This is a genomic window from uncultured Fibrobacter sp. (genome assembly GCF_947166265.1).
Classification (GTDB): domain Bacteria; phylum Fibrobacterota; class Fibrobacteria; order Fibrobacterales; family Fibrobacteraceae; genus Fibrobacter.
In genome coordinates, this window is sequence record NZ_CAMVDO010000002.1 from 57,672 (window position 1) to 115,342 (window position 57,671).

Annotated in this window: 53 protein-coding genes (2 of these 53 cut by a window edge); 14 read left to right on the forward strand and 39 right to left on the reverse strand. The window is 52.0% G+C overall.

The window, feature by feature from the left end; genetic code table 11:
* The 8 genes from Q0W37_RS01475 to Q0W37_RS01510 form a co-directional block, all read right to left on the reverse strand.
* Window positions 1-559: the start of an EAL domain-containing protein gene (locus Q0W37_RS01475; RefSeq protein ID WP_297698077.1), read on the reverse strand. The gene continues 677 nt to the left of window position 1, outside the view; only the first 559 of its 1,236 coding nucleotides appear in the window; the start codon lies at window positions 557-559; its stop codon lies beyond the left edge, outside the window.
* 3 nt (window positions 560-562) lie between these two features.
* Window positions 563-1,402 carry an ATP phosphoribosyltransferase gene (gene hisG, locus Q0W37_RS01480; protein ID WP_297698079.1) on the reverse strand — a complete coding sequence of 280 codons (840 nt, stop codon included), beginning with the start codon at window positions 1,400-1,402 and terminating at the stop codon, window positions 563-565.
* Entirely contained in the window at window positions 1,399-1,659 is a 261-nt protein-coding gene (gene hisE / locus Q0W37_RS01485; RefSeq protein ID WP_088628520.1) for a phosphoribosyl-ATP diphosphatase, read from the reverse strand. The genes hisG and hisE overlap by 4 nt, the downstream gene beginning before the upstream one ends.
* 77 nt (window positions 1,660-1,736) lie before the next feature.
* Window positions 1,737-4,268, reverse strand: a complete 2,532-nt coding sequence (locus tag Q0W37_RS01490; RefSeq protein WP_297698082.1) for a TonB-dependent siderophore receptor — start codon at window positions 4,266-4,268, stop codon at window positions 1,737-1,739.
* A 184-nt stretch (window positions 4,269-4,452) separates the two neighbouring features.
* Complete coding sequence (locus tag Q0W37_RS01495) at window positions 4,453-6,879, reverse strand: caspase family protein (RefSeq protein WP_297698084.1); 2,427 nt, start codon at window positions 6,877-6,879, stop codon at window positions 4,453-4,455.
* Window positions 6,880-6,889: 10 nt separating this feature from the next.
* The gene (locus Q0W37_RS01500; protein ID WP_297698086.1) at window positions 6,890-7,657 is read right to left on the reverse strand and encodes a hypothetical protein; all 768 of its coding nucleotides are present in this window, start codon (window positions 7,655-7,657) and stop codon (window positions 6,890-6,892) included.
* On the reverse strand, window positions 7,654-8,157 hold the full coding sequence (locus Q0W37_RS01505; protein WP_297698088.1) for a sigma-70 family RNA polymerase sigma factor: 504 nt from the start codon (window positions 8,155-8,157) through the stop codon (window positions 7,654-7,656). The genes Q0W37_RS01500 and Q0W37_RS01505 overlap by 4 nt, the downstream gene beginning before the upstream one ends.
* A gap of 96 nt (window positions 8,158-8,253) precedes the next feature.
* Entirely contained in the window at window positions 8,254-9,285 is a 1,032-nt protein-coding gene (locus Q0W37_RS01510; RefSeq protein ID WP_297698090.1) for an FKBP-type peptidyl-prolyl cis-trans isomerase, read from the reverse strand.
* 296 nt (window positions 9,286-9,581) lie between these two features.
* Here Q0W37_RS01510 and Q0W37_RS01515 point away from each other — a divergent pair, with 296 nt between their 5' ends.
* Together Q0W37_RS01515 and folD are read left to right on the forward strand one after the other, a co-directional pair.
* Window positions 9,582-9,803 carry a hypothetical protein gene (locus tag Q0W37_RS01515; protein WP_297698092.1) on the forward strand — a complete coding sequence of 74 codons (222 nt, stop codon included), beginning with the start codon at window positions 9,582-9,584 and terminating at the stop codon, window positions 9,801-9,803.
* A gap of 78 nt (window positions 9,804-9,881) precedes the next feature.
* Window positions 9,882-10,721: a bifunctional methylenetetrahydrofolate dehydrogenase/methenyltetrahydrofolate cyclohydrolase FolD gene (folD, locus tag Q0W37_RS01520; protein ID WP_297698094.1), complete on the forward strand. Its 840-nt coding sequence runs from the start codon at window positions 9,882-9,884 to the stop codon at window positions 10,719-10,721.
* 93 nt (window positions 10,722-10,814) lie between these two features.
* Here folD and Q0W37_RS01525 read toward each other — a convergent pair whose 3' ends face one another.
* The 3 genes from Q0W37_RS01525 to Q0W37_RS01535 form a co-directional block, all read right to left on the reverse strand.
* Window positions 10,815-11,138 carry a hypothetical protein gene (locus Q0W37_RS01525; protein ID WP_297698095.1) on the reverse strand — a complete coding sequence of 108 codons (324 nt, stop codon included), beginning with the start codon at window positions 11,136-11,138 and terminating at the stop codon, window positions 10,815-10,817.
* A gap of 253 nt (window positions 11,139-11,391) precedes the next feature.
* Window positions 11,392-11,532 (reverse strand): hypothetical protein, encoded by a 141-nt coding sequence (locus Q0W37_RS01530; protein WP_297698097.1) that lies wholly within the window; start codon window positions 11,530-11,532, stop codon window positions 11,392-11,394.
* Between the two features lie 160 nt (window positions 11,533-11,692).
* Complete coding sequence (locus tag Q0W37_RS01535) at window positions 11,693-12,970, reverse strand: O-acetylhomoserine aminocarboxypropyltransferase/cysteine synthase family protein (protein WP_297698099.1); 1,278 nt, start codon at window positions 12,968-12,970, stop codon at window positions 11,693-11,695.
* A 214-nt stretch (window positions 12,971-13,184) separates the two neighbouring features.
* On the opposite strand from Q0W37_RS01535, the gene Q0W37_RS01540 reads away from it, so the two are divergent.
* On the forward strand, window positions 13,185-14,096 hold the full coding sequence (locus Q0W37_RS01540; RefSeq protein ID WP_297698101.1) for a DMT family transporter: 912 nt from the start codon (window positions 13,185-13,187) through the stop codon (window positions 14,094-14,096).
* Window positions 14,097-14,098: 2 nt separating this feature from the next.
* On the opposite strand, the gene Q0W37_RS01545 is transcribed toward Q0W37_RS01540, so the two are convergent.
* The 6 genes from Q0W37_RS01545 to Q0W37_RS01570 are packed head-to-tail and all read right to left on the reverse strand — an operon-like array spanning window position 14,099 to window position 22,014.
* Window positions 14,099-14,341: a DUF1653 domain-containing protein gene (locus Q0W37_RS01545; protein WP_297698103.1), complete on the reverse strand. Its 243-nt coding sequence runs from the start codon at window positions 14,339-14,341 to the stop codon at window positions 14,099-14,101.
* 1 nt (window position 14,342) lies between these two features.
* Window positions 14,343-15,233 carry a patatin family protein gene (locus Q0W37_RS01550; RefSeq protein ID WP_297698105.1) on the reverse strand — a complete coding sequence of 297 codons (891 nt, stop codon included), beginning with the start codon at window positions 15,231-15,233 and terminating at the stop codon, window positions 14,343-14,345.
* A complete protein-coding gene (locus Q0W37_RS01555) occupies window positions 15,212-15,748 on the reverse strand; it encodes an NUDIX domain-containing protein (RefSeq protein WP_297698106.1) in 537 nt (178 codons plus the stop codon). Before Q0W37_RS01555 ends, Q0W37_RS01550 begins: the two co-directional genes overlap by 22 nt.
* Window positions 15,745-18,303, reverse strand: coding sequence for a hybrid sensor histidine kinase/response regulator (locus tag Q0W37_RS01560; RefSeq protein ID WP_297698108.1), 2,559 nt, complete (start codon window positions 18,301-18,303; stop codon window positions 15,745-15,747). Before Q0W37_RS01560 ends, Q0W37_RS01555 begins: the two co-directional genes overlap by 4 nt.
* A complete protein-coding gene (locus Q0W37_RS01565; protein WP_297698110.1) occupies window positions 18,287-19,387 on the reverse strand; it encodes a BMP family ABC transporter substrate-binding protein in 1,101 nt (366 codons plus the stop codon). The genes Q0W37_RS01560 and Q0W37_RS01565 overlap by 17 nt, the downstream gene beginning before the upstream one ends.
* The gene (locus tag Q0W37_RS01570; protein ID WP_297698112.1) at window positions 19,384-22,014 is read right to left on the reverse strand and encodes a hybrid sensor histidine kinase/response regulator; all 2,631 of its coding nucleotides are present in this window, start codon (window positions 22,012-22,014) and stop codon (window positions 19,384-19,386) included. Before Q0W37_RS01570 ends, Q0W37_RS01565 begins: the two co-directional genes overlap by 4 nt.
* 111 nt (window positions 22,015-22,125) lie before the next feature.
* Here Q0W37_RS01570 and Q0W37_RS01575 point away from each other — a divergent pair, with 111 nt between their 5' ends.
* The 4 genes from Q0W37_RS01575 (at window position 22,126) to Q0W37_RS01590 (ending at window position 25,714) form a co-directional block, all read left to right on the forward strand.
* Window positions 22,126-23,199 carry a serine hydrolase gene (locus Q0W37_RS01575; protein WP_297698114.1) on the forward strand — a complete coding sequence of 358 codons (1,074 nt, stop codon included), beginning with the start codon at window positions 22,126-22,128 and terminating at the stop codon, window positions 23,197-23,199.
* Between the two features lie 11 nt (window positions 23,200-23,210).
* Window positions 23,211-24,050 (forward strand): sulfite exporter TauE/SafE family protein, encoded by an 840-nt coding sequence (locus Q0W37_RS01580; RefSeq protein ID WP_297698115.1) that lies wholly within the window; start codon window positions 23,211-23,213, stop codon window positions 24,048-24,050.
* 237 nt (window positions 24,051-24,287) lie between these two features.
* Window positions 24,288-24,872 (forward strand): type IV toxin-antitoxin system AbiEi family antitoxin domain-containing protein, encoded by a 585-nt coding sequence (locus Q0W37_RS01585; RefSeq protein ID WP_297698117.1) that lies wholly within the window; start codon window positions 24,288-24,290, stop codon window positions 24,870-24,872.
* A complete protein-coding gene (locus Q0W37_RS01590; RefSeq protein ID WP_297698119.1) occupies window positions 24,869-25,714 on the forward strand; it encodes a nucleotidyl transferase AbiEii/AbiGii toxin family protein in 846 nt (281 codons plus the stop codon). Before Q0W37_RS01585 ends, Q0W37_RS01590 begins: the two co-directional genes overlap by 4 nt.
* Window positions 25,715-25,739: 25 nt before the next feature.
* Here Q0W37_RS01590 and Q0W37_RS01595 read toward each other — a convergent pair whose 3' ends face one another.
* The 4 genes from Q0W37_RS01595 to nhaA form a co-directional block, all read right to left on the reverse strand.
* On the reverse strand, window positions 25,740-26,489 hold the full coding sequence (locus Q0W37_RS01595) for a trypsin-like peptidase domain-containing protein (protein ID WP_297698121.1): 750 nt from the start codon (window positions 26,487-26,489) through the stop codon (window positions 25,740-25,742).
* 30 nt (window positions 26,490-26,519) lie between these two features.
* Window positions 26,520-27,611, reverse strand: a complete 1,092-nt coding sequence (locus Q0W37_RS01600) for a hypothetical protein (RefSeq protein WP_297698123.1) — start codon at window positions 27,609-27,611, stop codon at window positions 26,520-26,522.
* Window positions 27,612-27,778: 167 nt separating this feature from the next.
* A complete protein-coding gene (locus Q0W37_RS01605) occupies window positions 27,779-28,135 on the reverse strand; it encodes a GIY-YIG nuclease family protein (protein WP_297698124.1) in 357 nt (118 codons plus the stop codon).
* Window positions 28,136-28,210: 75 nt separating this feature from the next.
* Complete coding sequence (nhaA, locus tag Q0W37_RS01610; protein ID WP_297698126.1) at window positions 28,211-29,569, reverse strand: Na+/H+ antiporter NhaA; 1,359 nt, start codon at window positions 29,567-29,569, stop codon at window positions 28,211-28,213.
* Window positions 29,570-30,218: 649 nt separating this feature from the next.
* Here nhaA and Q0W37_RS01615 point away from each other — a divergent pair.
* The 4 genes from Q0W37_RS01615 (at window position 30,219) to Q0W37_RS01630 (ending at window position 33,760) form a co-directional block, all read left to right on the forward strand.
* The gene (locus Q0W37_RS01615; RefSeq protein WP_297698127.1) at window positions 30,219-31,040 is read left to right on the forward strand and encodes a hypothetical protein; all 822 of its coding nucleotides are present in this window, start codon (window positions 30,219-30,221) and stop codon (window positions 31,038-31,040) included.
* A gap of 39 nt (window positions 31,041-31,079) precedes the next feature.
* Complete coding sequence (locus Q0W37_RS01620; protein ID WP_297698129.1) at window positions 31,080-31,508, forward strand: hypothetical protein; 429 nt, start codon at window positions 31,080-31,082, stop codon at window positions 31,506-31,508.
* Window positions 31,509-32,015: 507 nt separating this feature from the next.
* The gene (locus Q0W37_RS01625) at window positions 32,016-32,717 is read left to right on the forward strand and encodes a PHB depolymerase family esterase (protein WP_297698131.1); all 702 of its coding nucleotides are present in this window, start codon (window positions 32,016-32,018) and stop codon (window positions 32,715-32,717) included.
* 152 nt (window positions 32,718-32,869) lie between these two features.
* Complete coding sequence (locus Q0W37_RS01630) at window positions 32,870-33,760, forward strand: DUF58 domain-containing protein (protein WP_072979715.1); 891 nt, start codon at window positions 32,870-32,872, stop codon at window positions 33,758-33,760.
* A gap of 174 nt (window positions 33,761-33,934) precedes the next feature.
* Here the strand turns inward: Q0W37_RS01630 and Q0W37_RS01635 are convergent, their stop codons facing one another.
* From Q0W37_RS01635 to Q0W37_RS01670, 8 genes are all read right to left on the reverse strand, one after another.
* Entirely contained in the window at window positions 33,935-36,370 is a 2,436-nt protein-coding gene (locus Q0W37_RS01635) for an AAA family ATPase (protein ID WP_297698134.1), read from the reverse strand.
* Window positions 36,371-36,420: 50 nt separating this feature from the next.
* Entirely contained in the window at window positions 36,421-37,125 is a 705-nt protein-coding gene (locus Q0W37_RS01640) for a hypothetical protein (protein WP_297698136.1), read from the reverse strand.
* Window positions 37,126-37,480: 355 nt separating this feature from the next.
* Window positions 37,481-38,590, reverse strand: coding sequence for a hypothetical protein (locus Q0W37_RS01645; protein ID WP_297698138.1), 1,110 nt, complete (start codon window positions 38,588-38,590; stop codon window positions 37,481-37,483).
* Window positions 38,591-38,745: 155 nt separating this feature from the next.
* A complete protein-coding gene (locus tag Q0W37_RS01650; RefSeq protein ID WP_297698139.1) occupies window positions 38,746-39,447 on the reverse strand; it encodes a hypothetical protein in 702 nt (233 codons plus the stop codon).
* On the reverse strand, window positions 39,447-40,181 hold the full coding sequence (locus Q0W37_RS01655; protein WP_297698141.1) for a tetratricopeptide repeat protein: 735 nt from the start codon (window positions 40,179-40,181) through the stop codon (window positions 39,447-39,449). The genes Q0W37_RS01650 and Q0W37_RS01655 overlap by 1 nt, the downstream gene beginning before the upstream one ends.
* A 117-nt stretch (window positions 40,182-40,298) precedes the next feature.
* Window positions 40,299-42,053, reverse strand: coding sequence for a glycosyltransferase family 39 protein (locus Q0W37_RS01660; protein ID WP_297698143.1), 1,755 nt, complete (start codon window positions 42,051-42,053; stop codon window positions 40,299-40,301).
* A 3-nt stretch (window positions 42,054-42,056) separates the two neighbouring features.
* Window positions 42,057-43,694 carry an NAD(P)/FAD-dependent oxidoreductase gene (locus Q0W37_RS01665; RefSeq protein ID WP_297698144.1) on the reverse strand — a complete coding sequence of 546 codons (1,638 nt, stop codon included), beginning with the start codon at window positions 43,692-43,694 and terminating at the stop codon, window positions 42,057-42,059.
* Window positions 43,695-43,733: 39 nt separating this feature from the next.
* Window positions 43,734-44,219 carry a GtrA family protein gene (locus tag Q0W37_RS01670; protein ID WP_297698145.1) on the reverse strand — a complete coding sequence of 162 codons (486 nt, stop codon included), beginning with the start codon at window positions 44,217-44,219 and terminating at the stop codon, window positions 43,734-43,736.
* A gap of 30 nt (window positions 44,220-44,249) precedes the next feature.
* Here Q0W37_RS01670 and Q0W37_RS01675 point away from each other — a divergent pair, with 30 nt between their 5' ends.
* On the forward strand, window positions 44,250-45,287 hold the full coding sequence (locus tag Q0W37_RS01675) for an NAD(P)-dependent oxidoreductase (protein ID WP_297698146.1): 1,038 nt from the start codon (window positions 44,250-44,252) through the stop codon (window positions 45,285-45,287).
* 7 nt (window positions 45,288-45,294) lie between these two features.
* Here Q0W37_RS01675 and Q0W37_RS01680 read toward each other — a convergent pair whose 3' ends face one another.
* Window positions 45,295-46,560 (reverse strand): M18 family aminopeptidase, encoded by a 1,266-nt coding sequence (locus Q0W37_RS01680; protein WP_297698148.1) that lies wholly within the window; start codon window positions 46,558-46,560, stop codon window positions 45,295-45,297.
* A 155-nt stretch (window positions 46,561-46,715) separates the two neighbouring features.
* On the opposite strand from Q0W37_RS01680, the gene Q0W37_RS01685 reads away from it, so the two are divergent.
* Complete coding sequence (locus Q0W37_RS01685) at window positions 46,716-47,720, forward strand: MlaD family protein (RefSeq protein WP_297698150.1); 1,005 nt, start codon at window positions 46,716-46,718, stop codon at window positions 47,718-47,720.
* A complete protein-coding gene (locus Q0W37_RS01690) occupies window positions 47,714-48,493 on the forward strand; it encodes a hypothetical protein (protein ID WP_297698152.1) in 780 nt (259 codons plus the stop codon). Before Q0W37_RS01685 ends, Q0W37_RS01690 begins: the two co-directional genes overlap by 7 nt.
* A 7-nt stretch (window positions 48,494-48,500) precedes the next feature.
* On the opposite strand, the gene Q0W37_RS01695 is transcribed toward Q0W37_RS01690, so the two are convergent.
* The 9 genes from Q0W37_RS01695 to Q0W37_RS01735 all read right to left on the reverse strand — a co-directional run.
* On the reverse strand, window positions 48,501-49,403 hold the full coding sequence (locus Q0W37_RS01695; protein ID WP_297698154.1) for a hypothetical protein: 903 nt from the start codon (window positions 49,401-49,403) through the stop codon (window positions 48,501-48,503).
* 45 nt (window positions 49,404-49,448) lie between these two features.
* Window positions 49,449-50,342, reverse strand: a complete 894-nt coding sequence (gene pyrF / locus Q0W37_RS01700) for an orotidine-5'-phosphate decarboxylase (protein ID WP_297698156.1) — start codon at window positions 50,340-50,342, stop codon at window positions 49,449-49,451.
* A complete protein-coding gene (locus Q0W37_RS01705; protein WP_297698158.1) occupies window positions 50,342-51,604 on the reverse strand; it encodes an RNA methyltransferase in 1,263 nt (420 codons plus the stop codon). Before Q0W37_RS01705 ends, pyrF begins: the two co-directional genes overlap by 1 nt.
* Window positions 51,601-53,469: a 1-deoxy-D-xylulose-5-phosphate synthase gene (dxs, locus tag Q0W37_RS01710; RefSeq protein ID WP_297698160.1), complete on the reverse strand. Its 1,869-nt coding sequence runs from the start codon at window positions 53,467-53,469 to the stop codon at window positions 51,601-51,603. The genes Q0W37_RS01705 and dxs overlap by 4 nt, the downstream gene beginning before the upstream one ends.
* On the reverse strand, window positions 53,469-54,356 hold the full coding sequence (locus tag Q0W37_RS01715; RefSeq protein ID WP_297698162.1) for a polyprenyl synthetase family protein: 888 nt from the start codon (window positions 54,354-54,356) through the stop codon (window positions 53,469-53,471). The genes dxs and Q0W37_RS01715 overlap by 1 nt, the downstream gene beginning before the upstream one ends.
* A gap of 125 nt (window positions 54,357-54,481) precedes the next feature.
* Window positions 54,482-56,194, reverse strand: a complete 1,713-nt coding sequence (locus tag Q0W37_RS01720; protein WP_297698164.1) for a carboxypeptidase-like regulatory domain-containing protein — start codon at window positions 56,192-56,194, stop codon at window positions 54,482-54,484.
* Window positions 56,191-57,027 (reverse strand): TIGR02147 family protein, encoded by an 837-nt coding sequence (locus Q0W37_RS01725; RefSeq protein WP_297698166.1) that lies wholly within the window; start codon window positions 57,025-57,027, stop codon window positions 56,191-56,193. Before Q0W37_RS01725 ends, Q0W37_RS01720 begins: the two co-directional genes overlap by 4 nt.
* Before the next feature lie 46 nt (window positions 57,028-57,073).
* The gene (locus tag Q0W37_RS01730) at window positions 57,074-57,430 is read right to left on the reverse strand and encodes a hypothetical protein (protein WP_297698167.1); all 357 of its coding nucleotides are present in this window, start codon (window positions 57,428-57,430) and stop codon (window positions 57,074-57,076) included.
* A gap of 141 nt (window positions 57,431-57,571) precedes the next feature.
* Window positions 57,572-57,671, reverse strand: partial view of a GGDEF domain-containing protein gene (locus Q0W37_RS01735; RefSeq protein ID WP_297698170.1) — the end only. Its footprint extends 1,229 nt past the window's final position; 100 of the gene's 1,329 nt are visible here — the last part of the coding sequence; the start codon falls outside the window, past its right edge; the stop codon is at window positions 57,572-57,574.

Sequence of the window (57,671 nt, forward strand, 5' to 3'; positions counted from 1 at the left end):
CGTACCCCGCGTCTTCGCAACGCTTGAAAGTCGCCTCGTCTTCGACCTTTTCGGCAAGGAGCTTGACCCCCATCGTCTTGAAGAACGTGGCCGCCGTATTCATGGACTGCTGCGAATTGTCGACAACGTCCATCTTCACGTAGCTGATGTAGGGGAACAGCGGCTTGAAGCGCGTAATGAATTCGTCGTTGAAAATAAAGTCGTCGAGCGCGAGTTCGAAACCAAGCGCCTTGTAGCGCTGCACGGCCTTCACGATCGCATCATCCACCTCGACGTCTTCGAGAACTTCGAGCACAAAGCATTTCGGGTTCAAAAGACCGAACAGGTTGTCGAGCAACATGTTGCGGCTGCAGTTCACGAAAGCCTTGCTCTTACCGATCAGGCGTTCGATGCCGATGTTGTTCAGCACATTTTCGAGTACCTGCGCCGTGGCAAGCACATCGCTTGCTATCACCGCGATATCGCTTTCGGGAGAATCGCGGAACAAAAGTTCATAGGCGTAAATCTTACCCTCGCGGTCGAGGATAGGCTGGCGTGCTAAATAGGCGAGAGACTGCATGCGTTAAATTCGTGCGCTCTTGATACCGAACAGGAGGATGCTACGTGCACCAACGTCCCAAAGCTTGTCCATAATGGCGTTCGCTTCTTCTTGCGGGACCATGGCCTTCACGGCATACCAATCGCGGCCATGCAGCTTGGTCACTGTCGGGGCGTCGAGGCCCGGCGTGAGTTCGCATGCCTTCTGGAGAATTTCAGCCGGGCAGTCGTACTCGATCATCATGTACGTCTGTGCGACAAGCTTGCCCTGGATGCGGCGGATGAGCGTGTTGACTTCTTCAAGTTCGGTTTTCTGCGGGTTGCAGAAAAGGGCGGCATTGCTACGGAAAAGCGGCTCACCCACGATACGCAGTCCAGCCTGCTTGAGCGTAGTACCCGTTTCGACCACGTCGACAATGGCGTCTGCCACGCCGAGGCTCACCGAGATTTCGACGGCGCCTTCGAGCACCACGAAGTCCATCGGCTTCTTGTAGAAGCCTTCCACAATGTTCGGGAAGCTGGTAGCAATCGTAGAATTCTTGAGTTCGTCAAGGGACTGCACCGGGCTATCGTTGGGGACTGCGGCGCACATCTTGGAGGCGCCATAAGGCAAGTCGAGAACCTTGACCGCCGGGCTCTTTGCTTCGGCATTGAAGTCGATTCCGGTAATGCCCGCGTCGATAATGCCACGGCCCACGTACATGGGAATGTCGCTTGGACGGAGGAAGAAGAATTCGATTCCGTTCTTGGTATCGAGCTGGGTCAAAGTCTTGTACGGCTTGGAAGCCTTGTAGCCACAAGCCTTCAGAAGTTCCTGGGTGGGCTCAAAGAGCATGCCCTTGTTCGGGAGAGCTACCTTAATCATAGTTTTGCGTACACTTCTTCGAGGGTGAGACCTTTTTCAGCCATCATCACGGCCACATAGTAAAGCACCTGGGAAAGTTCCAGACACTGGGCGTCACGGCTTTCGAAACGGGCGGCCATCCAGCTTTCGGCGGCTTCTTCGACGAGTTTCTTGCCAATGCCGTGGGGACCTTTCTTGAAAAGTTCCGTGGTGCCCTTACCTTCGGGCATATCCTTCTTGCGCTGGCAAGCCAGTGCGAACATCTCTTCAAATGTCATAATGGACCTCGTATTTTTTTACGGGGTAAAGATAGCTTTTTAATCAGGGGGCGTGAAAGAAACACTCCGCCGAACTGCTAGAAATAATACTCAAAATTGAGCATGATCGGCAGGAACGGGAACTGGGTCACTTCGGTCTTTTCGGGCGGATTCTTGCTCGTGTCGTAGAACGTATAGAACATGTTCTCGTGATCCGTCAGGTTGATAATGGTCCAGCTGAAGTTCCACTTGTCTTCGCGACCGATGTCGATCGGCTTCACGTCGATTCTAAAGTAATCTGTCTGGCGGCCCGCATTGCGGCTTCCCGGAAGCACCACAATCTGGTCGGAAAATTCCTGGTGTCCGAGCTCCTGCGAAAAGTAGTAGCCCTTGTATTCGCTGATCGGCATTCCCGCCGAATACTTGAGGATAATGGACGAGCGGAAATAGCGGCCAGGAATCTTGTGCTTTCGGCGGGCATTCTCGTCGCCCTTCCAGTTGATGCCCGCATCGAGCTTGAGGGCATAAGGCTGATGCCAGCTCGGGTAATACGGCCTGGTACCGTCATCGGATTTCATCACGCTAATGCTCTGGCTCCAGTTGATGCCGCCAAACCACCAGCCCCTATCCTTACGCAACGAAAGTTCGTAGCCGAAGGAGTAGCCCTCCGCGCGTCCGAAATAGTCCGCCATCACAAAATCGTCGGAAGTCGTTTCATCGTTACTGTCGAGCTCGACCACGAACGTATTCAGGTTGTTTTGCGTCTTGTAGTACACCCCCACGGTCGCATCGTAGTCTTCAAAGATTCCGCGCTGGCTGTATTCCGCGGCAAGCAACCACGACGAGGCTGGATCGATTTGAGTCCCCTTGGTCGTTTTTGTTGCTGGATAATAGAATTCGTTCAGCGTTTCCTGGTCGGTATAGACAATCGAATTCAGGTACTGCAGGTAGTAGCCGCCATAAAACTCAAGCGTCTTTTCGTCATCGAGGTTGATCGTCAGGGAGGCTCGGGGTTCCACGCCAAAATGTTCCGCGGCGGTCTGGTAATTGAAACGAAGGCCGTACTGCAACAGATAATCGGGAGCAAATTTCCAGGCATCCTGCACATAGCCCACATGGTGGAAAGGCTTCTGGATATCGGCCGCGCTTACCGTAGACATCTGTTCCTGGTAACGTTCGTAGTCATATTCCAGCTCGTAGCCAAAGGTGAACGTATGGTTCGAAATGCCCCTGAAATTCAGCCACTGCTTTCCGGCAAACGTGTACAGGTACATCTCGATGGACATGAGTTCGCCGATTTTCATGGTCTGGTAGAATTCGCTAAAGGCAAGCGTCGCGTTGTAATCCCAGTCGCCGTTAAAGCGGTGGTAAAGGCCGAGCGGAATGGCGATGTTTCCCCAGTCCATATAGAGCGGGTCAAAGCTTAAGCGGTCCTTGCCGATATAGTAGCTGAACTTCATGCGGGTATCGTCAGTGAAGTTGTACATAACGGTGCCCTGCAAGTCCGTAAACTCGTAATCGAGATTCAGGTCCAAAAGGCCAATGGCATTGCAAAGGTCAAGCACGTAGCCAATGTAGGTCGTACGCCCCGCAAACACCCAACGGGCCGGCCCCTGATGACCTTCGGTATGGAGCTGCGCGGCGAAAGTGCTTATCTTGATACTCGACTTGCTGAACCATTCGTTCACGGTATCCTGACCGCCCGCACGGCCATCCATCTTGAGCACCGAACTCAGGCGGTTGCCATACTGCGCCGGGAAACCGCTCTTGTAGAACTGCACATCGTCAATGCCTTCGACAAGGAAGGTGCTGAAAAGTCCGAAGAAATGCACCGGGGAATAGACAACGGCGTTATCGAACAGGAAAAGGTTCTGGTCGGCGGCACCACCGCGCACGTAAATCTTGGAACTGAAATCGGAACTTGCGACCACGCCGGGAAGCGCCTGGATACTCTTGATGACATCGGCTTCGGCAAGGCCCGGCATACGCTTAATGGACTTCGCGGAAACTACGGATTCACCGGGCTTACGTTTTGGACGGCGACGGAGCTGCACCACGACTTTCTTGAGCTCGGTCACCTTCGCGTTGTCGCCTGCGGCAAGGAGAGCGTCGACATCGACGTCACGCTTTGTACTGTCAGACGAATCGCTACTAGAGATTGCTTCGTCACTTCCGTTCCTCGCAATGACGTTTGTAGAATCGGGGCGTTGCGGGGTGTCCCCGCTAGAAGGGGTAGCGGATGCCGTGTCAACGGCAGCAGCGAGGGGATGGCCATTCCCTTCTTTTTTCTCGTCTTCTACAAATGCTTCGCCGAGTGCCTGCGAGAAAGCACGTTCTGCACCGATGTACTTGAGTTCGTAGCATTTTTCCTTTTCGGCTCCGGCCGTGTCGGAATTGGTAACGCAGATGTTCCAGAGCGTATCTTCGGGAAGCACAACGCTGAAGGACTTACCGACCGTCGTCTGTAGCGCCTCACCCGATTCAAGAATTTCCACGTTCAGCTTTTCGTCTGCCGCGAATGAGGAATCCAGCACGACACCGTTAAAGACAATTCCTTTCGGTGCGAGGGAATCAGGCGCAAGGGAATCCGACGCGGTCTCTTGCGCCATAGCAGCGATTGCCGCCAACATAACGATAATGCAAATTTGAAGTTTCAAGCAAAATCTCGCGTTCTAATAAAAAATAGCAAATAAGAATTCTTATTTGCTACTGTAACACCTAAAGGAGTCGGATGTGTCACTTTAATTTTTTCTCATAAAAGGAGATGCCCGCCTTCGAGGGCATGACAGCTCCGCGAACGTGACAAGTTTGCTGTTAGAACTTACCCACAGTGACGGCGGCGTAGAAACCTGGCCACCAACGAGCCTTGTGATCTTTACTGCCGAAGTCGTCGTGGTATTCCGCCAGCGGCTTGAGCCACAGCTTATCCCCAGTGATTTCATGAGCAAAGTTGAGAGAACCGCCCACAGAAAGTCCGAAGAAGGGGAAAACTTGAGTGGTGTAGCCCAGACGCAGACGATGGTGGAAATTGACGTCATCGCCGTCGTTGTATTCAAAGCCCGAGAAATCCGAATAGAGCCCATGCTTGTTTTGTGCCGTCAGGAACATGTACTCCATCTCAAAGTGGCTTCCATACTTGCCAAACTGCGTTCCAAGACCGATTCCGGTTTCATTGACATCGCTGAATTCCTTGAACTGAGTTCCCTTTTCAATCAGGCGGGCACCTTCGAGGGCAGTAAACAGGTAGGCCGTACCCATGTGGAAAGAAAGCCCAAGCGCACCCATTTCGTTCATGGAAGCCGTTACGCTCCACACGCCGTTACCGACAATATTGATGAGGCCCACCGGAGTCTTTTCGCAGCTACCGCAGATATTCACAAGACCAACCTGGCGGCCATTCGCCTTCCCCGAGATGTTCACGACACCCGCCTGCACATCGTCAATCCTGCCCGCAATGTTCAGGACAGACGCCTGCACGTTGGACTCTCCGGCGATATTCATCGCGGCAGTCGCCTGCACATCGGAGGTTCCCGCAATGTTCATCGCAGCAGACGCCTGTACATTAGACTTGCTTGCAATATTGATCGCAGCAGTTGCCTGCACATCGGACTCACTTGCCACATTGATCGCCGCAGAAACCTGAGCCTTTGCCACCCGCGCACAGTTGGCCGCAGGCGCAATCTGCATTCCAGACAAGGTATCGCCCACATAGTTCAGCGCAGCCGAGACTTGAGCCCCCGAAGACTTGCTTTTAGCGATGTTTGCTACCGGAGAAATCTGGAGACCGTCAAAGGAACCCGCATAGTTGACAACGCTCGAAACCTGGGCGCCTTCAAAATGTTCTTTCGCTCCGTTAAACGTAGCCGTCAGCTGCAAGCCGTGCATTTCCTTACGGGCAATATTTGCAAACAAGCTAATCTGTGAACCCAGCATGTAGTTGTCGGTACGCGTCACAAACAGGCCCATCTGCAAGCCCTTGCGGGGTTCACGATCCTTGTCAACTAGGTTGAAGGTCACACGGTATTTTCCGTTATGATCAAGCGAGTCGAGAGAATATTCCACGGAATCGCTACGGCCTTCGCTCCTGATTTCGCCACGGAGCATCGTCTTCTCGGCTGCAATCGCATTGAACTGTTTCTGGGAAAGGCGGGCGCGGTAGTTGTCCTGCAAGGAAACGGTCGCTTCCTTGTACTCGGCGGGACGTTCCAGGCGAACGCTGTACTTTCCGGCCGGAAAACCGAGGCTCATCGCGCGACCAGGCTTCTTGTAGAGTTCGGCAACAAGTTCACCCTTCTCGTCGCGGATAAACAGGTGACCGTCAATATCCTCGTCGAGTTCGAGGCCCGCACTCGTACTGCGCAAATCCGTCATCACCACGTCGCCAGTGCCCGCCAAGTTCATGTCGCGGCTAGGATGCTGCGCACCGCCCATCGTCGCTTCGGTTTTCTGCAGAGTTTCGTTGAAGGCAAACTGGTAGGCTTCGGAAAGCGTCACCTTGCCGTCACCGCTCACGTCGCCTGCGCCACGGAGGCCGCTCACCAGGGAATGCGTAAAGAAGGAACCCTTCAGCTTGTCGCTTTCCTGACTGGATTCGTCTTGCGTGCTGCTCGTGATAAAGGCGTAGCCTTTCATGTCGCTGCTCTTGTCGACCATGAACGCGGGGACAGCGACACCGCCCTTCACTCGCGTGATGGCGCCCGAGCCGCACGCATCGATTACTGCAATCTTCACATCGGCATTCAAGGCATCGATACGCTTGCGGAATTCCTTCCAGCTATAGACTTCTTCACCGAGGCGGAGCCCCTTTTCGTCGGCGTGACCGCTATAATAGACCAGCACTTCTTCGCGGAAATTTTCGGCACCGTTTGTCGCATTCGCCCCCTTGCCCGAATGCGCCGTCTTTGTCGCCACAAGTTTCTTGTCGAGCGCGTCCAGCTGTTTTTGCAGGCTTGCGACACTCGGTTCGGTCACCATGTGGACATTCGCCTTCGGGACTCCGCCCATCTGCGAAAGCACATTCGCAAAGGCGCGGGCGTCACTTTCGGCATAACGCAGGCGCGGACGTTCCTTGCCGCCGTTATTCGCACTCACCGCAAAAACGTAGCGTTCAATCGCAATCGATTCACCCGCCGCATGGGCAGAACCCGCTACCGCTAAAATCGCCACCAGGCATGCCGTACAAAGAGCGATGCTGCTCATCCCAAAATCGCAGCTCAAAATCTTCCCTAGAATCTTCTTCATTTTCTCCCCCTTACCTTTCCACCTTGCGAAGCGTAAACGAAACCGATTCAACCCCCTTCTGCTTCAGGGTCTTGTCAATATCGTTGCCGTCGAATTCAAACGTTTCCCCGGACGTAAGCAAGAAAAACTTCTCGAATTTCGGAGCGTCGTCCAGCTTGTAGGCAAACGGAAGTGTCGTCATCTTGCCCGGTTCGAGTTCTATAGCGCGGTTTCCTTCGCCCATGTGCATCGTCACGGTTCCGTTACCGTCCATGCTGAAAAGCATACCGAAGCACTTTTGCGGAACGCGGTAACGCAGCTGGATTTCGTCGCCTTCGCGGGCATCGCCCAAATTCACCATCTGTACTGCGCTGTCACCCGTCTTTTTCCAGACTTCGAGCGAGGCGTTCATTCCCTTGATGCGGGTTCCGTTGTCGATATCGGCCATCGCGACATCCATGGTGGAACCTGCCGCGGAGCTACCCGTAATTTCCACGTTACGGTTCAGCACCACCGCCGAGAACACGCCAAACGCGATTACCAGCGCCGCAGCCACCTTCAGCCACAACGTGTTAAAGGATCGGTTCGGACGTTCCGCATTTTCTAGCTTATCTTCAACGGCGCCAAACGGATTTTCGGCCAAGAAGCGTTTCCCTTCTTCGCGCATCATCCGCACGCGGGCGGCAAAAATTTCGTCTTCGGCCTCGCGCTGCTGCAAAGCCTTCATTTCTTCTGCGGAGAGTTCCCCCAGAAGGTAACGCTCCAACTTAAAATCGGAAATTTTGTTGACGACAGTCATCTTTCAACCTCCAGATTCTTGATTCTCTGTTGCAGGGTACGCAAACGCTTGCGCACGCCGCTCACCGAAAGTCCAACGGTTTCCGCAGTTTCTTCCAGGGTCATTCCGTCTACATAATGCAGAGTCGCGATAGTCCTTGTCGATTCCTGCTCCTTGGAAAAAATCCTCGCGAGAATTCCGCCGGCTTCGCGGCCGTCGTCATCTTCGGCGCAGGCGATGCTAAGCAAGAGTTCGCTCGAATCACAGTCCAGTCCGCGGCGTTTCTTGTCGCGGATACGGTTCAGGCAAAGCCTGGTCGCCGTATTCCACAGCAAGCTCGACGGCTGCGACAAATCCAAAGATTCGCTACGTTCGAACAGGCGCACAAAAACGTTCTGCACCATGTCCTTCGCTTCGGCATCGTCCTTGAGCAAGAACATGCAACGTCGATAAACCATCGGGGCGTACGCCTCGTACAGTTTCGAAAAAACCATGCAGTCAAGGAGATTTTTCCCGTTCATACCATTGTAACACCGGAGGAAAATAAAAGTGTCACCTAAAATTTAGAAAAAAAAGAACCCCGCTTACGCGGGGGACTCATCGTGTTCACTCAAGTGCTATTTCTTGGCGGCGGGCTTAGCGGCTTCAGCAGGTTTTGCCTCGGCGGGCTTCGTTTCAGCCTTTTTAGCAGCGGGTTTCGCCTGCGCCTTCTTTTCTGCCGCGGGCTTTGCTTCTTCCTTCGCAGCGGGCTTTGCCTCGGGCTTTTTCTCGGCAGACTTCGTTTCGGCCTTTGCAGGTTCAGCGGGTTTCGCCGTCGCGTTCGTTGCAGGAGATGCCGCAGGTTCCACCGCCGGGGCAAGCGCAGTACTGTCAATCGCCGGAACCTCGGCAAAGACCTTCAGAAGTTCCACCTCGAACACGAGCATCGCATTAGAGGGAATCATCGGCGGAACACCCGCCTCGCCATAGGCCAGTGCGCTCGGAATCCAGGCTTTCACCTTGTCGCCTTCCTTGAGCACCATCAGCAAGTCCTGCCAGCCTTCAATCACCGCGTTCACCGGGAATTCGAGCGGTTCGCCGCGCTTTACGCTATTGTCGAACTCGGTACCGTCCAGAAGCGCACCCACATAATGCACCTGTACCTTGTCAGCCATCTTGGGGCTAATGCCCGTACCGGCCTTGATGACCTTGTACTGTACTCCCTTCGGGGTCACCTTGACCGTCGTATCCTTCACATTTTCGGCAAGGAACTTGGTCTGTTCGTCAAGAGCCTTCTGCGCGGCAGCCTTTTCGTCGGCCTCCTTCTGCTTCTGCATCTGCAGCAGCAAATCCTGCAACGCCGATTCCGCAACGGAATCCGCCATCTGTACGGGCCGCGTCGAATCCACCTCGTCGCGAATGGCACCCATCAGCACATCCATATCCAAGGGAACCTTGACATTTGCAATCGCCTTGCCCAAATCCATACCCAAGGCATAGCTATAGCGGTTCGTCGGATTATCCAGATCCAACTTTGCAGGCTGAGTAACAGTGCTGTCCGCAGCCGGAGTCTCGGCAACCGGTTCAACGGCGGGTTTCTGGGCACCGCCACAGGCAACGAGAGCGCCAAAGAGGGGCAAAATTGCACCCAAAACGTATTTGGAAGTCATTTCAAGTCCTTGGATATAGTGATTTTTGACACATTTAAAGATAGCAAACGCCCAAAAGGAACAGTAGGCGAACACTTTTTAGAACCGTTTTTAACACCAAAAAATACGAAAAATCACCCCTCAAAACCACTTTTTAAGGTAAATATTTCTTTTTTCGCTCAAAAAAGGCACTTTTATCCATAATTGCAAAATGTGATAAAAATTACAGTTGTAAAAACCGGTTTACAAAAGGGGTTGCGCGAACAGCATTTTGTTTCTAAATTTACACATAAGAGTGAGAAATATAAGGAAAAAGTATGAACTATCGTTTTGAAAATTACATAAATTCAGCCGCTTCCCACAAGCAGGCTTTCGATAGCTCCATCGAAGGCGTTCGTCAGAGCCTGCACGACTCGCTGAACACAACAAGCGACCCCATCGCCGCAAGTTCCTCCAAGACTGGCTGGCTGAAGGGTTCGCTCTCCTACCCGTGGGTATTTGTCTGTTCCTTGGTCCCAAGCCTCAAGGATCTCTTCTAAAAATTTCCAACTGAACACTTGGCACCCTGCAAAAACGCAGGGTGTTTTTTTATTTTTGGCGAAAAACGGAGACCTTTTATGGCAGCACTCATCCTCGACGGCAAGGCCCTTGCCAAGACCACTGAAGAAGAACTCAGCGCCCGCGTGGCCAAGCTCAAGGAAAAGACGGGCAAGACCCCCATCCTTGCAACAATCCTCGTCGGTGATGATCCGGCCAGCGCCACCTACGTCAAGATGAAAGGCAACGCCTGTGGGCGCGTGGGGATGGAAAGCATCCGCGTGGTTCTCCCCAAGAACACCACCACCGAAGAACTCCTCAACAAGATTCAGGAACTCAACGAGAACCGCGACGTGCACGGCATCTTGCTGCAGCACCCAGTTCCGCGCCACATCGACGAACGCGCCGCCTTCGAAGCCATTGACGCCCGCAAGGACGTTGACGGCGTAACCTGCCTCGGTTTTGGCCGCATGGCTATGGGTGAACCCGCCTACGGTTGCGCAACGCCGGCCGGCATCATGCGCCTGCTGAAGGCCTACAACATTCCGCTCAAGGGTAAGCACGCCGTGGTCGTTGGCCGCAGCGCTATCCTCGGAAAGCCGATGGCACTCATGCTCTTGAACGCAGACTGCACCGTGACGATTTGCCACAGCAAGACCGAGAACCTGCCCGAATTCGTGAAGCAGGCCGACATCCTGGTGGGTGCAGTCGGCAAGCCGGAATTCATCAAGAAAGAATGGATCAAGCAAGGTGCCGTCGTGGTAGACGCCGGTTACCATCCGGGTGGCGTCGGCGACATCGAAAAGGGACTCGACGACGTAGCCTCCGCCTACACTCCGGTTCCGGGCGGAGTAGGCCCCATGACAATCAACACGCTCATTTACCAGAGCGTAGAAAGCGGCGAGAAGTATTTAGGATAAAACCAATCGGCCCTTCGGCAGGCTCAGGGACCTTAATAAGGTTAGCGAGCTTGCGAAGCGTGAGCTTGTCGAACCACCGGGACCTTATACAGGTTAGCGTCTGGTCCGTTCCAGTTCTACGGCGTCCGTTTCAGGAGAGTTGGGCGAAAGCATCCCTTTCACCATATCGCCTACGAACTCGGCACCGACGCCGATTGCCGTTCCTACAGTAGAATCATTCGAAAACTTGCGGCTGTCCATCTCGGCAGTCGCATTCTTCATGGCGGCCTTTTCGTTTTCCTTAGGATCGGAATAGACAATCGGTCCCTTCTTGTGTCCGAGGTCAATCGAATCAACTGCCGTGGGCGCCTTTTTTTGCACGAGTTGCGCACTTGCAGCAGACAACATCAAAAGAAGAGCAAATCCCAGAGTTTTCATATCCATAAAATAAAAAAAAGGGCGGCCATCAGCCACCCTTGTCTTCGCAGAAAGCTTTTACAGAGAGTTGTCCTGAGGATCATCCGGTATGGGATCCTCACCAGAATCTTCCTGAGGACCGTCCGGTACAGCATCTTCCTCAGAGTCGTCCTCTTCGGAAACGTCCTCAGCAATGTCTATCCAGTTTCATTCTCCCGATTCACCATCCTCTCGACAAACATATTTACCCATTCTTCTCGCCGTATACAGTGTCTTACCGGCATTGCCCAGATTCGTTACTCACTTCACCACTCACCCATTCGTCGCCACCGCGCAAATCGCCCGCATCGGCCAAAGTCATGAATTCGTCCGAAGACGGGACATGCCAATCCGGAGGGCAAAGATCATCACTCAAAGACCGAAAAGAACTGCAGCGGCAATTCCGCCCATTCTAAAACTCTTTGTCATAAAAGCCTCCTAGCTAAAAAATTTATCGACGAAAAAGAGAAAATCCCCGGCACTGCCAGGGATTCTAAAAACGCCTAAAGCGCCCTATTCTGAACAAAGTTTTCTAATTAGACTTTATCCAAAGCCTGCGTGAGGTCGGCGATAATGTCTTCGACATTTTCGATACCGACGCTGAAACGGATCAGGTCCGGTGCAACGCCTGCTTCAATCAACTGTTCGTCGCTGAGCTGACGGTGAGTGTGGCTAGCCGGGTGCAGCACGCAGCTGCGGGCGTCGGCCACGTGGGTCACGATGCAAATCATCTTGAGGCTGTCCATGAACTGGATGCTCTTTTCGCGGCCACCCTTGATGCCGAACGTGAGCACGCCGCACGGGAGCCCGCCCTTGAACTGCTTCTTGGCAAGTTCGTGGTACTTGTTGCCCTCGAGGCCCGCGTAATCGACCCAGGCCACCTTCGGGTGGTTCTGCAGGAACTTCGCGCAGGCGAGAGCGTTCTCGCAGTGGCGCGGCATGCGCAGGTGAAGCGTTTCAAGGCCAACGTTCAGCAGGAACGCGTTCTGCGGAGCCTGGATGCTGCCGAGGTCGCGCATGAGCTGGGCCGTAGCCTTCGTGATGAAGGCGCCCTTGCCGAAAGCCTTCGTGTAGGCAAGACCGTGGTAGCTCGGGTCCGGTTCGGTTAAGCCCTTGAACTTGTCGTGATGGGCTTCCCAGTCAAAGTTACCGCTATCCACGATGCAGCCACCGACTGCCATGGCGTGGCCGTCCATGTACTTGGTGGTGGAATGCGTCACGATGTCCACGCCGAATTCAATCGGGCGGCAGAGAATCGGAGTCGGGAACGTGTTATCGACAATCATCGGCACACCGTGCTTGTGGGCGATATCCGCAAAGCGCTTGAGGTCCAGAATCTTGCCAGCCGGGTTTGCCACCGTCTCGCCGAAGAAGCACTTGGTGTTCGGGCGGAAAGCCTTTTCGATTTCTTCATCGCTCGCGTCCTGGTCCACGAACGTGCATTCGATGCCGAGCTTCTTCATGGTAACGCTGAAGAGGTTGCTCGTACCGCCGTAGATGGCGCTGGTGCTGATGAAGTGGTCGCCCGCCTCGCAGATGTTGAACACGGCGAAGAAGTTCGCCGCCTGACCGGAACTCGTGAGCATCGCAGCGACACCGCCTTCCATGGCCGCGATCTTGGATGCCACGGCATCGTTGGTGGGGTTCTGCAGGCGCGTGTAGAAGTAGCCGCTGGCCTTCAGGTCGAACAGGTCGGCCATCGCGTTGCTGGACTCGTACTTGAAAGTGGTGCTCTGGTAGATGGGGAGGACGCGCGGTTCGCCGTTTTTCGGCTGCCAGCCGCCCTGTACGCACAAAGTTTCGATCTTGGACATTTTTGCCTCTTGTTAAAAACTCGTTTAAATATAGATAGCAGCCCATTTTCCGGCGACTAACATATTTTTTGTATAGGCAAATATAGAAAAATGCTATTGCGCGTCAATGCGTTTATGCAAATACCCGCATACATTATTCCGATACCTACCTATAGTTTTTTACTATAACTAGAATTTCACTGAAATTCGCAACAAAAAACTATTTTTGTTTTCGATGATACCCAGTCGCAACAGTCTCGCCTTTTGGCATTTGCTCGCCATTATCACCATCACCTTTTGGGGCACGAGTTTCGTGAGCACGAAGGTGCTCCTGAATCATGGCTTTTCGGCGGTGCAGATTTTTTCGTTGCGTTTTGCGATTACCTACTTAATCCTTTTAGCGGCAAGCCATAAGCAATTCCGCAGCAAGAACTGGAAACATGAACTGATTCTGTTCATCAGCGGCATCACAGGCTGTACACTTTATTTTTGGACCGAAAATACGGCACTTTCATTTTCGCCGTCGAGCAATGTGGCACTCATTATTTGCGCAAACCCGTTGCTCATTCTGATTTTCGGAGGAATCTTCTATAAGAGCGAACGCCTTGGAAAGCGACAGATTCTAGGATGCCTCGTCACATTTGTCGGCATGGTGCTGGTGGTGTTGAACGGCAAGTTCGTCTTGAAGCTTTCGCCCGTAGGCGACTTGCTTGCCTGCAGCGCCGGAGTCATGTGGGCGATCTATTCGCTAGTCGTGAAGCAGTTGAACGGCAAGTACAATTCGCTGTTCATTACGCGAAAGATGTTTTTCTACGGAACACTGATGTCTATCCCCGCCTTGTTCATCGAGGCGCACGGAGACATTTCGAAGGTACTTGACATTCCGTGGCAGAACTTTATGGAGCCGGTTGTCGCTTTTAACTTTTTGTGCCTTACGGTATGTTGTTCGTTATTTGGATATCTTATCTGGAATAACGTACTGAAACAACTCGGTACGGTTCTAGCAAGCAACTACGGCTATGTAGCGCCCCTGATTACCATGATTACGGCAGCGATCGCCCTTGGAGAGCGCATTACGCCCATCGCGATTGCAGGAGCCGGTGCCATTATCATAGGAATGCTTCTGGCGGAATTCAAGCGGAAGTAGAATTACTCGATTTCGGTAAAGCGATCGACCAGGGTACCGTCGGCAAGCGTCACTTGACTTTCAAAGTCTTCGCGGGCGCGCACCCACAAGGTGCCCTTCGGGTGGTCGGGCGTTTCGTACTCGCTGCGGTAAACCACCAAAGGCTTGACCGTTTCACAATCGAGCGCGTTCGACTCGATGACCGTATAGGTCATCGTTTCTTTTTTATAGTGGCGGTACCTGTGGCCGGCAATTGCTTTTGACATATTACTTTTCCAGAAATTCCATCAGGCTTGGCATAAGGGCTTTCATGTCGCGCACACCCATATCGTAGAGTTTCACGAGTTTCGACTTGTCCTTTTCGAGGCGTGAAATATCGAACGTTTCGGTCGGGCGGATTCTGAAAGTCGTTCCGCGCCTGCACCATTCATCAAGCGTTTCAAGGCACTGGTTATAGCGAATGTGGCGCGTACGTGCCGCCTCGATAAATTTCGGGTACTTGCGGTAAAGAATCTTGAACAGGGGAATCATCGAGTTCGGTTTCTTGATAAAGCCCTCGGGCTGCGTCACGATAACGACCTGCTTTTCAAAGCCCTTCTGCGCCATGATTTCGAACGGGATACTATCGGCAATACCACCGTCTAGAAGCTTCATTCCGTTCAGTTCCACAATGTGGCTCATCAGCGGAAGGGAGGCCGACGCACGGATGTTGTCCATGTCTTCGGTCTTGTCGAGGTCTCGCGTCAAGAGGTACTCACCCTCGCCCGTTTCAAGGTTCGTTGCCACCGCGTAAAAATCCGAGACGGCGGCATTCTCACGGAATTTTTCGAAATCAAACGGATCGACCACGCGCGGAATCTGGTTGTAGCAGAAATCGTAATCGAAGAATTCACCCGTACGGATCATGTTGCGCCAACTCATGTACCGCTTGTCCGCCGAATGGATCACGTCAAGGCGCTTGTTCCTTTCGCGCTGTTCCGACAAGAAACTGCAGAGATGCGTGGCCCCGGCCGATGTCCCAGAATAGCCCCCGAACTGGAGTCCGTTATCGAGCATGACATCCAGGACTCCCGCAAGATACGCCCCGCGCATACCACCCCCTTCGAGAGCGAGCGCCACATTCCTATACATCGCCATCAGGCATTCTCCATCAGCCACAAGAAATCTTTCGGGTGTTCCACGAACTTTTCCGGATGCAGCTTGTGCTTTGCGAAAAATTCTTCGCGCGTCATCCATACAAATCCGTCGACTTCACCCGGCTGCGGCACGAGAGATTCCACCTCAACGTCCGAGAGCGTTATCTTGTAGACATCGTAATATTCATTGTCGAGGTAGGAGCCGCCGTTAAGCACGCTTTCGTGCTTAGCCTCGAATACATATTCGAGGTCGCGCGAACTTTTCTGCACGCCCAGTTCTTCTCTGAGTTCGCGCACGGCGGCGTTCACGCTGCTGTCACCCGCCGAAATATGCCCCGCACAGCTCGTATCGAAAAGCCCCGGATTATTCTCCTTGACGCGGCTACGCAGCTGAAACAGAATCCGTCCCTTACCGTCAAACGCCCAGATATGCACCGTGCGATGCCAAAGACCTTCGGAATGCACTCGAGTACGTCCGCAAGAAAATCCGGCAGGCGATCCATCCGCATTCAACACGTCAATCTGTTCTTCTGTCATATACGTTCCTTCAAAGACCGCAGCAGGTCGGTGTATTTCAAGATCATTTCGTCATGGTAAGCATGCACATAACTATAGTCGCCCCCGTTACAGGCGAATTCCAGCGACTTCGCGCGGCTCGCAATGTCAATCGCCCCTATGAAAAGAGCTCTCGACTTGAGAATTCGCACCATCAGGCGATAATTTTCAAAATCTTCCGCCTTCAGGAACCTCTCCAATTCATCGATGCAGGATCGTTCCACAAAGGCCTTTATCTTTTGGCGATAAAGCGTCACGTTCCTTTCGCAACACTCCATTCCCACCTGGACATTCAGCAGGCCTTCTACCCTCATGGCCTCCAGATCATCCGGCAAGGACGGCATTTCCAAAGGTTGCGCCGCCATGGTCCCCGCATCGCGCAATTCCTGATCCACACCATCGATCAATCCGTTCAAGGACTTTTCACGTTCCAACGTATTTTCCTTTACGGTCAAATCCTCGTCCGTATCCGAGTCGTACCAACGAATTAAGTTTTCCGGCAGGTACTTGAGCAACATGGTAAACAAGGCGTCTTCACGTATCGGCTTCGTCAAGAAATCGGCATAACCCGCCTGCTTGCAAATCTCACGAGCCTTCGTATCGGCAAGGCCGGTAAGCATCACGATCGGGGAACTCGCATTCGGATGGTTCGGCAAGCTTTTCATAATAGACAGAAGATTCATTCCGTCAATGACCGGCATCGTATGGTCCAGGAATACGATATTGTAATAGGAGCGTTTGAACTTTTCGATAGCCTCCATTCCATTACTCACCGCATCGAGACAAATGTGGGTTTCCTTCAAGATTCCCTCGATAACGCGCAGGTTCATGGGAACTTCGTCAATCACAAGGATAGATGCCGTCGGAGCATAGAAATGCTTTCCCCCATTTCCCGTGGTCGCCACCATTTCCTCGTAACGGCGCATAAAGTCACCCATCGGTTCATACTTCACCACCTTCTGCGGCAGCGCAATCACATACGCAGGCGAACCATCCAGAGTTCCATCTTCACGGAATTCCCCCTGCATCAAGTGGACAAGCCGCTTTACAAGAATCAGGCCGATTCCCGTCCAGCCATGTCCAGAATCAGGCACCGTAATCGTCAAGGTGACCGAGCTGTCCGAAATCTCGTCGGCAGAGCCGATAACGTCACGTTCAAACCCCACGACAATCTTTGCTGTTTCTGCCGGCAAAAGCATTTCCGCATTCCAGAAAATATTTCCAAAAATCTGGCGCAGGCGCATTTCGTCGCCCAACAACCTTGTCGGAAGCGAAGGCTCCACTTGCAAGGTAAAGTTGAACTTCTTGTTCCTATTGCGCGCAATCGTAAAGCAACTGCTCAAAATCGCGAACAGGTCGTATTCCGCCGGAACAATTTCGAGTTCATGGGTTGCCGCCTTGGAATAGTCGATCAAGTTGTCCGCAAGGGCAAGCAGGCTCTGTCCTGCATCCTGCATTTCATGGGCATATTCCTTTACAGACGCATCCGAACTTTCGCGGCGAATAACGGATCCCATTCCCATAATTCCCGAAACGGGCGAACGAATTTCCTGCCCCACCTGCTCCAACAGCGCCAAGTGTTCCTGGCGCAGGCGTTCCATGGGAACAGCATTTTCAACCGTCCGGCGACGCTCCCGGTGTTTACGGTCGATCATGAACCAGACGACAAGCACCATCAAGAATAGCAGCACCAGCAAGCCCACGACCCAGAAAACCAGGAAGGCAATGCTTTTCATGCCCTTCGCGATATGCGCCCTGGACACCATCCCCGCAAGCGAGAATTCCGGACGCATCAAGTCTGCACGGTAGAAATAGTAGCGTTCGCCATCGACTTCGCCACCCGATACCGCCACCGAAGTCTTCTTGAGCATCACCTTCAGGTCGCCGTAAATCTTGTTGTAATCCTGGGCCTGCCAGGCCGAATCATTCCACCATTTTCCCTTTAGCGCCTCCAGGACCACATCTTCATCGTCATTCAAAACAGCGGCAAAGCATTTTTCACGGACGCAGTCCGTATGGAAAAAGCCATCCATCGAATGTCCGTAGTGTAACTTGAACAAGACATAGCGTACGTTACGGCCATGATAAACGGGAACACTGAGCAAAAGTCCCTTTCCGTGCCGGAAACAGACGGATGGCTTACCGTGGAACGATTCCACGACGCACCTAAAATCACTCACCGAAATCTGGTCCTCTGGATTATCTACAAAAAGTTCCCCCTCTAACGACATGATTCCATAGCGAATATCTTCTTCGTCATTCTGGCTGTTCCTAACGACATAATCCATGTGTTCGAAGTCGTCTTCGATATGCTTCGCCATTACCGAAAGAGCATCCAAGCGAACACGGACTTTTTCGTTGACAAGTTCCGCCATCAAAGACGCCTGACGCGACAGCTGACGCATCGCGTAGGCATCCATCAGGGTATCCAGCTTTACACGGAGCAAAATGCACATCAGGCAAAGAATAAAGGTGACTATGGCAATCCATACCACCAGCCTGTAATTGAACCGAGTCGATCTAGGGTTTAAGTCCATCGACAACTCCCTTGACATACCAGTCGAAATGGTTGAGCAAATCATCGTCTGTCATACTTTCACCCTTTTCGACACGCAAAACACCATGATTGTCCACCAAAGGCCCCTGGAACACATCAAACGTTCCATACTTTAGACGTTCCCATTCGCGGTTCACCATTTGACGCACACTGTCGGGAACATGCTCCGACATCGGCGCAAGATCGATGAGCCCGCTTTCTAGCCCGAGCCAATAATTTTTCCCCATGGGCTTTCCCTGCAGGGCATCGTTGATGCAAGGTTCGTATATAACCTCCCAATGCCAAATTGGAGCGGTCAAGAAATGTTTCGGGAAACGCGCCGAATTATCCTTGTTGTAGCCCACGATCCATATATTTTTTTCGTCCGCAATTTCGTAGGGAGAAAGAGCGTTCACGTGAGCCGTCAATACGTCAATCTTATGCTTATCGATCAAGTCGCGCGTCGCATCGGCCGCCATAGACTCGTCGCCCCAGGAATTACTCCAACTTACATAGACCTTTGCCTCCGGGTTCACCCTCTGCACTCCAAGAGCAAAGGCGTTGATTCCTCTATTCACCTCAGAATAGTTGAAGGCCGCGATATAGCCAATCTTATTCGTCTTCGTCTTTGCGCCGGCCACCATCCCCGATAAATAGCGCATCTGGTAAATACGGCCGAAGAAGGTCGACAAATTAGAAGCCGTACGTACCCCAGTCGCATGGAGGAAACTCACCTCGGGGTGCTTACGCGCCACGTTCAGCGCCATACTTCCGTACCCGTTCGAATTCGCTATTATAATTTTTGCACCATTACGAATTGCCTTTTCCATAATGGAACTCGCCGTCGAATCCGTCGGGACATTTTCGCAGTAGTCCATTTCAAGATTCAACCGTTCCGCGACACGTTCCAGGGCCTCATAATGCGATTCATTCCAGCTGTGGTCACCGCTAAAGCCCGTCATCACGACAGCGACTCCTCTTTTCTGCCTGGAATCGGACCTTTCAAAATCCTGATCGCGCACGGCAAGGATTCCCGCCATAATCAGAAGTACGATCACCGAAGAAATTCCAATCCAACGAATCACGGTTCTATCCCCCTCTGAATCTTATGGATCAATTCCGCATGCATCGCCATGGCAAGTTCATGGTGCGCTCGCACAAAGTTCATCCTGGACTCGCGGCAAGCATTTTCCAGTTCACGGAAAGCCTCCGCCACGGCACTAGCCCCGATTGCAGCAGACGCATCACAAAGGACGTGTGCATAAAAACGGTAGTTGTCCCATTCGCCATTCTTGAAGCAAGTATCGACGTTACGGTAAATCGGGGATCCGACGTATTCCTGGAGCATTTCCATATAAATTTCAGCGTCTTCGGCGCAGTAATCAAGTCCCGCCTTGACATCGAGAATTTCCTGTAGCGAATCAAATTTTGCCACGGGGTTCGCACTTGTCACCGGCACCAGTTCCACGTCGTCATTAGACACCTTCAGGTCCTGATCCACCCTACTATGCTGAATCGCCTCACGCAAGGCGTCTTCGTCAGCAGGGGAATTCAGTAGGTCTTCTGCAGAAAGCACCTTCTGCTTAGGCAGGTACCACTTGAGCGCCCTCAGCAAATCGCGTTCCTTGATGGGCTTAGGCAGGTAGTCCGTAAAGCCTTTCGCCAAAAGAGATTCCTTCGAATCGTCGTAACCTTCGGACGTGAGCGCAATGACCGGAGTATCCCGATTCGCAGACACCTCCAAAGCAACCATCTTCCTGTACGTATCCAGCCCATCCATCACGGGCATCAGATGATCCAGGAAAATCAAGTCGTAATGTCTGGACTGCACAAGCAACAGACACTGTTCCCCACTCACGGCGGTATCCACCTGAACCTGAGTAGCCTTCATAAAGCCGATTAGCACCTTCAAGTTCATTTCGACGTCGTCGACCACCAACACCCGTGCCTCGGGAGCAATGAAAAGGTCCGCACCATCAGCCTTCTTACGAGACGCGTTCCTGTAGCGGATAAAGAAATCGCCCATCGGTTCTACGCTCAGCACAAGCTGCGGAATCTTGACCGTAAACGAAGAACCTTCGCCAAAGTGACTATTGACGGTAATCTGCCCTCCACACTTGGCAACCAGTTCCTTGGTAAGGCTCAGGCCAAGCCCCATGCCTTCCAGCATTTCCGGAGATTCCTTATCGGAAAGATACTTGTCAAAAATACCGTCTAAGTCTTCCTTGCGAATGCCAACGCCGGTATCCTTGACCACAAACTTGAGCATCACGTATTCATCGGATTTTATGCTTCCGATCGGGGGCAAGCGTTCAAAGTTCACCGACAAGGTCACTTCGCCCACCTCGGTAAACTTGATGGCGTTCGAAAGGAGGTTGTTCAGAATCTGCCGGATGCGAGTTTCGTCGCCCCAAAGGCTAGACGGAATATCGGGATTGCAGTCCAGGACAAAGCGTAAATTCTTGGCCTTTGCCTTGGGGAAATTTTCGTCATAGCAATCCACCAGCACCGAGAACACGTCATACTCCATCGAGACGATGCTCATTTTCCCGGATTCAATTTTGAACACATCCAGCACGTCGTTCACTAGTGAAAGCAAGCCCTGCGCCGCACTCTGGACGTTTTTCACGCACTCCTTCAAGGCCTTATCGCGAAGCTCCTTCAAGACAACGGCGTTCAACCCAATCATCCCCGTCACCGTCGTGCGGATTTCGCGGCTCAAGTTATTCAGGAAACCCGACTTGGAACGGTTAGCCCGCAAAATTCGGATACGGCCCACAAAGCAAAGTCCCATTACAAAGGCAAACAGCAAATAAAGGGCTACCGCCAAGATTACAATCTTCATAGAGGCGACCTTCAGGTCGTGCCAAAGGGCTTCGCTATCGACAAAGCGAACCATAAACCACCTGTCCTTGAGCAGCGACGATATGACAAGGTAGTCCTTGCCACCGTAATTGAACACGAACGGTTCACCCTTTTTCATCAGAATCACACGGGCAAGTTTGTGTTCTTCGGTTTTCCAATAATCCGACGACAGATAGTTGCGTCCCTGTTGCGTCGCATTGGAATGCGTCACCACGAGCCCGTTCTTGTCCAGAAGCATCCACATGTCCGAATACTGCCATTCCCCGACACAGGCCTGCAAGTCCTTCAGGTAAAGGTCTACCGCGAGAACGCTTTTCTTGTCGTACAGGCGCTTGCTCAGCGAAATCACCTGGACATTTTCGGGCGGAGTGATATGCGGGGCCACAAGGCCCACCTTTCCGCGGGCCATAAAAGCTTCCTGATACCAGGGACGCCGCGAAGGAACGTAGCCTACGGAAGGAGTCCACTTACTTCCACTGTAGAATTCATCCTGAAATACGCCGAACAGGTTCCAAATGATATTGTTTTCCTGTCCAAGGTGATATTCAAATTCCGCAACCAACAGGGATTCAATCTGCGCATGCGCCGCATTCTGCTGCAAAAAATTTTCGACGGATCGGCTCGTCGAATTCAGCACCATTTCGCCACGGTTCAAAAAGCCCTCGATTGCAGCGGCATCCTTTTCGTTCGAGGCAATAAAGGTCTGCTCCGTCTTTTCGCGAATCGCTTCCTGATAGACAGACTTTATGTAGAACAGCAGTGAAAACACTCCCACTGCAACGGCAAGCAGAACTAACCAGAATTGCACCCAAAGACGCTTTTCGTTTTCGATGGCTCTAAAGAACATACGTCAAAAATATAAGTTTTAAATCGGAACCGGCGACACCGACAACCGAATAAGACGGATTTAGTCCCCCAATACGCGCCATTTTAAGGGAATGTTTTGTATTTTAGGGGTATGAAGTTCGACAGAGAAAAATTGACAGGTCTGCTCAAGACGGCAGAATCCGAAGGAATTTTCAACAAGGCGGTCGCCGGATTCATTCTGCCCGACGGTCATCGCGAAATCATTTCGCTCAATACACCCGAAAACACGGTGTTCGACGTCGCCTCGCTCACGAAGGTTTGCCCCACGTCCACGCTCGCCCTGAGTTACATTCTTGAAGGATCGCTATCGGTAGACACGAAGGTCATCGACTACATTCCCGAACTACAGACAAACTACCGCGAAAACATCCGCATTTTTCACCTGTTGACCCACAGCCTCGATTACCGCGTTCCCATGAAAACGTTGCGTACACTCCCTGCAGAAGGAATCCTGAATGCGCTTTACACGTACCAGTTTGAAAAGGCACCCGGCGCGGACTTCAACTACGGTAACCCCGCGAGCGTGTTGCTCGGAATCATCCTGCAGCGGCTCAAGGGCAAGGACCTGCAGCAACAGGGCCGCGAGCGTTTTTTCATTCCGCTCGGCATGACGCGTTCCGGCTGGGATCCGCTCTCACGCGACTGGAATCCGATTCCCAAAAGCGAAATTTCGCCGACGGAAATCTGCAGTTTCAGGGGCCGCGAAATCTGCGGTGAAATCCACGACGAAAGCGCCTGGGTGCTGCGGAAACTTTTCCCTGTCGGTAGCGCAGGCATGTTCAGCTGCGTGCCCGACCTGCTGAACTTTGTACAGATGATCTTAAACGACGGTATTTCTGCTGAAGACGCGCGGGTCGCCCCCGCAGGCATCTTGAAGATGGTCAGCGAAAACGCCTTTGCGCTCCCCTCCGCCAGCAAGTATTCCTCCGCAAAGGACGCCTGCACCGCCCTCGGCTGGGAACTGAACAGCGAGAAGTTCATGGGAACGCACGTGTCGCCACACACCTTCGGAAAGACAGGATTCACCGGCGCAAGCATCGTCGCCGACCCCGACCAGGGTGCCGCCGTGGTGTTGCTCAGCAACTTCACCTATCCGCACCGCGAAGCAAACGCCGACCGCATCCACGCCTTCCGCGCAAAGCTCTCCGACGCATTCTTTGAGTAGCTAATCGTAGATTGCGACACGATCATGTCATCCTGGAGCGTAGCGACGGGATCCATTTTTCTACATTTACGCCTGCAATGGAACTTGATGCCGCACATATCGCCCTTTACGCCGCCTACTTCGTTCTAGGCGCGGTCGTAAGCCTTATCAACAGCATCGCGGGCGGTGGCTCCACGTTGAGCCTTCCTATCATGATATTCCTCGGTCTCCCCGCCACCGTCGCAAACGGCACGAACCGCATCGGGCTTATCATCGGGAACTTCAGCAGCGCACTCAACCTCGCCCGTCACGGCTACCTGAATTTAAAGCTGTTCTTCCAGCTGCTGATTCCCACTTTCCTCGGGGCACTCCTCGGCGCCTGCTTTTTGGTGCGCATCGGAGACAAGCTTTTCCAGGCAATCCTCGCTGTTGTCATCTGCCTTGTGGTCGTGATGAGCAACCTGAACAAGAACATTCTCGGAAAGCCGCCTGAAAATCCTCCCGAAAAATTGACTTTCAAAGGGGCGCTTGGATTTTTCGTCATCGCCCTTTACGGTTGCATCGTGCAGGTCGGTGTGGGTTTCGTACAAATTTTCGGACTTACGCGATACACGGGACTCGCCCCCGTCCAGATAAACGCCCTCAAGAACGCGCTCACCAACGTCTTCCTGCTGGTTAGCACATTCGCCCTCGGCATGACGGGAAAAATCAACTGGCCCATCGCCATCATCATGGCAGGCGGGGCCTGGGTCGGCGGCTACTTCGGCAGCTTCCTGCAGCGCAAGAAAGGCAACAAGTTCATCCAGCGCTTTATCAGCATCTGCAGTATCGGCATGGCCATCGCACTCGTGGTGGACTTGATTGTGAAATAACGCATTCACTTTGCTAAAAATTTTTTCTCGTTAATATCGGCCCCTTTGGGCCCCTAAATCTTCGAAATTCGACCAAAATCGCCATTTTGGACGCATTTTCGATGTAAAGCGATTGGGCTTGACGGGGGAACTGTGCCGAAGATATATTAAAGGCATGGCAAAATTGCCAAACACAAAAATTTACATCTTATACACTTATTATTGATTTTAAATGTATAAGATGTTATATTTAGGAGTATGGAAACGATGCAGAAAATGCGAAAATTTTCCAATAGGGGGTATTTCTCCCTTAAACAGTGCCTGGAGCACGGTGTTTCTAGGTACGACCTGAAGAATCTGGAGGATTCCGGAAAAATAAAGAAGGTCAACTACGGACTGTACGCATTCGCTAACGTGGTTGAAGACGAATACTACATTCCGCAAGTGTTGAGCGACAAAGTGGTGTATTCCAACGAGACCGCACTTTATTTGACCGGATACAGTGACCTTCTTCCTGAAATTTTTACGGTAACCGTCCCGAAGGGTTACCACTCAAAAAAACTGTGGCGGAACTTCTTGGTGCGTCAGACCCCTGCCGAATTGTTAAACGAAGGCGTTCAAGAAATCCAATCGTTCTACAGCAACCCCCTGAAGGTTTATTGCATCGAACGGACCTTGTGCGAACTGCTCCACAGCCGAAAAGACTTCAACAAGGAAAGATATATTCCCGCCTTGCAAAGGTACATGGCATCAAAGGATCGAAAAATCTGGAAACTGACGGATTACGCTCGAATGTTCAATGTTGAGAATAAAATTCGCCCGTATCTGGAGGTGCTGATTTGAAAACTCGCAACGCGATGCAACTCAAGTCCTTTATCAAGACCCGCGCCATTGAACTGAATCTCCGTCCACAACAAATGTTACATACCTACTATATGGAATGCTTCGTCAACCGCTTAGCACATTCCGATTACGTAGACAATTTCATTCTCAAAGGCGGATACCTGATTTCCAATTTAATCGGTTTTCAGGCAAGGACAACGATGGATGTGGATACGACCGTCAAGAACTTTCCTATCGACGAATCCGCGATGACTGCGGCACTCACGCATGTTTGTCAAGTTCCTGTCGAGGACGATTTCACTTTTGAATTAGACCATCTGGAACGTATTCGCGAAGAAGACGATTACCAAGGCCTCCGTGCATTTTTGAATGTAAGCTATGGTGAAATACGTGGTACACTGACAATGGATATTACTGCGGGAGACAGCATCTATCCCGGTATCCAGCAAATGTTTTTCAAAAGAAATTTCGACAATTCGCTCATCAAAGCCTGGTCGTACCCAGTCGAAAACATTCTCGCCGAAAAACTGGAGACAATCATCACAAGGGACGAATTCAACACGCGCCCCCGTGACTACTACGATGTATATATGCTCACGAAACTCGTTGAGTTTGATGTCCCGACCTTAAAGCACGCCCTGCTTGCGACCGCAGAACATCGCAAGTCCACAGATGTGGTGACAAAGGAATATGCCCAGCGATTGAATATTGTCGAACAGAGCAATAATGTTCGACGACTGTGGAATAGGTATAGTTCAAACTTTAACTATACCAAAGGAATTTCTTTTGAAGCCGTTTTTGAAGCCACCCGCAATTTGCTAGAAAAAGTGATGAAATCGTAGCCTAAAAAATTGAAAATTTCAAAGTCTATTTTAGGACACATTTTTCTTCAACAAGATCTCTTATAATCGTTTCAATCCTTGTTCCATATAGGACATTATGTTTCTGTTCGTAATTTGTGACGATTCCAGCTAAATTCCCATTTTTATCAAAAATAGGACCTCCACTCATACCTTGAGGTTCCGGGAAAACAAATGGTTCTTGCGTTTTTGCATTCACCACCCTTTGTTTGTGAAATCTTATTGCAATGCGCTCATATGGGTCTATTTTTAGCAATTTGTAATCATCTTCAGAAATTTCATCATCCGTATGACTATAAGGACGACATTTAACTAAACTAGAAGTCGATTTATTTTTTGAAGACGGGAATCCGCAAAATGTATAAGGTGTAGATAACTTTCCAACGCAATTACAAAATTGTTTGCCTAATTTTAAAATATCATCAGCATGAAAATCGACAAGCGAAAATAAAGCCCAATCGTGTTCTTCAGAAACTAATTTCGAGTATGCATTTAAGGAATTATATTCTGGATGCTCTTCTCGGGACAAGGAAGATTCAATAGCCAAATTTGAGGATTGCACTACATGAGCAGCTGTCAGTAAACATCGCCTAAAACCATCTATTAAAAGATTAATAAAAGTTCCCGAAGCGACAGATTTTGCCCAGCAATTATCAATTTGGAATATTTGACAAGTATGTAGAGCTTTACTTCTGTCAAGTTCATTTTCTGTAGCGTATGACGGGAATACATTGATATTCTTGTAAGCATTTATCATTGGGAAATTTTATTAAAAAAAATACACATTCTAAAAATGCAAGCACGACGACGGCAAAGCTCGCACCTTGTAATAAATTGATTCACACTTTGCGCGTCCTAAATGGAAACATTTCTTTTCTGTCAAATCGCAGTCACCAAGACGATCATAATCTTTTATCTCAATTGTATAAAGTTTTTTCTTTACTCTGCCTGATAAATTCTTGTCATTGTTTTCAGAACGTTCTTTTTTTTCAAATATCTTAGGAGGAGTCTGATATTCAGCAAAAAATTGGAGCTTAGGTTGAAAAACGTAATCAAACAAAGCGTCTCCACGAGCTTTTGTCGTTTCAATAATTCCAGAAATTTCGTAATGAACAGAATCAATCTTTTTTAGGTTGCAATCATCACATAGTTCTAGAATGGGAATGTAGTCATTTTTCCATTGGTCAACAATCTTGGCTTTTTCTATTCCATAGGGTTTGCCTGTAGTATTTATGGAAAAATATGACAAGCCATTTCCGAAATATTGCAATTCAAAGGTTAATTTATCTTTTATTCGACATAGGTCATTTATTTTATAGTTTACGTATCTGTCAAGTTCATCTTTTTGATACGATACAACAACGGTATCAAAATAAAATTCATTCAAACGATATACAGACTTGGCAATCACATTAGCTTCATCACCAACAAAAACGATTGAATCCTTTTCTAACCAGTTAGCAAAAATCTTTCTTTGAATACTTTCGGGAAAAAAATCTTGAACATCTTTTATCCGCATAGAGACGACTGGTTTGGGATAAAGTGCTGAAGAATTTGAATCCGAGTACGTCAATTCAAAGTAGCTAGAGTTTTTTAACACAAATTTAACGGAGCCAAAGAAAACAACAGATTCTTTTTGAGAACGCACTTCGTCTTTTATACTCCTTACGCATTCAGCAAACTCAGTGCTATCAAATATATCTTTTCTCAAATACAAGCTTCGCATATCAGACGGAGTATTAACGGGGTATTCCCCGAAGAAATCGTAAACAAATTGTTCTATTTCATTTTTTTCTTTTTCAGAAGAACTACAGTAAGCAAGTCCTAGTGAGCAAAAGAGTATTTCCACGGCTATGAAGACTAGCATAAATAATTTCATATTAGAAATTCCATTTTTCCAACATTATTATGATAGAAATATAGTAAAGGCAATTGTCTTTTACAAAAAACAAAGCACTTATTTTCTCGGTACTCTTTTAAAAATTCAGCTACAGTTTACTTTCTGCATGAAAATTTCGCAGTTTCGTGATAAAAGTAAACCAAGTATCATTTGGAAGTAGCAGAGTTCTTCTTTTGCGCCCGGTTTTCGCGGCGCTTGCGGGCGCGGGATTCTTCAAGGGTTTCGCCAAGGCCTGCGAGCAGTTCCGCAGTCAGGGTTTCGTCGCCAGCGGCGAGCAGTTCCTTTTGCGGGCGGGGCAGTTTCTTAATGCGGGCTTCTAGGCGGAGCGCTTCTTCGTGGGAGACGAGTTCAAATTTTCGCAGGATGCACTCCGGCGGGAAAGCCTTGGTAAACTTCGCTCCCCTGCCAGATTTATGTTGTTCAAAACGTGCTTCGACATCGACCGCATACCCCGTATAGATACGGTTTCCCGCACAACGGAGCATGTAGACGAAATGAGGCATACAGGGCTACTAGAGATCCTTCGCTCCGAGGTTTCGCCTCATCCACTCAGGATGACACGTTCGCGGCGCTTTCTACTATTTTGCGTCTGTTTCTGACTCGTGATGCGCCTTCGACACGAGGCTCATATAGATCGTACCGAGGATTGCGGCACAGAAGCTCCCGAGCAGAATGCCGAGCTTTGCAGAATCCTGACGGTCGCCAACGTCAAAGGCGAGGCTTGCCACAAAGAGCGCCATCGTGAAGCCGATACCGGCGAGCATGCCGCCGCCCCAAAGAACCTTCCAGCTGTAGCTCGGCTTCACCGACACGCCAATCTTCACGGCCAAGAGGCTAAACAGGAAAATACCTATCGGCTTACCGAAAATCAGGGCGAGCGCCACCGCACCCATCACAGGCACTTCCACGCCACCGAGCTTGATTTCGACACCGGCGTTGCTGAGCGCGAACAGCGGCATAATGAAGAAGTTCACCCACGGCACGAGCGGCTTGAACAGGCGCTCCTGCATCGAGATACTTTCGCGGGCACCCTGCTTCAACAACGTAAACACCTCGTACTGTTCGTTGCGGTCCTTCGTTTCGCCCGAAAGCTTTCCGCCAACGCTCCCCGCAAACTGTGCAAGCTTTCCCTTCGCAAGCACGGGCTTTGCCGGCACCGAGAGTCCGAGCAGCACGCCCGCAATGGTCGGATGCACGCCACTCTTCACGAAGAACGCCCACACGGCAATGCCGATCACTCCATGCAGCAGGAGGTTCCTCACGCCTATACGGAACAGCACATTGATCAACACGAGCAGAGCAAATCCAGCTCCCAGCGCAAGGAAGTTGATTCCATCTCCACTCGGGTAGCCAATCGCAATCACCAGAATCGCACCGATATCGTCGGCAATCGCCAATGTCAAGATCATTACGCGGAGCGCATGCGGCACCTTCTTTCCGAGAATCGCCATGCAGCCCACCACAAACGCAATATCGGTCGCCGTCGGGATACCCCAGCCATGCGCGGCACTATCCGCTCCATGCGGACACAAGGTCAAGTAAATCAGCGCGGGGAAAAGCATACCGCCCGCCGCGGCAATAATCGGCAGACTCGCCGCCTTCGGGTTCCTGAGTTCGCCGTAGGTCATCTCGCCCTTGACTTCGAGCCCGATATTGAAGAAGAAAATCGTCATCATCGCGTCGTTGATGAACCAGTGCAGGTCCGCAGACCCCACCCAGCTCCCAATCGTCATCGCGAAGGGCAAATGCCAAAAATGATGGTAACTTTCAGGTGCAAGGTTCGCCCACAGGAGGGCCGCAATCGTCATGATGATCAGGACGATACCGCCAGTCGTCTCCACCTTCATCAAGCGTTCCACCGGCGTAATAATCTTACGGATGGACGTTTCCGGGAACAAATCTTCTATTTTGTCGCTACTCGTAACTTTTGCGGACATAGCCACCTTTCTTTGGGGTTGAGTGATTCAGCCTTGCACCTTACAAAATAATCATTTTTTGTAAAAGTGACTGCCCCAAAAAGAACAAAAATGCGATTTTGGCGATAAAAGGGAGCAAATTGAGTTTAAACAGGGGCGAGCTCCATACAATGTAGAGATAATTGCACCCTTTTCGCAATCATCTTCTGTTCACCACACCCTGTTAAGCCCCTGTTACATACTAAATGACAAGAAAACGACTTTTAGTATGTAATTCAACGTAATTTGCCAAAGCGCTTACATACTGACCAATCTTTTTTTTGCGCCCAGTATGTAATTTTCATACAAATTAATCGCATTTAGTCAACAAAAAGCACCTTTTTACGCTCCAAATCCTATTTTGCAGGCGTAAAAGTCTCACATTCACCCCGTTTTCGCCCCAATTTTACATACTAAACAAGCTTTTTTCCAATTCAGTATGTAAGCCTCACCCGCAAAGCCCTATTTTTTCCAAAAAAATTTCCCTTCACTCCAATTTAGGATACATCACCCGAGCAGCACCGCCCGCAATTTGACAGAATTTGCATTTTTTTGTACATTAGCAGCATTCCCAAGCGTTTGGTATGTCATAACAACATATCAGCGCTTTTTTGTTTAACAAGGAAAAACAATGGGAATACAAGATATAACTCAACAAAGCGATCCGCTGGTTCTTGCGGCAAACAAGCAACGCACAGAACTTCGCGAACTGCTCGCCAAAATTCCTCCAAAGCCAAGACATGCTCCAATAGGAAACCTTCGCGTCATTACAAACCACAACCGACCGCAATACTACATTGTTGATTCAAGCGATGCTCCCAACGGCACCTACCTTCCGAAAAGGGATATACGCAAGGCGGCGGCGATTGCGCAACGCGACTACAACAAGGACGCGGCGGAAGCCCTGAAAAAACAGATTGCGGTCATCGACCGGTTCCTTGCCGATTACCGGCCTGGCGCACTTGACGCAGCCTACACCGAGCTGCATCCGGGGCGCCGCGCCCTGGTGACGCCCGTGCGGGAATGCGACGAGGAATTCGTCGCGGCATGGCAACATTTCCCCTATACGGGGAAACCCTTCGAAATCAACGCCCCCGAATTCTTCTCGAGCACGGGCGTACGCGTCCGCTCGAAATCCGAAGTCATCATCGCGGACGCGCTCAGTCGCGCAAAGATTCCCTTCCGCTACGAATACCCCACCAGCATCAAGGGCTGGGGCACGCTCTACCCCGACTTCACCTGTCTCGACAAGCGAACCCGCGAAAAAATCATCTGGGAACATTTCGGACTCATGGGCGATCCCGATTACGCCGAAAACGCCATCCAGAAAATCGCACGCTATGCCGCCAGCGGATACATTTTGGGCAAGAACTTCATCGCCACATTTGAAACGGGTACCACGCCGCTCTCCGTGAAGCAAGTGCAAGCCTACATCAAGGCGTTGCCAATGTAAAGAATTGCTCAAAATTATATATTTAGGACGGAGTCCAAAATGAAACCATACGCCTTCGCCAAATTACTTGTCTTGACAGCGCCATTGTCCCTCTGCCAATGCGAGCGTTTTCCTGATCAAGACTATGACGAAGTCCATGTCGGTTTACATATTGAATGCCCGCCAGTTGCAGACTCATTAAAAATAACCGTCCGCAGCGACGAAGATGTCGTACTTCAATATATAGGGACGGGCGAATTGAATCCAGTTTTTGCCGGCAATAGGCTCGAATCCGAATACGAACTTGAAATAGAATTTTTTTGTGATGACCAGTGGCAACGTGGAACCCCCTACCGCATAGAGGTCAAAAGCGGCGTTACGTCCATCTACCTAACGACTCGACCCGACGGCATCAGCCTATTTGATAATTTGTCCACAGGCAAATGTAACGAATTGTCCAACTACAAAATAATAGAGAAAAATAGCTGACAAGTTCCTATGCGTATATTGATTGCCTTACTCCTCTTTTTGCTTAGCTCCTGCAGCGATATTTTTTCGTTCTTTTGGCCTGATTTAGAATGCACAACACATATCAATATATATAAACCTAAAGGCGCCGACTCCTTGTATGTTGAAGTGTTCGCGGGCGATTCACTAATCTATTCAAAAAGCGACACAAACAATGTCTACTGGCTCGAAGAGAACCGCGACATTGACAATTTTAACTGGACCGTAAACATGAAATTTTACTGGTCATCAGACTCCACTGAAAACAGGACTATCAATTTCTTTGTCAAGCGTCACAGCAACACAAGTTTATATATACTCAGTCCAGAAAATTCCCTTGAACAATCGCAATTCTTCGAATTGCAATATGACAACTTCTGCGATGATTAAACTATAATTTGACTATGCAAAAACGGCTTGGACACCTTGAAACCAGAGCTAGTAGTAGCAGGAGAAGTAGTAATAAGGCGCATTTACAATTTGAGCGTGATGGTAGACGGCAAAAAGTGCACATTCATGATGACCGTGCCTGAGGCCTACAAGACGCAGACTGAGCCCGAAGGAGTATTTTCACTGTACCCCGATGGTACGTCCATGAAAGAACCTAAATCTATACAGGTAATGAACATGCCCGGCAGGAATGTAGGTCCCTGTTGTTCAGACGACAATGATGTGGACTTTTCCCGCGAAATGATCGCCGCTGTCGAAGAAACGGCCTGCATCGACAAGAAGCGCGTGTATGCAACGGGTTTCTCGATGGGCGGCAGTATGGCCCACCAGGTAGCCTGTTCCATGTCGGATGTCTTTGCCGCCGTTGCTACAGCAGGCATGGACTTGAACAAGACGAATAGTGCCAAATGCGAACCGGAAAGTCCCGTTTCTGTCATCATGTTCCGTGGCACGGGCGACCCCGTCTGCCGTTATCAGGGCGGCGACAGCGGTTACAACGACGGTTTGAACTTCCTCGGCGCCGAAGGGAGCTTCAGATTCTGGGCAGAAAAAGACGGCTGCACCGGCGAGCCGACAACAAATTCCGACGGTTGCGAAGAATACTCCAACTGCAAGGATGGCACGAAAGTGGTTCTCTGCATCAACAAGGGCACTCCAAACAAAGAGGGCGAAACCAATGGCCACAGTCAGGGCGATGCCACCATCGGCTGGCCATTCCTGAAGCAGTTCACGCTGCCTTAAACCGCAGCCGCACTCCACCCTGCGGGGCAATATACACGAAACGCCCCGATTACTCTTTAGCTAAAGACTTTTGTATATTCTTATTGAAAAATAGGAGATACCCGGTTTGATTTTACGCCTTATGGGCGTGAGTCGGCGGGGCAATATACCAGATGCTAGATAAAGAAGTTTTAAAGACCGTGAGCCGCATCGAGCTCAGCGTCCGCGGCACGCTCGATACCGTGATGACAGGCGCTTACCATAGTTCCTTCAAGGGGAATGGTATGGAGTTCAGCGAGGTCCGCGAGTACATGCCGGGCGACGACGTTCGTACCATCGACTGGAACGTGACCGCGCGTACGGGCACGCCGTATGTGAAGAAGTTTATCGAAGAACGCGAAATGACCATGCTCCTTATGGTTGACGCGTCGAGCAGCTCCGAATTCGGTTCCGGCAAGCAGATGAAGGGCGAAGTCATGGCGACCTTGACCGCCCTGCTCGCTTTTGCCGCCATCAAGAACAACGACAAGGTCGGCCTGCTGATTTACACTGACCAGGTGGAACTCTTCATTCCGCCGGAGAAGGGGCGCAAGCACGTGCTGCGGCTCATCCGCGAGATCCTTTACTTCAAGCCGCAGCACCACGGCACGAACACTCAAGTGGCCCTTGAGTATGCAGGCAAAATCCTGAACCGTCGTGCCGTCGTCGTGGTGATGAGCGACTTCCTCGACGAAGGTTTCGAAAACGCCTTCAAGATTCTCCGTAAGCGCCACGACGTGCTTGCGGTTTCCGTCGTCGACCCCCGCGAAATGGAACTCCCGCCCGCAGGCCTCGTAGAACTCGAGGATCCAGAAACTGGCGAAACGCTCCTGATCGACACCGGCGACGCCGCCTTCCGCGAAGCATTCGCCCGCGAGGCAAAGCGCCAAGGCAAGGCGACCAAGGAACTGTTCCAGCGAATGTCCATCGACTTCGTGCGCATTGAAACTCACGACGACTTCAAGGAAACGGTGGCACCGCTCATCGAGCACTTCCGCCGCCGCGCCAAGAAGAACCGTTCGTAATCACGAGCCATAACAACGAAATTATAAAAGCCCTCAATTATTATTGAGGGTTTATTTTGTTCGCCGTCAAATAGCAAGAAACCGTGCAGGCTTTCGCCCACACGGTCCCTTACCACAACACACCGGCAGGATGCACGGTATCTTTAGAGAGTAAACTCTTTCGACGCTCCGCTTTTAAAAGCCCATGGTACGGCCAGCATGGGCATCCTTGGCGCTCAGCTCCTTGCGGAGTTCCGCCTCGATGCGGCTTGCGGTGCGCACACTTTCGGGCAGGAAACGCAGGCGGCCATTCACCGCGTTGAAATCGCCCGGCGTAAGCATCGGGAGGTTCGCGACGGTATCCGGACAGGAGAGCGTCGGGAAGAACACATCCCACATGTGACGGACTCCTTCAGGTTTCAGGTAGCCGAACCCGAGCTTCAGCGCGAAACGACGGCGGCTCGCCGCATCCAGGGAACTGTCGAAGTTCGTCGCCGCGATAAAGATTCCCTTGAAGCTTTCCATGCGGGTGAGGATTTCGTTCACCTTCGAAACTTCGTGGCCCTGCATAGCACCGGAGCGGTCACGCAGGAAACTGTCGGCTTCGTCGAAGAACAGAATCGACTTGGTGCGTTCCGCCTCTTCAAATGCGGCGGCAATCTGCGCTTCCGTCTGGCCCACGAACATTCCCAGAAGATCGCTCGCCTTGCGCACCACAAGGTTGCGGCCCAAGGTGCGCGCGATGTGGCGCACGAATTCCGTCTTGCCGGTTCCCGGAGGACCGTAAAGCAGAATGTTCAGCGAGTTCGGGGCCGAATTCTCGTCAAGTCCCTTCCACACCTTATCGTAAGCCTGCACGACCTCCATGATTTCGTCGACAGAGCCCTCGATATTGAGGCCGCCCAGCGAGTACGACGGAGCGTGACATTCCACATCGCGAAGCGTGCCGTTCTTGATTCCGAGAAGTTGCGTATGCGCTTTCAGGATACGCGCCATGGTCGGGTACGCCTGGGTCGTGGCACCGCAGGCAAGCAGGTCACGCGTACGCTGCGTCGCCAGCGTAAATCCGCCGGCCATCGCAGGGTATTCCACCACGAGCTTCAGCTTTTCTTCGGGCGTAAGCATCGTTTCGGCAGACTGCGCCTTAAGTACGGAGTCGAGCATACTCAGACGTTCATCCTTGGAAAGCCCCTTGAACGCAATCGAGAAATCGAAGCGGCGGCGGGTGCTCCCTTCCGTAAAGTGCAGGGAGTTGGTAATCCAGATGACGGGCGTACGCAGCGTTTCGAAGAAATGGTTCAGGCTCCCCTTCTCGAAGCCGTTCAGCACCAGGTCCGCCTCGTCGATCATGATGATGCCAGGCTGCTGTTCGCACTGCCAGTTGGCAAGCATCGCCGCACGAACGCGGTAATACATCAGGCTCTGCGAGCGCGATTCCATGCGGCGTCCCTGTTCCGCATTGTCGGCATCGATACTCACTTCCCACAGCGGAAGCCCGGCTTCCTTCGCAATCGCCTTCGCAAGTTCGGTCTTGCCGGAACCCTCGACCCCGTAAAACAGGATGTTCAGCGGATGCTTGTAATCGTGATTCCGGATCATGTCGAGAGCAAGCGCCGCATCGAGATTTCCGCCCTGCAGCTGCGCAAACGGAACCGTTCCCGGTTCGGCAAGACGGAACGCCTTGAGCCCCGTACTGTCGCCATAGCCGTTTAGGTAGGACTGTACTTCCGGGGGAATGTCGAGTTCGTCGTCACACAGGTTCAGCATACGGAGCGTACCGTTCTTGCCCAACAGACTCGAAACGTAGTCCTGGTCGAGGCCAGTCGCACGGGCAAGTTCGCGGAGCATGCTCTGCGTAATATTCGGCGGGCCGAAATGGCGACGGCGGCGGCCAAAGAACTCCCCATCCGAATCAATCTGCATATCCTCGCGATTGTGCAGCCACATATACACGAGCATTTCGGTCTCGTCATCATTCAGGCGATAGGTTTCCTTGACCTTCTGCACACGCTTGTAGACTCGGTCGTTTTCCGAGATCCCTCGAGAGAGCATCTTCAGCGCATACTTTTCGAAGTTCTCGCAGATAACATTCTGTACGCGCTTGTATAGGAACGGCGCCATCGAAGACGGCTCGACATCGGCTATCGTCTTGAGCAGATTTCCGGTCACCTGGTCGCGAGCGCCTAGCTTGATTTCCTTACGGTAGCGGCAAATCTGCCTTAGAAAGCGGCTATCGCAATATTCCGTGTCCATCACGACTTCGTCCGGGTCTTCAAACGAGCCATCTTCATCGAAGATTTCGTCGAAAACATCTTCATCGATTGCATCGCAACCCCGGTCATTGTTGAACTCGACCGGTTGCTTTTTCTTTTTCGCCGCCGGGCGTTTCGGCTTGATATAACCGCCAAGGGTCTCGATAAACCCTTCCACGATGGCACTACGGTAAGGCTCGTTCACCAAGCGGATAGCGATTTCCTTGTTCAGGCTTTCAGGGCTGTCGCGGACAATGCGCACCCAGTACTCCAGGATCTTGAGGTCCGCAAAATCCAGCTTGTTCGATCTTGTACCAGAGCGCCTGTCCGACTTTTTCAGGCTCTGATAAACTTTTTTGAAATAGGGGGTAGTCTGCATGGGAACCTTCTTTTTAAAGTTGCTTGGCGAAATTTGCGAGTAATAGGTACTTAGGCGGCAAGACGGTAGAATTCCTTGTCCAGACCGTTTTGAATCAGGATTTGCCTGATCTGCTTAAAACGATTGTACACCGTAGCACGAGTACACGAGAGACGTTCCGCCGTCTCCGCCTCTTCATAACGGTCACTACATTCAAGCGTCTTGAGGTGAGTCCTGATCAACTTCAGGAGCGAATCCTTGTCGGCAACCAGCGACTCCACCTTAGACACAAATTCCTTCCAACTAATCATTTCATCATTATTATCGTCACATGCGATGTGATTTGTCAAATCATTTTCATCACCATAGTTATAATCCATCGACGAAAGTGCTTCGTCCTGACTCATCAAATCTTCGGGCGACAGCTGACTGGCCAAGACCTCGTGTACGGAGCGTTCCGAGTTTTCGCACTTTTCGTCCACGAACTTCCAATAGATCTTATTCGTCACGAAAGTCATAAACGACGCATTTTTCGTCTGATCGAACTGCATAATGGCATCGATAAACAGAGGATAGATATCCCCCGCCAAATCAATGCGGAGTTCGCCCAACCTCATAGTCATCTTGGAGAAGTCGGGCTTGATGCGATAGAAGAGCGCAACGGCGTGGTCCACCATCTTCTCGCCAAGGATGTCCCACAGGCGGGATGCAACCTGTTCGCAAGCAGAAGGGTTGGACTGGGCCATTTCGACCAATGCGAGAATTTTTTTGTACATAGAACTCCTTTCGCCGAAAGGCGACTTCTAGAAACCCCTTTGAAGCAGATCAAAGGAAAAGCTGTTATATAAACCCTGCATTAAACAGCAGGCACTACAATTATCATTACATCAGGAAGGCTACGCCCTTAAATATAGTAAATTTTAGCGTCAATTTCTGACACAAAGAAATCAAGCAAATAATTTTCAAAGAAAGGGAGCCTAATATAGTAAAAAAAAATGCTATTTGTCAAGTGGGATTCTTTCTTGACACAGACAGAACTAGGCTCCAAGGAATTCGATAAAATCATACACCTCTTTATCGATTCCTTTTTTCAATTTGTCAAATAAAAAAAACAAAAAAAAATCAGCGGATCTATTCCCGGTGCTTATACAGGTACAAATTCGCTTCGGGAACGGCAAGGTCCGAGCCCTTGATTTTCCATTCCTCGTCTTCACCGGTACGGTAATTTACAATAACGCGGTAACGGTTATCCGTCTGTAAGACCGCCTCGGGGACCACCCAGAAGTTTTCGGCACCAGAGAACATCTGTAGTTCATAGGAATCTTGTGTATCGACACCCTTGATGGAAATGGCCCTGACCATATCCCTGGGGTTTCGCACCTGGATAACGCTCCAGAATGCATTGGCACCGTCCTTAACAAACAGCGATGTCGAATCGCCCCAAACGCCTTCCACCCCTTCGCAGCTCACGAATTCCCATTCGCCGTAGTAGCGGCCCACCTGAATTCCCATGATGTCCGACGCAGGGGCACCACCCAGGTCCACGCCACAATCCGCATCGGGGCAGCGGTCGGTAATGCGCACGGTCACACGTTTCCAGCCATCGGGAGTTTTCGCCTTCACGCGGACGCAGCCGCCACACGCAAGGCCACCCTGCCACGGGCCCTTATTGTCGCCAGGAGAAACGTTCACATGAATTGCCGCATAATACTGAATGTTGGTCTGCCCATAGTTGCAGGCGCCACCGAGGCTCGTTTCTTTTGCAGTAATGCTCCCGTAGGTGGTCACGGAACCTTTGCCACCATTTTCGGTGAGTTCGGGGTCTGCGGCGGTAAAGCTATCGCAATTTGTACATATGCCGTCACCTTCGTCCTCACTGGAGCTGGATTCGGGCACAACGCTCGACGAAGAAGCCGTCGATACAACGGACGAGGACGATTTCGGCGCTGACTCGGAAGAAGCCGCCACGACCTCGGAGGAACTTGACCCTTCGGCTGGTTCAGTGTCCTTGGATGATTCGGAAGAAATCTCCGCCACTGAGGAGCTAGTCCCTTCGGCAGGCTCACTTCGACCCTGCTCAGTGCTGGCTGGGACCTTGGTTGTTTCGGAGGAACTTGAAGCCAACGAGCTTTCGCTCGATGGAGCCTCGGCCGCCCTCGTTGACGACGAGTCATCACCGCAGGCGACAATGCCTGCACCCACCAGGGCGCTGAAACAAAAGACAAGGGCAATATTTCTCATATAATGCAATATAAAAAAGGAGACCCCGGCACAGTGGCCGGGGTGACAAATGAAAGGCTAGGCTTCGCGACACTCGGCTACCAATCGTAGCGCTTTTCAATCGCAAGACTTAGCGGCTCAGTCGAAGTCAAACAAGTTTGACTTTGGCATTCGCCTTACCAGTCTTTTGCAGGTCTTGCTTGGCCGCGGATGGGTTTCCAGGGTTTGCGTTCGCCGTTCTGTTCGTCGAAATCCTTCAGGAGCTGGGCCGCATCTTCGGGGCTCATCTCGCCCATCTGCGCCGGCTGTTCCTGGGGCTCGTCACCCTGGCTATCGCTTGAATTTTCTTGCGGTTGCTCGGGTTGTTCGCCAACACCGCCTTCGCTATCGGAGCTTCCCGCATCCGAGCTACTGGACTGACCGCCGCCATTCTGATCCTGATTCTGATCGTCGGAGCCGCTCGAAGAACTTTCAGAACCGCTGGAATTACCTTCACCATTCTGATTTTGGTCCTGATTCTGCTGGTCCTTATTCTGATCCTGGTTTTGATCTTGGTTCTGGTCCTGATTCTGGTTATTATCTTGATTCTTATCGTTCTTCTTGTTTTCGTTTTTCTGCTCGTCCTTAGCCTCATGAATACGATCCAGGAGCATCTGCAGTTTCTGGTCGTTCGGATAATATTGCAGGCCTTCGTTACAAGTAATTTCGGCACTGGGCAAACGGTTTTCGATGTACTGGAAGGCAGCATCGCTGTAATAGGCCGACGCCGACTTCGGGGCTGCAAACGCCGCCACTGCAAGGAAAAATACAACTGCACAAATCTGAATAGCTCGCACCTCGAAGCGACCGAAGGGAGCGTGCCCATAGCTCATAGCCATTAGATTACCTCCAGGTCGTTGTCGGTGTTGCTTGCGTCAATCTTCGCCTTGGGCTTACGGCCCGCCTTGATTTCGATGACGTCGTCAATGCGCTGCACGTGACCGCTGAGCTGACCCGCAGTTTCGTCTTCGGCAATCAAGTTTTCAAGCATTTCCTTCGCTTCGGCGTACTTGCCGTCCTTGCTGAGTTGCATGGCACGTGCAAGGACTTCCTTCGCCTTCTCGCTCAGGGGCGGTTGCTTCTGGTCGTTGTTGTTTTGATTCTGGTCCTGGTTCTGCTTTTGCTTATCCAGTTCTTCCTTCAGCTTGCGCTGCACGATTTCTACGTTCTTTTTCGCATTTTCGAAATTATTGTCGAGGTCAATCGCCTTTTTCAGGTACGCCACCGATTCGCGCCACGCCGCAATGCGTTCGCTCCCTTCGGCAGCCTTTTCGCCCATACGGAAATGTGTATTCGCCAGGTTGTAGGCAGCCTTCGCCGCCATCTTTTTATCCGGCATGCGCACGGCGCTTTCAAGTTCCTTCTTGGCTTCTTCGTAATTACCGAGCCTGTACTGGCACGTTCCGATATTGTAGAACAGGAGCGGATTTCCGGGTTCGGCTTCACGGGCCTTCATGTACTTTTCGAGCGCTCCGGCATAATCGCCGTTCTTGAACAGCTTATTGCCGTCGTTGATAGGCCGCGCCCACAGGGCCGCCGACAGCAAACATACACAAATCAATAAAAAACGCATTTTCACACTTCCATAGATTGCTCGGCCCTTCGGCATGCTTAGGGACCTAGGGTCCGCAGAGACAAAACATCTTTCGTCTCTCGTCTGTAGGGCGAAGCCCGTTCTTTCGTCTAATTCTTACATAGCAAGAATATACAAAATCACCGTACTCAAGACAAATCCCGCAACAATGGCGTACCCGAGAACCCTCCACTTGGCCGAACTGTCTTTATCCAGGATACCCCAGGCAACAAACGGAACAAAGCACAGGATAATCGGGGCTATAAACCTAAAATCGTTGCTGCAGGAATAGGGGTGCTTTATGCGCAGGAACATCATGGCCGCCAAGAAAGCCGCCCCTTGCAAAAGAAGAATCCAGTGAATCGACTGCAGCTTCGTCTTCCAGAATCCGCGCGCCGCATAGCCCAGAAGCCCTAGCAGTGTCACGCTCATTATCGTGGCGCAAGTCCGCCCAGTTGCCGTACGCAATATCTCAAATTCGCCGAACATGGCGGACTTGAGAGTATAATTCCAAAAATACTGACGTCCCCAGTCATCATTCCAGGCACTCGTGAAAGGCTGCGAAATGAAATTCTTCAGGTCAAAATAGATGTAGTTGTAGGCTTCGTTTCCTACCAAAAGGCCTGAATTCAATCCGCTCACGTTACCCACGAGGTCCGACTGGCCCAGAATTTTCTGGAGCAAGATTCCAACAATCAGGGCAACGAACATTCCCCAGGCAATCCATTCGGACTTGGTGGGGTGCAACAGGCGGGCATTGCGAACATACCCGAAAAAGGCGAACAGGAATGTCGTTCCCACCGTCACCGCGGCAGTCGTCTTCGTCCACATGGCAAGCGCCGACGCGACAATGGCAACCATCAGATACTTGCCGTTTCCCTTGTTCCAGTAGTTGATGCCACCCCACAGGCAAAGGATATGCAGCAGGTAGAACATCTGGTCGTTACCGACTCGCGGCGCGACAAGAATCATCAGTGGCCAAAACACCCACAAAAGCGAGGAAATCCCTAGAGCAGGCCCCTTCAGAAAACCCCTGAGGAATAGGATTCCAAGGAAGAGCGTCACCACGGACAGGAGCAGGCTAAACACCTGCAAGCCCGACGTTCCCGGAATTCCGGCCCATTCCCCAAGCACGAAAGCAGGAGCGGCGGACAAATAGTAGAACCCCGGATGGTAGCAGGACCAGCATGCATCAGCAGGCGGAATTTCATGCTTTTCAATAATATGCTGCACATAGGCGACATGCCCGTCTACGTCGTTAGAAAACATCGTATAGGGGATATTCGCAAAAAAGAAAGTCCTGAGAACAATTCCTACAAAGAAAATGAACAGGAGGCCGCCACGCAAACGGAGCCTTCGGGCCACAAGCATGCAAAGCAGGGCGAAGAAAACGATCGCCCCCACATTGGCCGCAACCGCAACGGGGGATTCCTGGTAAATAAACAGGTTCAACCCCGCATCGCCACCGTTGTTCTTTAAGCCGAACGTAAAGTGAGTCTGCTTCCCCACCCGATGAGGGGCAAGCTCGCTATTTTTCAGGATAAATCCCTTCGAGAAATTACAACGGTCGCGCTTACCCGACAAGTCCAGGTTTTCACCGTTTACGACCATGCTTTCCGCGCAGTCATCCGGAACGACACGCAGGTCATAGGAGATGTTAAACGGATTGCGGATATTCAACTCTACCTGGAAGAACTCTCCCCTGTTCAACTTTTTGGCGATCGGGAAAAGCACCTCCTCGGAACTACCGTTCCGAGTCAGCACGACATCGTGTATCGTGACACGCATCGCAAGGCCTGCCACGATGCAGGCGGCAAGCAGGACAGCGCAGTAGAGTTCAGGAAGCTTGAAAATACTTAAAACACGCTTCATGATTTACGCTTTCTTGCCTTCGTGGTAATCTTCTTCGCTGTTCACGTTCCAAAGGGCTGTCTTGTCGGTAGAATTTTCGCGGATGCATTTCACGACTTCCATGGCGGCAAGCATGCTGTGGTCCATGTTGTTGTACTTGTGCATACCGTTGCGGCCCATGAGGAACAGGTTTTCGACCGGGTCCACGTATTCGCGGATCTTGCCGAATTCGCCGTAGGTGCCAAAGTAGGCCGGGTACGCCTTCTTGATATGGAACACCACGGAATCGCGCACGTCTTCGGGCCTAGCCACGTCAATCTTGTCGAGTTCCGCGATGGCGAACTTGATGAAGTCCTGGTCGGGCATGCGCCACATCTCGTCGCCTTCGGTCGCAAAGTATTCAAGACCGATCCACACCTTTTCGGGGTCGGCCACCAGGTAGGGGCTCCAGTTGTTGAAAATCTGGATGCGACCAAGCTTCACGTCGGATTCCTGCACGTAAATCCAGTTGTCGGCCACGAACTTGAGCTTGCTTTCGGGCGTACCGGGCTTTGCGGGGTTCTTGATGAGCAGCTTGTCCAGCAAAAGCCCCACGGTGATAAAGTCGCGGTAAACGAGGCCTTCGGCGACGCGCTTGACTTCGGCGGGCACGGGAGTCTTTTCGCTGTCCATCGCAGAAACCAGTTCCTTCACCGGCATCGTGCTGAGGAAATAATCACAGGCGACCGTCTCGGTTACCGAAGTACCATCGGCCAAGCGACGTTCCACGACAACGCTTTCCACACGCTTGCCGTTTTCGGAGCGGTTTACGCCAACGACCTTAGAATTCATGTGAATTTCGCCGCCCATTTCCTGCACCTTCTCGGCGACCGTTTCCCAGAGCTGTCCGGGGCCGAATTTCGGGTAGAGGAACTGACCGATAAGGCTAGTCTCGGTATCCTTCTGGCGGATATCGTTCGCAGCACCAGCCTCGTCCTTCTTCTTGCTTGCAAAAATCTGCTTCACGGCATGGATTACAGTTTTTGTAATCGAAAGACCCTTGATGCGCTGTCCACCCCAGTCGGGGCTGATCTTGCTGCACGGTACGCCCCACACCTTCTCGGTGTAGTCGCGGAAGAACGTGCGGTAGAGTTCCACGCCAAAACGGTTGATCATGAAGTCTTCGAGGCTTTTTTCCTTACGGGCAGGCAGCAGCTGCACCTTGAGGTAGCTCATGCCTATCTTGAACATGCGCCAAAGTCCGAGGTTACGGATGGTGTCACCGTTCAAGGTCACCGGATAGTCGAAAAGCTTGCGGAGGAAAAGAATGCGGGAAAGGCGGCTACGGCAAAGCATCACGTAGTCCGTCTTTTCGGGATCAGGGCCACCTTCGACCAGCGGAACAGACCGCCCGATAGCCAAATCGTCCTTGCTCGCGGCCCCCTGCAGCGGAAGAATCCCCTGCCACCAGTCCATCACGGTGTCGCTCTTGCTAAAGAAGCGGTGACCGCCGATATCCATACGGTTGCCGTTGTAGCGCGCCGTACGCGAAATACCCCCGATGACATCTTCGGCTTCGAAAATAACCGGTTTTACACCGGTCGTACGTAAAAGTTCAAGTGCAGCGGTGAGGCCAGCAGGGCCGGCTCCCGCGATTACTGCTATATTCTTAGTCTCGTCCATGGGACCGAATATAGAAAGTTTTAGGAAGAATCGCCGGATTTAAGTCGCTTTCTTGCCGGACTTGAACAATATAAACTTTCTTGCGATGAAATTGTACAAAAGCACGATAATCGCCGCCGCCACCTTGGAAACCATTTCCTGAATGGCAAGTAACCCGACAAACACGTACATCAGGAGTTCGTTGAGCCCCATTCCGAAAAGGCTTATCAGCACGAACACCACGATTTCCAGGAAGACGTGCTTTTCCATCTTGCGTTTTTCGGTACTGAAAACCCAGCCCACGGTCAAGAGGTAATTGACCACGTTGCCCGCCATAAGCCCAATCAAGTTCGAAATCAGATAGTGAATTTCAAAATAGTAGAGAGCAAGTGCAAAGGCACCAAAGTCAACAACAAACGCAAGGCCGCCAGTCACGAAATACCGCAGGAACTGGCCAAGGACATTCTGCCTGCCGGGAATCAGCTTTTTTATCTTGCAAATAATGGAATTTTCAGATACCATGGCGGGAAAGTTAGTAAATTTCATACCAAAATAATTTATCATAGGATTGTAGCAATGTCTTGTTTTTTAATTACCGGCGGCGCCGGATTCTTCGGATCCATCCTCAAGAAAGAACTCCTTGAAAAAGGCCACAAGTGTGTCAGTATCGACCTCTGCCCAGATCCCGATAAGCACGAAAATCTCGTAAGCATCCTCGGTGACATCCGCGACAAGGAACAAGTCGAAAAACTTTTCAGCGAAAACCAGTTCGACGCAGTATTCCACCTGGCCGCCATGCTCGCCCACGACCGCAAGCGCATCAATAATCTGTGGACATCGAACGTGGACGGTACCGAAATCATCGCTGACGCCTGCATCCGCCACGGTGTGAACAAGCTCGTTTTCACCTCCTCGAACTGCCTATGGGCAAAGAACTTCGACGACCCCGTCACCGAAGACGAAGTCCCGAACCCCATCGAAATCTACGGCAAGTCGAAACTGGAAGGCGAAAAGATCCTCTTTGCCCGCAAGGACAAGCTGAATTCCGTCATTTTCCGTTGCCCCACCATCATGGACGAAGGACGACTCGGCCTCCTTTCCATCCTCTTCGAATTTATCGACGAAAACCGCAAGCTTTGGATGGTCGGCGACGGCAATAACCGCTACCAGTTCATTTACGCGAAAGACTTGGCGAACGCCTGCGAACTTGCGCTGAACTACCAGGGAACAACCGTCTTCAACATCGGTTCAGACAACGTAAAGACTTTCAACGAAGTCTACAGCTACGTCATTGAACGCGGAGAGTCTAAGTCCAAGCTCGCCCATTTTCCCAAGTGGTTCATTATCCCTTGCATGAAACTCGCAAGCAAGCTCGGCATCTCGCCGCTCGGCCCTTACCAGTACAAGATGATCGCAAGCACCTTCGTATTCGACACGTCGAAAATCAAGAAGGAACTCGGATTCAAGCCGACAAAGACGAACGAGGAAATGCTTCTCCGCGCCTACGAATTCTACCACCAGAATCGCAAGGCCATCGAGCACCGCACCAACGTCTCGGCACACAACGAATGTGCCAAGATGGGCGTCATCCGCCTGCTCAAGTGGCTCTCGTAAGCAGGGCTTACAGATAGAAAGCAGACACCAGGGCGATCATGCCTTGGTGATCTTTTTTTGCCGTCATTTCGCGAATGCTGTGCATGCTGAGCATCGGTTCGCCAATGTCTACCGTCGGAATTCCAAGACTCGCCGAAATCGCGGGCCCCACCGTAGAACCGCAGGGCATATCGTTTCGCATCACGAAAGTCTGGTACGGGATATTATTTTGTCCGCAAAGCAGCTTGAAGCGGGCATTCGAGAAAACATCGCTGGCATAGCGCTTCTGGGAATTCATCTTCAACACGACACCGCCCCCCAGCACCGGAGCATGGTTGCTTTCATGCTTCTGGACAAAATTCGGATGACAGGCATGGGCCATGTCGATGGAAAGCGCAAAACTAGACGAAAGAACGTTCGCAAGCTCGCTACAGACGAGAGACGAAAGTGACTTGTCATTCTGAGCGGAGCGTAGCGAAGTCGAAGAATCTAGAGCTGCAGACATAGCAACGTTTTCTAGTACGCTCTTCAAGAAATTGCCGGCGGCTCCTTCACGGGTCTCGGAGCCAACTTCCTCGTTATTGAAGAAGGCGGCCACCTGGAAATCATTTTCAAGGGCATCCGCAGCGGCAAAGGCCTCGACAACCGCATGACAGCTGCTCAGGTTATCGAGACGCCCCGAATAGATCCACTCCTCATCAAAGCCACCATACACGGCAGGCTGCGCATCAAAAAGCTGAACATCAAAATCAAGAAGTTTCGAGCCTGCGGGTAGCTCCGCCGAAAGGGCATCGACAAAACGTTCCTTACCGCCTACGGATGTCCAAAGGGCATTCAGGTCCGTCTGCGGATTCACCTTGAGACCATCCTGATTTACGCCACGGTTCAGGTGAACCGCTAGTTGCGGAATGCGGAAAAGACGGTTTCCACGAATCAATTTCGTCTGCAGTTTTCCATCGAGTTCATAAGCGAGGAGTCCAGCATAACCCAGGTCGCGGTCCAGCCAGCTCGTAAAAAGCGGGCTTCCATAAATTTCAGGATGGAGCGTCCGAACACCGGCGGCCAAAGCATCCGGATTCGGGGTAATCTTCAGCGTCGGATAATCCGTATGCGCAAGCGCGATCCTGAACCGAGAGTCAGAACAAACTTTCCTAGGCAGTCGAACGGCGATCAACGCCCCGCCACGTTCGAACAAGCGAACGGAATTATCTTTTTTCGCTCCCAAAACAGTCTTCAGGGATTCAACCGTATGGTACGGCGTCACGGAACCATTCAAAAATTCAAGAATATCCATGAAATAAATATAGGATTTAGAGACTAGATAGTATAGGGTAGGTGTCAGAGCTAAATCGGCCCTTCGACAAGCTCAGGGACCTTAATGGGGTTGGTGAGCCTGTCGAACCAATATTCTAAGTTCCAAACTCTAATTTCTATTACTATATTCTAGGCATGGCATTCAATTCATTTAAACGAATCAACTGGATGGAAATTTCCGGTCTCCTGGTCGGCATCTTCTTTACCGTTGCCGTCATGGTGTTTGCCATCGTACTTTACGCAAAGCTGATCGATTCGAAAATCATCGGTGTCGAAGAATACCGCCTGCACAGCACCTTCAAGAAAGCATTCGGCTTAAACTTGGATACCAAGGTCCAGATTAACGGTGTGGAAGTCGGCCGCATAGAGAGCATGGAACTCGTGGACGACAGCGTAAAGATGGATTTCGTCATCAAAAAGGACTACCAGCAGCTCATTACCGACAGGGCCGAAGTATTCGCCATGCGCGACCAGAACATGATTTCGGCGCGCGTGATTAACATCGACATTCACAAGGGTGGACGTGTCCTGCAAGACGGAGACACCATCCAGGCCGGAGAGGCTAAGGATATCGAAACCGTTCTCGAAACCGCAAACGAAATTCTAGGACGCGTCAACAAGCTGATCGATGCCGCCGACACCCTCGTTGGCATGGCACTCGATACAGGAACCACCATCGGTGCCCTTTTCGGCTCCCGTCTCCTTTACGACAACCTGAACCGTCAGCTCAACCGTCTCGACGACATCACGTTCGTCGGCAAGAAGGTGCTTTTCCAGGCCTCAGGCCTGTTCGATACAATGCAAGTTCAGGTTCCGATCCTCCTGGGCAAGGTGGACAACATCGCCGACAATGTAACGGACTTAATGATCGAAATGAAGCCCATGCCCCAAAAGGTCGACCACCTCCTTGGAAACGTCGACGTCATGATGGGCAAGGTGGACAACACCTTCGGTCGGGTCGACGGACTCTTGACCCAGGTTGGACAAATGACTTCCAATCTTTCGGACTTCATGGAGTCTACCGAACAGACGCTACAGAATGCGGATGACCTGATGGCGGGAATTTCGAACATGTGGATTGTGCGCCGCTCGATGCCTAGCAAGGATTCCGTGCCCTTCATGGTGGAGACTCTATGGTAACGCGCAGGCTTAAACAGATCCTTGTAGCAGCCCTTGCCGCAAGCGCCGTTGCAAGCGCCTCCGATTCGGGCGTACTTTCGTACCGAGCCCAGCGTTCCTTTGACAACGGGAAATACGCAAAAGGCTACGGGCAGCTGGAACGAGCGCTCCTCGCCAGCCGAAAGGAAGCCGATCTATTGTCCGAAGGCCGCGTGCTGATTGCCATGGCGCAGATACGCACCATGAGTCTCGACCTGAATTTAGCGGATTCGCTCCTGTCCGTTGTGCGTGACAGCGTTCTCGACGGCAGTACGCAGGTGCAGTACACCAAGACAAAGATCGCCCTGCTGAACGCCCGTGAAAAATTCAAGGAAGCGGCCAAGGCCTGCAATTCCATTAACGAAAAAAAGCTGAAAAAAGCCGATGACAATACGCAGGCGGCTTTCTACGGAGAATGCGCTATCGCCTACGCGGCCACACGCGAAAACGTCCGTGCCCAGGAATCGCTCAAGATGGCCGGCAAGCGCTCCGACAAGGACGGCGGATTCTACGCATTCACCGCAGCCCGCATGGCAGACCTCACGGGAGCAAGCAGCGAAGCGGAATCACTTTACCGCACAGCTGAAGAAAAGGCCATCAAGGCAAACAAGCCCTACAACACGGCAAGCATCCTCTACTACCGTTCGCAGCTGAAAAGCACCCCCAAAAAAGAAGCAGCGGATTTAAAGCTCCGCTGCAAGAACGCATTTGAACTGATGGGACTCCCGAACAACGCCAAGCGTTGCGCGGAATAATTTCAAATTAATTTGCTGAACTATCCGCCGGAGCGTTGGCTGCGGCAGTTGTATCGACTGTTGCAACCGTATCGACCACGGCCGCAGCGGAATCTGCAGCGGCTTCTTTTGCCTTAAGCTCTTCTTCCGCAAGCTTTTCATCTTGCGCCTTTTTCATCGCCAAGAGTTCATGGTAGACTATCGCCGGATGGATTTTTCCCTCGGCCATGCCATCGACAAGCATCTTGACCTTCTGGTAAGTTTCATCCTTGTCGAAATCCGAAATAAGCCCCTTGTGTCCCAGCAGCTTAAGAATCTTGGTGTAAAAACTCGCGCGGAATTTCTTGAAACGAGGCTGCATCACATCGTTCAGAGCCGTTTCAAGCGCGGTTTCCGTCTGCATCGAATCGAGTTCAAAGCTGCGGTAAATCGTGCGGATATGGTCGGGAATCGTGGTATCGGGGCTATCGAAATACTTGCGCATTACGTTTGCAGCCTCGGTCTTGTTCGGGTAAGGCCCACGGGCAAGACGCAGGGCGAAGTACAGGGAAAGGCGCCAGTTCTCGGGATAGACTCGGCTTGCACGACGCAGCACAGAGAAGTCGGACGTGTCGGGAGCATCGACCGGAGTCACGCCACCGACAAAGTAATACGGCGTGTAGAACAGGGAATCGAGGCTTGTCGAAAGTTCCGCCACATGGCCAAGGTAAGCGTATTCCCTGCCAGTCAAGTAGCTTTCGCCGAGTTCCGTGAGTCCCTTGATCCAGAAAAGCCCCGCCACCGATGCGTCATGACCAGCAGCCACATAATGCACCGTAGAGGCCTTCGGCAAGAAAGACTCGTCGAAGTTTGTACCGGGAAGCGGCTTCGCGAAATGGAAGGCCACCGCAATCACCGCAATAGCAAATATGAGGCAAACTAAATAACGCACGTTTTTCGTCTCTCGTCTGTAGCTCGCTTGCGAGCGTTCTTTCGTCTATAATTGGCAGGCCTCCGCCAATTTCTCCAGAGCATCTACGCAGTCGTTCGCGAAGTTCTCGGGATGTCCGCTGCGCTGGTAGGCAAAATTCAAGCCACTGGAGCTGTTGAGGACGTGGAACTTGCGCTTGCCACCGCCGTTCGCGATAGCCGTAAGCACGGTCTTTGCATCACCGCCCTGACCGCCCGGGACACCAGGAATAGACACCCCCGGAATCAGGAACGGAATTTCATGCTTGTGGGCAACCGTGTAGGCGGTAATCTTCTCGAGTTCTTCAGGATGCGTCGCACCGACAACGGCACCGAGGTAGCCGAGGTTTGCGTCCCATTCCATAATCTTGTCAGCCACGGAATAGAAGGCTTCGGCGTTGTCGCGCGGATCGTCGCTGCGGACCACCGGCAAGTCCTGGAAGTCATGGGCGCCCTTGTTGCTCGTGCGGAGCAAAACGTACGCACCGTTTTCGGAATTTTCGCGGATGAACGGGCCAACGGAATCGGCACCCATCCAAGGGGACACCGTCACGGCATCGGCCTTGTACACATCGTAAGCGGCAGTCGCATAGGCGGCGCTCGACTTACCGATGTCACCGCGCTTTGCATCCAAAATAACGGGGATGCCTGCGCTGCGATAATCAGCAATCAGCTGCTGCAACACGAGCATCGCCTGCACGCTCACGCATTCGTAGTAAGCGCTATTCGGCTTCACCACGGCGGGCGTCACGTTACGCTTGAGGCAACATTCCAGAATTTCGGAATAGAAACGCTTGATTTTGTCTTCGGCGGAACCTTCGGGGCAGCACGGGTCGATCAGCTTCATGACCGGATCCATGCCGAGGCAAATCGGGTTGCCGCACTTGGCGATACGTTCTTCTAAACGGGCCTGAAAGTTCATTACTTCAAATCCTCTTGAATCTGGGCAGCTTCGTAGCTAAGGATACCGTGAGCGACAGCGACGTTCAGGGATTCGAGTTCGCTGCTCATCGGGATCTTCACCGTTTCGTCGGCGAGTTCGATGAAGTACGGGTTGGTGCCGGCACCTTCGTTACCCACGAGGAACGCCATCTTGCGGAGCTTGTTCTGCGGAATCTGGCGCAGGGACTGCTTGGCGTGCAAGTCAGTTGCGATAATGGTGTAACCCTTGCTGCGCAAGAAGTTGATCTGGTCAACGAGATCGACGTCGAATTCAAAAGGCACGCGGAGGAAAGTGCCCGAGGAACCGCGCACAACCTTCGGGTTGAACGGGCTCACAGTGCCGCGGCCAAGAATCATGCCGTCGGAACCAAAGCCGAGGCTCGTGCGGAAAAGCGTACCGAGGTTACCCGGATCCTGCACGGCGTCCACGAGCGTAATCACGCTGCGGCTAGATTCATAAACCGGTTTTTTGCTTGCGATACGGGCGACAGCGACAATGCCCTGTGTCGTCACGGTCGAAGAGATTTTCTTCATCTGTTCGTCGGTGAGCACGTTCAGCTTGATTTCGGCTTCGTTAATTTGTTCAATCAGAGCTTCGTCGTTGAAAGCTTCGGTCACGTACACGCCGAGAACAAGCTCGCGGTGATGCGACACGAGTTCCTGCACCACGTGTACGCCTTCGCCAAGGAAGCGGCCTTCGCGTTCGCGGCCCTTTTCGGTCGTGAGGGCGAGCATGCGCTTGAACCAAGGCGGGTTGAAGTTGGAATCTTCGCTAGCCTCGACTTCGGCCACGCGAGCTTCGAGTGCGGCTTCGTCCAATACTTCTTCGACTTCTTCCTTCTGTTCTTCGGGGCGCTGGCGGTAAATCGGAGCACCTGCAGAAGCAAATTCGCGGCGCGGGCGACGGTCGCCGCCAAAGGAGCGGCCCCTGTCACCGAACGGGCGGCGACCTTCGCGGCCTCCGAAGGAGCCACGGTCATCACCGTCGCGACGCGGGCGGCGTTCACGGTCGAAACGGCCTTCGCGGCGGTCACCACGATCACCACGATCGCCGAAGGGTTTACGGTCGCCAAACTTGCGGTCTCCACGGTCGCCCCTGCGATCGTCGAAAGAACGGCCTTCGCGGCCACCGCGTTCTTCACGGTCGTCGTCACGACGCGGACGACGTTCAGGCTTTTCGCTCACTCCGAACTTACGGTCCAGAGTCATCTTTACGGTGCGGTTTTTATTTTCTTCGCTCATACTTTTTCCATGATTTGTTTGGCGACGGATTCCCCGTCAATTTTCAAAAGCTTGAACAAGGCAGGAATTTCACCCTGTTCCACAAAATGATCCGGCAGGCCAAAACGCAACAGGCGTTTGCCTTCAAGTCCGAGATCAGCAATAAGTTCAGCCACGGCAGAACCGAAACCGCCCACCAGCGTGTTGTCTTCGAGCGTCACAATCGTCTTGTGCGCATCAAAGAGCTTGCGGTAAGATTCAGTATCCAGTGGCTTGATGATTCGTGCATCCACGACCGTTGCGCTCTTTCCGTTTTCGCGGAGAACGGCGGCCGTCTTCTTGAGTTCGTTCGTCATGAACCCTGCACCCAAAAGCAAGATGTCCTTGCCTTCTTCCAAGACCTTCGGGAGCTTCACGTCCACGGTCTCGGGAGCGGGCTTCAGGTGTTCTTCGAGGGCGGTGCCGCGCGGGTATCGGATCGCGACAGGGCCCTTCATGTCGATAGCCGCGCGAATCATATCGCGCAGCTCGTTTTCGTTGCTCGGCGCAAGGATGGTAATCCCCGGCACCGTGCGCAGGTAAGACAGGTCGAACGCGCCATGGTGAGTCGGGCCATCGGCCCCGACAAGCCCCGCACGGTCAAGCACCATCACCACATGCAAGTTCTGCAAGGCAATGTCGTGCATAATCTGGTCGTAGGCGCGCTGCATAAAGCTCGAATAGATTGCGACCACCGGCACCACGCCATCGCAGGCAAGGCCAGAGGCAAACGTGAGCGCATGTTCTTCGGCAATGCCCACGTCAATCACGCGTTCCGGGAGTTCACGGGCCACAATGTCCATACCACAACCGGTAGGCATGGCAGCCGTAATGCCGATAATGCGTTCGTCCTTCTTCGCAAGTTCCAGGAGCGTCTGCCCGAACACATGAGTCAGCGACGGATTCGGGCTCCCCGGAGAAAGCGGCAAACCGCTTTCGGGGTCGAAAGGTCCAATGCCGTGCCATTTGGTCGGGTTCTTCACGGCCGCATCCAGGCCGCGTCCCTTCTCGGTCAGGATATGCACCAGGCACGGGCCCGGCTGTTCCTTGACGCGCTGCAACAGCATAATGAGTTCGTTAATGTCGTGACCATCGATCGGTCCAAAGTAACGGATACCGAGGTCTTCAAAGAAGCGGCCCGGCTTCACCACCGTCTTCGCCGCATTTTCCGCCTGCAAGAACAAGTCGCGGAAACGCGATCCCAGAATGCCCGGCAGGCGCTTCATCAGGCGGTCGAGGTCCGAACGCATCTTGTTGTAGACCGGGTCCGAAATCACGCGGTTCAGGTACTTGCTGAAGTTACCCACGTTCGGGGCAATGCTCATCTTGTTGTCGTTCAAGATGATGGTCATGTTCTGCTTCGAAAGACCCGCGTTGTTGATGGCCTCGTAAGCCATACCGCCCGTCATGGAACCGTCACCGATGACGGCCACCACGCTGTTCTTGTGCTTGAAATGGTCTCGGGCCACCGCAAAACCAAGTGCTGCCGAAATAGAGGTCGTCGCGTGTCCTGCACCGTAGCAGTCGTACTCGCTTTCGTTCCTCTTCAAGAATCCCGAAATACCGCCCTGCTGGCGAAGCGTCTCGAAACGGTCGAAGCGCCCCGTCAAAAGCTTGTGAACGTAAGCCTGGTGTCCCACATCCCACACGATCTTGTCGTCGGGGGCGTTGAACACATAATGCAGAGCGAGCGTCAGTTCCACCACACCCAGGCTAGACGCCAGGTGACCGCCATGCTTAGCCACTTGACCGATGATGGTCTCGCGGATCTGCGACGCCAGGTTGTAAAGCTCCTCTACCGAGCAATGCTTTATGTCCTGGGGGGACTTGATATTCTTAAGGTCCATTATTTAACCCTGGTAATGATGAATGCGGCAATGGAGCGCAGGATCGTGGTATCGCACTTGAGGCCGTCCAGAGCCTTGAGCGATTCCTCGTACAGTTCATGCGCACGCTCGCGGGACTTTTCGAGGCCCACCAGCGCCGGGTACGTCGCCTTACCCTTTTCGATGTCGGAACCGGCATCCTTGCCCAGTTCCTCGGTCGTAGAAACGATGTCCAGAATGTCGTCCACAATCTGGAACGCAAGGCCGATGGAGCGGCCGTAGTCGCGGATAGCCCCGATAGACTTGTCGTCGGCACCGGCAAGCATTGCCCCCACCTGGAGAGCCGCCTCGATCAGGGCCGCCGTCTTGTGGTAATGGATGTAATCGACCGTATCAAGGTCCACCTTCTTGCCTTCGCATTCGATGTCGATCATTTCGCCACCGATAAGGCCGTAGGTGCTGAGCAGGTGCGCAAGCACTTCAATTGCCTTCGCATTGCCGGTCTTGCCCATCAGTTCAAAAGCCAAAACGCAGAGGGCATCGCCAGCCATCACGGCGGTCGCTTCGCCGAACTGCTTGTGGCTCGTCGGCTTGCCGCGCCTAAAGTCATCGTTATCGATGCAGGGCAGGTCATCGTGAATCAAGCTGAAGGTGTGGAGCATTTCGAGGGCGCTCATGGCGTAGTCCACCGAATCGCCCTTTCCACCGAACATGTCAAATGCAGCACGCACAAGTGCCGGACGGAGTCTCTTTCCACCGGCGAACATCGAATAACGCATCGCCTCGTGGAGCCTTTCCGGACGGTCGGCTACGGGCGGCAAAAATTCTTCAAACTTCTTTTCCGCAACCTTAGAGATGCGGGACAGGTAATCGAGGGCAACAGCCGCTTCTTTTTCAAGATTTTCCATAATTACAAAGATACTTAATTTCGGGTTCCTATACAAGCCTTGACAAGCCGGAAACAAGGCCAGAAACACTTAAAAAACCGCCTTTTCCGGGCGGTTTTCTCATGTAATAAAATTGTATTTGTTGCCTAGAACAGAGCGCCGTAAAGCGTCACGTCGTCGATGTAGAAATCGGTGCCATCCTGAGCAAACAGGTGGAACTGCTTTACGCCGCCCATCATGCTGTTCCAGGAAGTGACGCAGCTTTCTTCGTTCGCACTTCCGACGCACAGGTCCGCCGGATTCACGACAATGCGCTGCCATTTAGACGAAAGCTTTAGCCAAGCGGTCGACGCCTTGATGTTTACGGTCGGGGTCACCCAGTTTTCGATTGCGAGCTTGAGAGATCCGTTACCCTTCGCATAAAACACAACCGAGTCAATTACCGCGAAGTTCATGTAGTGTTCAAACGAAGTTCCCACAAGAACCCATGCGTAGTCATCGTTAGCAAGCTTATAGTCGCCATGGAACACATTGGACTTGCGAGTGGAATCGTATTCGACACCATCCGTGGCAAACTGCGCCGGTTTAATGGTCGTTCCCTTGTTCAGCGAATCGGTATTGATATACCAGCCATCGGCACCGTTTTCAAAGTCCTGGAGAACCTTCACGGGGCTCAAGGTTTCAGTGCTGTTGGGTTCGGCAAAGGCACTCCATTCGGCATAAAGGGCACTGCTGCTATCGGCTGTCACAAAGTAGATATCAAGCGTATCGTTCGCCGGAACATTCGGAAGCACGTAAGACCCGACATTGTTCGTCTTTACCAACATGTCAAGTCCGTAGACGCCCACCCACAGGTATTCCGCACTGGACTGTAGCGTTACCTTGCTCGAAATCGAGGCTTTCGCCACCAGGTGCAGCGTATCTAGCTTAGCGAGTTCCTTGGCGCTATAGACGCTAGAGAACGCATATCCGTCTTTTTCCACCGTCAAGCGGTAGTCACCGGACGTAGGCCACTTCATATCGAAGCGTCCGTTCTTGTCGGTCTGAAAATCAGGCTCCACCAGCATATTCTGAACGGCAAGCTCTTCGACCCTAGCATCAGCCTTGCGGAGCGCCACCGTCGCACCGGCAGCGGGCGAACCATCCTTGAACAGGGCCACAACCTGTGGCAGGCGAACCGTATCGGGCACCACCGTATCGATATCGGCGGTATCCTTCGCAGAAGTATCCACGGGGACCTTGACCTCGCTGCGGTAGTCCTTCATCAGCGATTCCCTCGGAGTCACGTAAATGCTCCGTTCGCCGAGATTCTTAGAATAGTCCTCGCTCATGAAATAGAGTTTCAGCGAATCATTCGCCGGGAGTGCCGAAAGCGCAAACCAGCCGACCGAATCGGTCTTCACCAGGACATCGGTCCCGACCACGCCGACCCACACCGCAGAACTTCCTTCGGGAATATCCACCACGCCGGCCACGACCGCAGTCGGAAGCAGGTCCACCGTATCGGGTGCCGTAGAAACACCCACCTCGGCAAAACCGTCGCGAGTCACGACCCTAGAGTACGCGACGCCATCGTGCAGCACCGTGAGGCGGTATTTACCTTCAGCCGGGATATCCACCTTGAAGTTGCCCGATTCATCGGCATACGTATCCGCAACGACCAGCGCATTTTCCTCGACGGCCTCAGTCGACCTGAAATCGACCTTGCGGAGCGCCACCGTCGCATAAGACGCGGGCCTTCCATCGGCATAGGCCAATCCGTTCGTCGTAATGCTTCCCGGACCACCGGCTACATCTTCCTTTTCGGAACAGGCGAACAAGGCAACCGCTAGAGGCAAAAGAAAGAGCAATTTTCTCATTTATCTTTCTCCTTTAGAGGTTTGGTGAACGCGAGCGGGAACATCTGGATGTTCAACTGGAATACAGTATCGTCATCTGTCCCTTCTTGGGATAAACGTAGTAAATCTTCACGGAATGCGTTAATCTTTTCGCGCAGGAGCTGGATATCGTCCATGCAAAAGGTCATCGTGACCGTGCTGATGTCGCGTAGGAACGGCTGGTGCCTATCCAGGGATTCATCGGCGAGGCGGATAGTTTCGTGCTGGAAGGCGCGCACGGCCTGCGAGCGCCAGTTTCCGCCAGTAGAAACGAACATGTCGTTCACCTTCCAGTAGCCATCGCGGTCCGTCGAAATCATGTTGAGGTCCGAAAGCAGCTTGACCGCGTCGCGGGCTTCTTTTTCGGTAATGTTCGGAGTACAGCTTTCAGCAAGGCCCTGGTAGTCGTCCTTGAACTTGCAGATTCCAATCACGGAGCGGATGGCGTTGTAGTACCAGTGGCGGTAAAATTCGAGTTCCTTCTTCTGTAACAGCTTGAGCGAGACACCCTTGAGCGCCTGCATGCGTTCGTAATGCTGGAGTGCGTCGGAATCGGTTTTTGCACGGCCGAAATACACCATTTCGGCCCAGTAGTCGGCTTCCTTGCCTTCGAGTTCGAAGAAATCCGCAGCGGGCTGTATCAGGCTGAGCGGCAAATGAATCTTGCCCTGGGACACGCGCAAAAGGTTACCCGGATCGGCCCCCATCTTCATGGCCATGTAACGCCAAGAAATGACAGTTTTGCGCTGCTTAAAATCCTCAAAGGCATCCCTCAACCACTCGCGATAGTCCGTATATTCGAAAATCTTCTTCATAACAATAAAGATAATTCCTTGACTATCAAAAACCTATGATTTGGGACTAAACTCCGTTGTCGAACTTTACAACAGTTTTCAGGTCCTTGTCGCAGGAAGCACTCCAGCGGCATTCCGGCTTTTCAGCGATGGATTCATCGGCGCAGGTGCCCCTAAAATAAAGAATTTCGGGATTTTCGGGAGATCGTCCGTAGGCGACCACGTAGCTCAGTTCGCCCTCCGTGGAGACGTTCACCAAGGGGTCCGCCATCAACTTCCCCGTGAGCAAAATCACACACTCGTCCTTGCGGGGCATCAGCGAATCCGCCTCACCCGCTATCGGAACCCAGCGAAGCTGAAGCGGACGAAAATCGACCTCGGGCTCCTTTTGGCCGGCACAACCGGAAAAGAGGAGAATTGACAAAGCGACGAAACTAAAAACAATAAATAAACGCAAGTTTAAATCATTCCTCTTCGGCCCTTCGGCAAGCTCAGGGACCTGAGTCAGTTAGCGAACTTGCAAACCACACTCAGGATGACCCGCTCCAGGGAGACATACTTCTGCCTACCTGGAGTGTCTGAACGTTGCGCTGGTGACGCGGTTGCGTCCATTTTCCTTGGAGGCGTACAGGGCCTTGTCGGCGCGTTCGAACAGGCGTTTCGGG

Excerpts from the sequence above, each read along its gene's own strand:
- Q0W37_RS01505 (WP_297698088.1), bottom strand. The coding sequence starts at position 8,157 with ATGAACGGGAAAAATCTCCTTGACTGCATGGTTTTTTCGAAACTGTAC.
- Q0W37_RS01575 (WP_297698114.1), top strand. The coding sequence starts at position 22,126 with ATGAAGTTCGACAGAGAAAAATTGACAGGTCTGCTCAAGACGGCAGAA.
- Q0W37_RS01600 (WP_297698123.1), bottom strand. The coding sequence starts at position 27,611 with ATGAAATTATTTATGCTAGTCTTCATAGCCGTGGAAATACTCTTTTGC.
- Q0W37_RS01630 (WP_072979715.1), top strand. The coding sequence starts at position 32,870 with ATGCTAGATAAAGAAGTTTTAAAGACCGTGAGCCGCATCGAGCTCAGC.
- Q0W37_RS01500 (WP_297698086.1), bottom strand. The coding sequence starts at position 7,657 with ATGACTGTCGTCAACAAAATTTCCGATTTTAAGTTGGAGCGTTACCTT.
- Q0W37_RS01640 (WP_297698136.1), bottom strand. The coding sequence starts at position 37,125 with ATGTACAAAAAAATTCTCGCATTGGTCGAAATGGCCCAGTCCAACCCT.
- Q0W37_RS01715 (WP_297698162.1), bottom strand. The coding sequence starts at position 54,356 with ATGGAAAATCTTGAAAAAGAAGCGGCTGTTGCCCTCGATTACCTGTCC.
- hisE (WP_088628520.1), bottom strand. The coding sequence starts at position 1,659 with ATGACATTTGAAGAGATGTTCGCACTGGCTTGCCAGCGCAAGAAGGAT.
- Q0W37_RS01665 (WP_297698144.1), bottom strand. The coding sequence starts at position 43,694 with ATGGACGAGACTAAGAATATAGCAGTAATCGCGGGAGCCGGCCCTGCT.
- Q0W37_RS01660 (WP_297698143.1), bottom strand. The coding sequence starts at position 42,053 with ATGAAGCGTGTTTTAAGTATTTTCAAGCTTCCTGAACTCTACTGCGCT.
- dxs (WP_297698160.1), bottom strand. The coding sequence starts at position 53,469 with ATGGACCTTAAGAATATCAAGTCCCCCCAGGACATAAAGCATTGCTCG.
- Q0W37_RS01670 (WP_297698145.1), bottom strand. The coding sequence starts at position 44,219 with ATGAAATTTACTAACTTTCCCGCCATGGTATCTGAAAATTCCATTATT.
- Q0W37_RS01685 (WP_297698150.1), top strand. The coding sequence starts at position 46,716 with ATGGCATTCAATTCATTTAAACGAATCAACTGGATGGAAATTTCCGGT.
- Q0W37_RS01645 (WP_297698138.1), bottom strand. The coding sequence starts at position 38,590 with ATGAGAAATATTGCCCTTGTCTTTTGTTTCAGCGCCCTGGTGGGTGCA.
- Q0W37_RS01650 (WP_297698139.1), bottom strand. The coding sequence starts at position 39,447 with ATGGCTATGAGCTATGGGCACGCTCCCTTCGGTCGCTTCGAGGTGCGA.
- Q0W37_RS01510 (WP_297698090.1), bottom strand. The coding sequence starts at position 9,285 with ATGACTTCCAAATACGTTTTGGGTGCAATTTTGCCCCTCTTTGGCGCT.
- Q0W37_RS01535 (WP_297698099.1), bottom strand. The coding sequence starts at position 12,970 with ATGTCCAAGATCGAAACTTTGTGCGTACAGGGCGGCTGGCAGCCGAAA.
- nhaA (WP_297698126.1), bottom strand. The coding sequence starts at position 29,569 with ATGTCCGCAAAAGTTACGAGTAGCGACAAAATAGAAGATTTGTTCCCG.
- Q0W37_RS01625 (WP_297698131.1), top strand. The coding sequence starts at position 32,016 with ATGGTAGACGGCAAAAAGTGCACATTCATGATGACCGTGCCTGAGGCC.
- Q0W37_RS01560 (WP_297698108.1), bottom strand. The coding sequence starts at position 18,303 with ATGGACTTAAACCCTAGATCGACTCGGTTCAATTACAGGCTGGTGGTA.
- Q0W37_RS01675 (WP_297698146.1), top strand. The coding sequence starts at position 44,250 with ATGTCTTGTTTTTTAATTACCGGCGGCGCCGGATTCTTCGGATCCATC.
- Q0W37_RS01690 (WP_297698152.1), top strand. The coding sequence starts at position 47,714 with ATGGTAACGCGCAGGCTTAAACAGATCCTTGTAGCAGCCCTTGCCGCA.
- Q0W37_RS01620 (WP_297698129.1), top strand. The coding sequence starts at position 31,080 with ATGAAACCATACGCCTTCGCCAAATTACTTGTCTTGACAGCGCCATTG.
- Q0W37_RS01515 (WP_297698092.1), top strand. The coding sequence starts at position 9,582 with ATGAACTATCGTTTTGAAAATTACATAAATTCAGCCGCTTCCCACAAG.
- folD (WP_297698094.1), top strand. The coding sequence starts at position 9,882 with ATGGCAGCACTCATCCTCGACGGCAAGGCCCTTGCCAAGACCACTGAA.
- Q0W37_RS01605 (WP_297698124.1), bottom strand. The coding sequence starts at position 28,135 with ATGCCTCATTTCGTCTACATGCTCCGTTGTGCGGGAAACCGTATCTAT.
- Q0W37_RS01585 (WP_297698117.1), top strand. The coding sequence starts at position 24,288 with ATGGAAACGATGCAGAAAATGCGAAAATTTTCCAATAGGGGGTATTTC.
- Q0W37_RS01595 (WP_297698121.1), bottom strand. The coding sequence starts at position 26,489 with ATGATAAATGCTTACAAGAATATCAATGTATTCCCGTCATACGCTACA.
- Q0W37_RS01490 (WP_297698082.1), bottom strand. The coding sequence starts at position 4,268 with ATGTTGGCGGCAATCGCTGCTATGGCGCAAGAGACCGCGTCGGATTCC.
- Q0W37_RS01655 (WP_297698141.1), bottom strand. The coding sequence starts at position 40,181 with ATGCGTTTTTTATTGATTTGTGTATGTTTGCTGTCGGCGGCCCTGTGG.
- Q0W37_RS01725 (WP_297698166.1), bottom strand. The coding sequence starts at position 57,027 with ATGAAGAAGATTTTCGAATATACGGACTATCGCGAGTGGTTGAGGGAT.
- hisG (WP_297698079.1), bottom strand. The coding sequence starts at position 1,402 with ATGATTAAGGTAGCTCTCCCGAACAAGGGCATGCTCTTTGAGCCCACC.
- Q0W37_RS01615 (WP_297698127.1), top strand. The coding sequence starts at position 30,219 with ATGGGAATACAAGATATAACTCAACAAAGCGATCCGCTGGTTCTTGCG.
- Q0W37_RS01720 (WP_297698164.1), bottom strand. The coding sequence starts at position 56,194 with ATGAGAAAATTGCTCTTTCTTTTGCCTCTAGCGGTTGCCTTGTTCGCC.
- Q0W37_RS01680 (WP_297698148.1), bottom strand. The coding sequence starts at position 46,560 with ATGGATATTCTTGAATTTTTGAATGGTTCCGTGACGCCGTACCATACG.
- Q0W37_RS01555 (WP_297698106.1), bottom strand. The coding sequence starts at position 15,748 with ATGACAGAAGAACAGATTGACGTGTTGAATGCGGATGGATCGCCTGCC.
- pyrF (WP_297698156.1), bottom strand. The coding sequence starts at position 50,342 with ATGAACTTTCAGGCCCGTTTAGAAGAACGTATCGCCAAGTGCGGCAAC.
- Q0W37_RS01540 (WP_297698101.1), top strand. The coding sequence starts at position 13,185 with ATGATACCCAGTCGCAACAGTCTCGCCTTTTGGCATTTGCTCGCCATT.
- Q0W37_RS01495 (WP_297698084.1), bottom strand. The coding sequence starts at position 6,879 with ATGAAGAAGATTCTAGGGAAGATTTTGAGCTGCGATTTTGGGATGAGC.
- Q0W37_RS01525 (WP_297698095.1), bottom strand. The coding sequence starts at position 11,138 with ATGAAAACTCTGGGATTTGCTCTTCTTTTGATGTTGTCTGCTGCAAGT.
- Q0W37_RS01545 (WP_297698103.1), bottom strand. The coding sequence starts at position 14,341 with ATGTCAAAAGCAATTGCCGGCCACAGGTACCGCCACTATAAAAAAGAA.
- Q0W37_RS01705 (WP_297698158.1), bottom strand. The coding sequence starts at position 51,604 with ATGAGCGAAGAAAATAAAAACCGCACCGTAAAGATGACTCTGGACCGT.
- Q0W37_RS01635 (WP_297698134.1), bottom strand. The coding sequence starts at position 36,370 with ATGCAGACTACCCCCTATTTCAAAAAAGTTTATCAGAGCCTGAAAAAG.
- Q0W37_RS01570 (WP_297698112.1), bottom strand. The coding sequence starts at position 22,014 with ATGTTCTTTAGAGCCATCGAAAACGAAAAGCGTCTTTGGGTGCAATTC.